This window comes from Demequina iriomotensis, from assembly GCF_000971395.1.
GTDB classification, from domain to species: Bacteria; Actinomycetota; Actinomycetes; order Actinomycetales; family Demequinaceae; genus Demequina; species Demequina iriomotensis.
Genome location: NZ_BBME01000020.1, coordinates 1 through 54,883, shown reverse-complemented (window position 1 = coordinate 54,883; position 54,883 = coordinate 1). Strand labels below are relative to the sequence as shown.

54 protein-coding genes and 1 tRNA gene are annotated in these 54,883 nt (G+C 72.9%); 25 read left to right on the top strand and 30 right to left on the bottom strand.

The genetic code is table 11. The annotated features are described in order from the left end of the window. The first annotated feature begins 63 nt into the window (after nt 1-63). Complete coding sequence (locus AOM09_RS13595; RefSeq protein WP_062389608.1) at nt 64-567, top strand: phosphoribosyltransferase; 504 nt, start codon at nt 64-66, stop codon at nt 565-567. An 83-nt stretch (nt 568-650) separates the two neighbouring features. After that, complete coding sequence (locus AOM09_RS13590) at nt 651-2,666, top strand: FtsX-like permease family protein (RefSeq protein WP_156162380.1); 2,016 nt, start codon at nt 651-653, stop codon at nt 2,664-2,666. 4 nt (nt 2,667-2,670) lie between these two features. Here AOM09_RS13590 and AOM09_RS13585 read toward each other — a convergent pair whose 3' ends face one another. After that, the gene (locus tag AOM09_RS13585; protein WP_439645001.1) at nt 2,671-3,063 is read right to left on the bottom strand and encodes a VOC family protein; all 393 of its coding nucleotides are present in this window, start codon (nt 3,061-3,063) and stop codon (nt 2,671-2,673) included. Between the two features lie 57 nt (nt 3,064-3,120). Here AOM09_RS13585 and AOM09_RS13580 point away from each other — a divergent pair, with 57 nt between their 5' ends. The 10 genes from AOM09_RS13580 to AOM09_RS13535 all read left to right on the top strand — a co-directional run bounded on the left by AOM09_RS13580 (nt 3,121) and on the right by AOM09_RS13535 (nt 16,982). After that, nucleotides 3,121-3,534 (top strand): rhodanese-like domain-containing protein, encoded by a 414-nt coding sequence (locus AOM09_RS13580; protein ID WP_062389602.1) that lies wholly within the window; start codon nt 3,121-3,123, stop codon nt 3,532-3,534. Nucleotides 3,535-3,650: 116 nt separating this feature from the next. After that, nucleotides 3,651-6,746, top strand: a complete 3,096-nt coding sequence (locus AOM09_RS15595) for a lamin tail domain-containing protein (protein WP_062389599.1) — start codon at nt 3,651-3,653, stop codon at nt 6,744-6,746. 241 nt (nt 6,747-6,987) lie between these two features. After that, nucleotides 6,988-8,022 carry a LacI family DNA-binding transcriptional regulator gene (locus tag AOM09_RS13570; protein WP_062389596.1) on the top strand — a complete coding sequence of 345 codons (1,035 nt, stop codon included), beginning with the start codon at nt 6,988-6,990 and terminating at the stop codon, nt 8,020-8,022. 109 nt (nt 8,023-8,131) lie between these two features. Next, nucleotides 8,132-9,463, top strand: coding sequence for an ABC transporter substrate-binding protein (locus tag AOM09_RS13565; protein WP_062389593.1), 1,332 nt, complete (start codon nt 8,132-8,134; stop codon nt 9,461-9,463). 65 nt (nt 9,464-9,528) lie between these two features. Next, a complete protein-coding gene (locus AOM09_RS13560) occupies nt 9,529-10,503 on the top strand; it encodes a carbohydrate ABC transporter permease (protein WP_062389590.1) in 975 nt (324 codons plus the stop codon). A 3-nt stretch (nt 10,504-10,506) separates the two neighbouring features. Beyond that, nucleotides 10,507-11,394 (top strand): carbohydrate ABC transporter permease, encoded by an 888-nt coding sequence (locus tag AOM09_RS13555; RefSeq protein ID WP_062389587.1) that lies wholly within the window; start codon nt 10,507-10,509, stop codon nt 11,392-11,394. After that, complete coding sequence (gene yicI / locus AOM09_RS13550) at nt 11,391-13,661, top strand: alpha-xylosidase (protein WP_062389584.1); 2,271 nt, start codon at nt 11,391-11,393, stop codon at nt 13,659-13,661. Before AOM09_RS13555 ends, yicI begins: the two co-directional genes overlap by 4 nt. A gap of 313 nt (nt 13,662-13,974) precedes the next feature. Beyond that, nucleotides 13,975-15,192: an O-succinylhomoserine sulfhydrylase gene (metZ, locus tag AOM09_RS13545; protein ID WP_062389581.1), complete on the top strand. Its 1,218-nt coding sequence runs from the start codon at nt 13,975-13,977 to the stop codon at nt 15,190-15,192. Nucleotides 15,193-15,237: 45 nt separating this feature from the next. Then, nucleotides 15,238-15,840 (top strand): hypothetical protein, encoded by a 603-nt coding sequence (locus AOM09_RS15395; RefSeq protein ID WP_062389578.1) that lies wholly within the window; start codon nt 15,238-15,240, stop codon nt 15,838-15,840. After that, nucleotides 15,837-16,982: a PrsW family intramembrane metalloprotease gene (locus AOM09_RS13535; RefSeq protein WP_062389575.1), complete on the top strand. Its 1,146-nt coding sequence runs from the start codon at nt 15,837-15,839 to the stop codon at nt 16,980-16,982. The genes AOM09_RS15395 and AOM09_RS13535 overlap by 4 nt, the downstream gene beginning before the upstream one ends. A 162-nt stretch (nt 16,983-17,144) precedes the next feature. Here the strand turns inward: AOM09_RS13535 and AOM09_RS13530 are convergent, their stop codons facing one another. Both AOM09_RS13530 and AOM09_RS13525 read right to left on the bottom strand, forming a co-directional pair. Further along, nucleotides 17,145-19,508, bottom strand: coding sequence for a heavy metal translocating P-type ATPase (locus tag AOM09_RS13530; protein ID WP_062389572.1), 2,364 nt, complete (start codon nt 19,506-19,508; stop codon nt 17,145-17,147). Nucleotides 19,509-19,517: 9 nt separating this feature from the next. Next, nucleotides 19,518-19,937 carry a heavy metal-responsive transcriptional regulator gene (locus AOM09_RS13525; protein ID WP_062389569.1) on the bottom strand — a complete coding sequence of 140 codons (420 nt, stop codon included), beginning with the start codon at nt 19,935-19,937 and terminating at the stop codon, nt 19,518-19,520. 87 nt (nt 19,938-20,024) lie between these two features. Between AOM09_RS13525 and AOM09_RS13520 the strand changes: the two genes are divergently transcribed. Both AOM09_RS13520 and AOM09_RS13515 read left to right on the top strand, forming a co-directional pair. Continuing rightward, nucleotides 20,025-20,726 (top strand): aspartate/glutamate racemase family protein, encoded by a 702-nt coding sequence (locus AOM09_RS13520; RefSeq protein WP_062389567.1) that lies wholly within the window; start codon nt 20,025-20,027, stop codon nt 20,724-20,726. Nucleotides 20,727-20,807: 81 nt separating this feature from the next. Further along, nucleotides 20,808-21,380 carry a hypothetical protein gene (locus tag AOM09_RS13515; RefSeq protein WP_156162379.1) on the top strand — a complete coding sequence of 191 codons (573 nt, stop codon included), beginning with the start codon at nt 20,808-20,810 and terminating at the stop codon, nt 21,378-21,380. On the opposite strand, the gene AOM09_RS13510 is transcribed toward AOM09_RS13515, so the two are convergent. Together AOM09_RS13510 and AOM09_RS13505 are read right to left on the bottom strand one after the other, a co-directional pair. Next, nucleotides 21,377-23,026, bottom strand: coding sequence for an amidohydrolase (locus AOM09_RS13510; RefSeq protein WP_062389561.1), 1,650 nt, complete (start codon nt 23,024-23,026; stop codon nt 21,377-21,379). The genes AOM09_RS13515 and AOM09_RS13510 overlap by 4 nt on opposite strands. Then, entirely contained in the window at nt 23,023-24,006 is a 984-nt protein-coding gene (locus AOM09_RS13505) for a GNAT family N-acetyltransferase (RefSeq protein WP_062389558.1), read from the bottom strand. Before AOM09_RS13505 ends, AOM09_RS13510 begins: the two co-directional genes overlap by 4 nt. A 162-nt stretch (nt 24,007-24,168) precedes the next feature. Here AOM09_RS13505 and AOM09_RS13500 point away from each other — a divergent pair, with 162 nt between their 5' ends. Beyond that, complete coding sequence (locus tag AOM09_RS13500; RefSeq protein WP_228375152.1) at nt 24,169-25,212, top strand: LLM class flavin-dependent oxidoreductase; 1,044 nt, start codon at nt 24,169-24,171, stop codon at nt 25,210-25,212. Between the two features lie 30 nt (nt 25,213-25,242). Then, nucleotides 25,243-25,593, top strand: a complete 351-nt coding sequence (locus AOM09_RS13495; RefSeq protein WP_062389553.1) for a hypothetical protein — start codon at nt 25,243-25,245, stop codon at nt 25,591-25,593. A 27-nt stretch (nt 25,594-25,620) separates the two neighbouring features. On the opposite strand, the gene AOM09_RS13490 is transcribed toward AOM09_RS13495, so the two are convergent. Beyond that, entirely contained in the window at nt 25,621-26,991 is a 1,371-nt protein-coding gene (locus AOM09_RS13490; protein ID WP_062389550.1) for an FAD-binding oxidoreductase, read from the bottom strand. A gap of 150 nt (nt 26,992-27,141) precedes the next feature. Between AOM09_RS13490 and AOM09_RS13485 the strand changes: the two genes are divergently transcribed. Beyond that, complete coding sequence (locus tag AOM09_RS13485) at nt 27,142-28,281, top strand: helix-turn-helix transcriptional regulator (RefSeq protein ID WP_062389547.1); 1,140 nt, start codon at nt 27,142-27,144, stop codon at nt 28,279-28,281. A 7-nt stretch (nt 28,282-28,288) separates the two neighbouring features. Here the strand turns inward: AOM09_RS13485 and AOM09_RS15665 are convergent, their stop codons facing one another. The 5 genes from AOM09_RS15665 to AOM09_RS13460 all read right to left on the bottom strand — a co-directional run bounded on the left by AOM09_RS15665 (nt 28,289) and on the right by AOM09_RS13460 (nt 31,290). Then, complete coding sequence (locus AOM09_RS15665; RefSeq protein ID WP_369346108.1) at nt 28,289-29,089, bottom strand: antibiotic biosynthesis monooxygenase; 801 nt, start codon at nt 29,087-29,089, stop codon at nt 28,289-28,291. Next, on the bottom strand, nt 29,086-29,754 hold the full coding sequence (locus AOM09_RS13475) for a nucleoside/nucleotide kinase family protein (RefSeq protein ID WP_062389544.1): 669 nt from the start codon (nt 29,752-29,754) through the stop codon (nt 29,086-29,088). The genes AOM09_RS15665 and AOM09_RS13475 overlap by 4 nt, the downstream gene beginning before the upstream one ends. 105 nt (nt 29,755-29,859) lie before the next feature. Then, a complete protein-coding gene (purQ, locus tag AOM09_RS13470) occupies nt 29,860-30,564 on the bottom strand; it encodes a phosphoribosylformylglycinamidine synthase subunit PurQ (protein WP_062389541.1) in 705 nt (234 codons plus the stop codon). Next, nucleotides 30,561-30,818: a phosphoribosylformylglycinamidine synthase subunit PurS gene (gene purS / locus AOM09_RS13465; protein ID WP_062389538.1), complete on the bottom strand. Its 258-nt coding sequence runs from the start codon at nt 30,816-30,818 to the stop codon at nt 30,561-30,563. Before purS ends, purQ begins: the two co-directional genes overlap by 4 nt. A gap of 22 nt (nt 30,819-30,840) precedes the next feature. After that, nucleotides 30,841-31,290 carry a septum formation family protein gene (locus AOM09_RS13460; RefSeq protein ID WP_062389535.1) on the bottom strand — a complete coding sequence of 150 codons (450 nt, stop codon included), beginning with the start codon at nt 31,288-31,290 and terminating at the stop codon, nt 30,841-30,843. Between the two features lie 90 nt (nt 31,291-31,380). Between AOM09_RS13460 and AOM09_RS13455 the strand changes: the two genes are divergently transcribed. Continuing rightward, nucleotides 31,381-32,088: a trimeric intracellular cation channel family protein gene (locus tag AOM09_RS13455; RefSeq protein ID WP_062389533.1), complete on the top strand. Its 708-nt coding sequence runs from the start codon at nt 31,381-31,383 to the stop codon at nt 32,086-32,088. Nucleotides 32,089-32,091: 3 nt separating this feature from the next. Here AOM09_RS13455 and AOM09_RS13450 read toward each other — a convergent pair whose 3' ends face one another. From AOM09_RS13450 to AOM09_RS13435, 4 genes are all read right to left on the bottom strand, one after another. Beyond that, entirely contained in the window at nt 32,092-32,550 is a 459-nt protein-coding gene (locus tag AOM09_RS13450) for a hypothetical protein (protein ID WP_156162378.1), read from the bottom strand. 65 nt (nt 32,551-32,615) lie between these two features. Further along, nucleotides 32,616-33,512: a phosphoribosylaminoimidazolesuccinocarboxamide synthase gene (locus tag AOM09_RS13445; protein ID WP_062389529.1), complete on the bottom strand. Its 897-nt coding sequence runs from the start codon at nt 33,510-33,512 to the stop codon at nt 32,616-32,618. Continuing rightward, complete coding sequence (gene purD / locus AOM09_RS13440) at nt 33,512-34,801, bottom strand: phosphoribosylamine--glycine ligase (RefSeq protein WP_062389526.1); 1,290 nt, start codon at nt 34,799-34,801, stop codon at nt 33,512-33,514. Before purD ends, AOM09_RS13445 begins: the two co-directional genes overlap by 1 nt. 98 nt (nt 34,802-34,899) lie before the next feature. Further along, nucleotides 34,900-35,772, bottom strand: a complete 873-nt coding sequence (locus tag AOM09_RS13435; protein WP_062389523.1) for a hypothetical protein — start codon at nt 35,770-35,772, stop codon at nt 34,900-34,902. A gap of 484 nt (nt 35,773-36,256) precedes the next feature. On the opposite strand from AOM09_RS13435, the gene AOM09_RS13430 reads away from it, so the two are divergent. Further along, entirely contained in the window at nt 36,257-36,553 is a 297-nt protein-coding gene (locus tag AOM09_RS13430) for an ArsR/SmtB family transcription factor (RefSeq protein WP_062389520.1), read from the top strand. On the opposite strand, the gene AOM09_RS13425 is transcribed toward AOM09_RS13430, so the two are convergent. The 11 genes from AOM09_RS13425 to AOM09_RS13375 all read right to left on the bottom strand — a co-directional run bounded on the left by AOM09_RS13425 (nt 36,528) and on the right by AOM09_RS13375 (nt 46,989). Further along, nucleotides 36,528-37,820, bottom strand: coding sequence for an adenylosuccinate synthase (locus AOM09_RS13425; protein ID WP_062389517.1), 1,293 nt, complete (start codon nt 37,818-37,820; stop codon nt 36,528-36,530). The genes AOM09_RS13430 and AOM09_RS13425 overlap by 26 nt on opposite strands. Nucleotides 37,821-37,946: 126 nt before the next feature. Next, nucleotides 37,947-38,966: a class II fructose-bisphosphate aldolase gene (gene fbaA, locus AOM09_RS13420; protein WP_062389515.1), complete on the bottom strand. Its 1,020-nt coding sequence runs from the start codon at nt 38,964-38,966 to the stop codon at nt 37,947-37,949. A gap of 106 nt (nt 38,967-39,072) precedes the next feature. Beyond that, the gene (locus AOM09_RS13415) at nt 39,073-39,726 is read right to left on the bottom strand and encodes a TrmH family RNA methyltransferase (RefSeq protein ID WP_062389513.1); all 654 of its coding nucleotides are present in this window, start codon (nt 39,724-39,726) and stop codon (nt 39,073-39,075) included. Next, complete coding sequence (locus tag AOM09_RS15410) at nt 39,723-40,922, bottom strand: ABC transporter permease (protein ID WP_062389511.1); 1,200 nt, start codon at nt 40,920-40,922, stop codon at nt 39,723-39,725. The genes AOM09_RS13415 and AOM09_RS15410 overlap by 4 nt, the downstream gene beginning before the upstream one ends. After that, a complete protein-coding gene (locus tag AOM09_RS13405; protein WP_062389508.1) occupies nt 40,919-41,815 on the bottom strand; it encodes an ABC transporter ATP-binding protein in 897 nt (298 codons plus the stop codon). Before AOM09_RS13405 ends, AOM09_RS15410 begins: the two co-directional genes overlap by 4 nt. Nucleotides 41,816-41,853: 38 nt before the next feature. Further along, complete coding sequence (gene purT / locus AOM09_RS13400) at nt 41,854-43,047, bottom strand: formate-dependent phosphoribosylglycinamide formyltransferase (protein WP_062389506.1); 1,194 nt, start codon at nt 43,045-43,047, stop codon at nt 41,854-41,856. A gap of 236 nt (nt 43,048-43,283) precedes the next feature. Then, entirely contained in the window at nt 43,284-44,045 is a 762-nt protein-coding gene (locus AOM09_RS13395; RefSeq protein WP_062389504.1) for a DUF3137 domain-containing protein, read from the bottom strand. Beyond that, a complete protein-coding gene (locus AOM09_RS13390) occupies nt 44,045-44,605 on the bottom strand; it encodes a LemA family protein (RefSeq protein WP_062389502.1) in 561 nt (186 codons plus the stop codon). The genes AOM09_RS13395 and AOM09_RS13390 overlap by 1 nt, the downstream gene beginning before the upstream one ends. Before the next feature lie 57 nt (nt 44,606-44,662). Further along, a complete protein-coding gene (locus AOM09_RS13385) occupies nt 44,663-45,580 on the bottom strand; it encodes a hypothetical protein (RefSeq protein ID WP_062389499.1) in 918 nt (305 codons plus the stop codon). A gap of 35 nt (nt 45,581-45,615) precedes the next feature. Beyond that, entirely contained in the window at nt 45,616-46,179 is a 564-nt protein-coding gene (gene pyrE / locus AOM09_RS13380) for an orotate phosphoribosyltransferase (protein ID WP_062389496.1), read from the bottom strand. 45 nt (nt 46,180-46,224) lie between these two features. After that, on the bottom strand, nt 46,225-46,989 hold the full coding sequence (locus AOM09_RS13375; RefSeq protein ID WP_062389495.1) for an SDR family NAD(P)-dependent oxidoreductase: 765 nt from the start codon (nt 46,987-46,989) through the stop codon (nt 46,225-46,227). Nucleotides 46,990-47,033: 44 nt separating this feature from the next. On the opposite strand from AOM09_RS13375, the gene AOM09_RS13370 reads away from it, so the two are divergent. Next, a complete protein-coding gene (locus AOM09_RS13370; protein ID WP_062389646.1) occupies nt 47,034-47,822 on the top strand; it encodes an exodeoxyribonuclease III in 789 nt (262 codons plus the stop codon). Further along, nucleotides 47,822-48,430 (top strand): septum formation family protein, encoded by a 609-nt coding sequence (locus tag AOM09_RS13365; RefSeq protein ID WP_062389493.1) that lies wholly within the window; start codon nt 47,822-47,824, stop codon nt 48,428-48,430. The genes AOM09_RS13370 and AOM09_RS13365 overlap by 1 nt, the downstream gene beginning before the upstream one ends. On the opposite strand, the gene AOM09_RS13360 is transcribed toward AOM09_RS13365, so the two are convergent. Beyond that, the gene (locus AOM09_RS13360) at nt 48,431-48,973 is read right to left on the bottom strand and encodes a variant leucine-rich repeat-containing protein (RefSeq protein WP_156162377.1); all 543 of its coding nucleotides are present in this window, start codon (nt 48,971-48,973) and stop codon (nt 48,431-48,433) included. Between the two features lie 167 nt (nt 48,974-49,140). On the opposite strand from AOM09_RS13360, the gene AOM09_RS13355 reads away from it, so the two are divergent. From AOM09_RS13355 to AOM09_RS13345, 3 genes are read left to right on the top strand one after another with little or no spacing between them, the layout of a single operon-like run. Then, entirely contained in the window at nt 49,141-49,791 is a 651-nt protein-coding gene (locus AOM09_RS13355) for a response regulator transcription factor (RefSeq protein ID WP_062389490.1), read from the top strand. After that, a complete protein-coding gene (locus tag AOM09_RS13350) occupies nt 49,788-50,957 on the top strand; it encodes a sensor histidine kinase (RefSeq protein ID WP_062389488.1) in 1,170 nt (389 codons plus the stop codon). The genes AOM09_RS13355 and AOM09_RS13350 overlap by 4 nt, the downstream gene beginning before the upstream one ends. Continuing rightward, entirely contained in the window at nt 50,954-51,997 is a 1,044-nt protein-coding gene (locus tag AOM09_RS13345; protein WP_062389486.1) for a DUF8320 family protein, read from the top strand. The genes AOM09_RS13350 and AOM09_RS13345 overlap by 4 nt, the downstream gene beginning before the upstream one ends. A gap of 41 nt (nt 51,998-52,038) precedes the next feature. Here AOM09_RS13345 and AOM09_RS13340 read toward each other — a convergent pair whose 3' ends face one another. From AOM09_RS13340 to AOM09_RS13330, 3 genes are all read right to left on the bottom strand, one after another. Beyond that, on the bottom strand, nt 52,039-52,428 hold the full coding sequence (locus AOM09_RS13340) for an SHOCT domain-containing protein (RefSeq protein ID WP_062389483.1): 390 nt from the start codon (nt 52,426-52,428) through the stop codon (nt 52,039-52,041). Nucleotides 52,429-52,529: 101 nt separating this feature from the next. Beyond that, nucleotides 52,530-53,081: a DnaJ family domain-containing protein gene (locus tag AOM09_RS13335; protein WP_062389481.1), complete on the bottom strand. Its 552-nt coding sequence runs from the start codon at nt 53,079-53,081 to the stop codon at nt 52,530-52,532. 72 nt (nt 53,082-53,153) lie between these two features. Further along, nucleotides 53,154-53,226 (bottom strand) — tRNA-Arg (locus AOM09_RS13330). Nucleotides 53,227-53,461: 235 nt separating this feature from the next. Between AOM09_RS13330 and AOM09_RS13325 the strand changes: the two genes are divergently transcribed. After that, nucleotides 53,462-54,448 (top strand): NAD-dependent epimerase/dehydratase family protein, encoded by a 987-nt coding sequence (locus tag AOM09_RS13325; protein ID WP_062389479.1) that lies wholly within the window; start codon nt 53,462-53,464, stop codon nt 54,446-54,448. Nucleotides 54,449-54,883: the final 435 nt, after the last annotated feature.

Genomic DNA, 54,883 nt, shown 5'->3' with positions numbered 1-54,883 from the left:
AGGCTAGCCGGGGCGCACCGGCACCCGCCCGCAGGTACCCTCGCCTCACCGGAAGGAGCCACCATGACCGACGGCATCGAGCGCGAGATCCTCACCTGGCAGGGCTACGGCGACGCATCGCGCGAGCTCGCGCAGATGGTCGTCGACTCGGGCTACGAGCCCGATGTGGTGGTCGCGGTGGCCCGCGGCGGGCTGCCGGTGGGCGGCGCGATCTCGTACGCGCTCGGCACCAAGGGCGTCGGCACGCTCAACGTCGAGTTCTACACCGGCATCGACGAGCGCCTCCCCGCACCCGTGCTGCTGCCCCCGCTTCTCGACACGGACGCGATGAAGGGCCTCAAGGTGCTCATCGCGGACGACGTCGCGGACACCGGCGAGACCCTCGCCCTGGTGAAGCGGCTCATGGAGGAGCACGCCGGCGAGGTGCGCACCGTGGTGCTGTACGCCAAGTCGCACTCGGTGATCGCCCCGGACTACGTGTGGAAGCGCACGGACCTGTGGATCACGTTCCCGTGGTCGGCGCTTCCTCCCGTCACCCCCGGCAAGCCTCACCCCGAGGAGGGCTGAGCCCCGCGTCATACCTGGGTATCACCGGGGACGATGCGCGCGGACGATGCGCGCGGCGGGCGGCGCTCGCTAGCGTGACCGCCATGCGGGGGAACAGCTCGATCCAGATCGCGCTCATGCGCGAGCAGTGGCGCGCGCAGCGCCGGTACACGATCACGGCGGGCGTGCTGGTCGCTCTCGCGACGGCGCTCGCGGCCTTCGCGACGACGTCGTGGGGAACGCGCGCGGCCACCGACGCGCAGATCGCCGCGACGGACGGCTGGACGGGCGACAACGTCGCCGTCGTGGGTGTCTGGACCGACGGCATCGGGATGATCGACGGCGAGGAGATCGAGCTCACCGCGGTCGACGATGCGGACCGTCTCGCGCACATCGTCCAGGAGGCCTCGCGCGATGGCGTCGAGGTGTCGCGCATCGCCTCGGTCCACGTCGAGCTCGCCGAGGACGCCGACGGCGGCCTCACCATCGTCCGCGCCGCGAGCTCCGCCACGCTCGACGACGCGATCTACCGAGGGTTCTTGCCCGAGGCGGGCGAGATCGCGCTGATGACCACGTACGCGACCGAGCTCGGGGTCGGGATCGGCGACACCGTCACGGCGCTGAGCGTGCCGCGCGAAGGCGTCTCGGAGGCCGAACCGGTGTCGCTGAAGGTGTCGGGGCTCACCCGTTCGGCCCCCGACGACGGGGTGGCGATCGCCCCCGCGGGAATCGTCACGGAGGCCGACCTGGTCACGCTCGCCGCGCTCGGGGGTCTCATGCCCGCGAGCAACGCGGAGGGCGGGCGCACCGGGTACTACGACGTCGCGCTCACGTGGGACGGCCCGCCGCTCCCGGCGCTCGAGGAGAGGATGCTCTTCACCGCCGCCGAGGGCGGGTCCGCGTGGACCACGTTCGCCACGATGCCGGAGCAGGCGGCCTTGCTCGGCGCCGGCACCTTGGCGATGGTCGCCGTCGCGGTCGCCCTCGCGGCAGGCCGCGCGCAGGGCGACGTCCGCACGCGGTGGGTGGCGACGGCGCGCGCGCTCGGTGCAACGAGGCGTGACGTGGTCCTCGCCGGCCTGACCGAGGGCGCGGTCGCGGGGGTGGCCGCGGGAGTGATGGGACTCTCGGTGGGCTGGGGGGTCGAGGCCGTGATCTACGGCGCGTACCGTGCCCAGAGCCCCGACGCGTACGGCCCGCTGGTCGCGGTGATCCCGCTCGGTTACGCCGTGGCGCTGCTCGCCTCCGCGGTCGCCGTCAGCGCCGCCATCGCGCTGGTTCCAGCGCTGTGCGCGGCGCGCGTGACGCCCAGCGCCGCGCTCGCGCCTCAGCCGCCTCGCGCCAACGAGGCACGCACACCGCGCGTGCAGGGCGTCGTCGGAGTGCTCCTCGCGGCGCTCGCCGTGACCCGTCTGGATGCCGCCGCGTCCTCGCGCAGCTGGGGAACGTGGTGGTCGCATGGCGTCCTGCCCGCGGCGCTCGTCGTGCTCGCGGCGCTCACCCTGGTCGGCCTCGTCGCGATCACGCGCACGGCGCTGATGCGGCTCGGCGCCGCGCTCGGCCGCTCCAACCGGCCTTCGTTCGTGTTGGCCGGCCATGGCCTGGGCACGTCGCCCATGGGAGCCGCGGCGGCGATCGCGGGCACGGTGACGGCGTTCCCGGGTGCCGTGCTCGTGCTCGGCATCGCCTCCCATGCGCTGGCGTGGTCGAGCGCGTTCACCGATGTGCTCACCGTGTGCGGCGGCGTCGCTGCCATCGCCGTGACCGCCGGCGCGATCGTCGGCCTGGCCGCATGGACCACGCGGGCCGGTGCGCTCACAGAGGCCGCGACCACCGGCGCGCTCGGTCTCGACCGTCACGGCAGGCAGATCGTCGCGATCGCGCGCACGGCCGCGCCCATGCTGATCGGCTCGTTGCTGGGGCTCGCGGCCGGGCTCGTCTACGGCGCCTTCCGCCTCGAGCCCGGCGCCGCCTCCGTCGCGCTCGCCCTGGGCCTGACCGTGGTGGGAGCCCTCGGGCTGCTCGCCTGCTGCGCGGCGGGCGCGGGGATCGCGTCTCTCCTCGCCGCGCGCGGCGTGGACGCACGCTCGCCGCAGGAGGCCGCGCGGCTCGCGCGCTGAGCCGTCAGCCGTGCATCTGCGCGAGCTGGATGAGGTTGCCGCACGTGTCGTCGAGCACCGCGACCGTGACGGGGCCCATGTCGGTCGGGGGCATCGTGAACTCGACCCCGAGCTCGACCAACCGGGCGTGCTCGGCACGCACATCGTCCGACGCGAACTGCGCGGCGGGGATGCCGTCCTCGCGAAGGGCCGCGCGGTACGGCCCCACCGCACGATGCCCGGAGGGCTCGAGCAGGAGCTGCACCGCATCGTCCCCCGGTGCCCCCACCGTGAGCCAGCGGTCCTCGCCGCCGAGCGGGACGTCCGCGCGCACCTCGAAGCCGAGCACGCGCGTGTAGAAGTCGAGGGCCTTCGTCTGGTCGTCGACGAAGACGCTGGTGAGGTGGATGCGGATCATGGATCCACCCTAGGCATGGACCTAGACTGACGCGCATCCCCACCCGAGAGGACCGCCATGACCTACGCCGGAGACCTGACGCCGCACGAGGCCTGGAAGCTGCTCGAGGACCAGCCCGAGGCGATCCTGGTCGACGTCCGCACCGAGGCGGAGTGGCGGTTCACAGGCGTGCCGGACGCCTCGACGCTGGGCCGTCAGGCCGCGCTGATCGAGTGGGTCACCTACCCGACGATGCAGCGCAACCCGGGCTTCCTCGACCAGCTCCAGGCGACCGGCGTGGAGCCGGGTCAGCCGATCGTCTTCCTGTGCCGTTCCGGCGCGCGCTCCATCGGCGCCGCCGAGGTCGCGACCGCCGCGGGCCTGGGCCCGGCGTACAACGTCCTCGAGGGCTTCGAGGGCGCCACCGACGAGCACGGCCACCGCGGCTGGCAAGGCTGGAAGGGCGCGGGCCTCCCCTGGCACCAGGGCTGACCCCCCTCACCCGTCACCTTCCCGACAGCCGTCGGCCACCCGCCCGTCACCGCGCGTTCAGACGCGCTCACTAGCGTCGCGCCTGCTAGGTCCTTCGACTCGAACAGGGTGGCACGATGCACAGGCGCTCACGCGCGACCGCGACCGCGGCTCTCGCACTGGTGGCAGGGGGCGTCGTCGCCCCGATCGCGACGGCGGCGGAGCTGCCGTCGATCGCGATCAACGAGGTGGAGTCGAGCGGCGGCAGCCCCGGCGACTGGATCGAGCTCACCAACACGGGTGAGACCGCGGTCGACGTGTCCGGCTGGATCCTCAAGGACGACAACGATGCGCGCACGCTCGCGATCCCCGCAGGCACCTCGCTCGCTCCGGGCGGCTTCCTCGCGATCGACGTGGACGTCGAGGGCGGCTTCGGGCTCGGCGGCGCGGACGCGGCGCGGGTGTTCCTGCCGGACGGCACCACGCTGGTCGACTCGTACGGCTGGGCCTCGCACGCGGCGCAGACCTACGGACGCTGCCCCGACGGCACCGGCGCCTTCGTCGACACCGCATCGTCCACCAAGGGCGCCGTGAACGACTGCCCGGTCACCGTGACCCCCGCGAGCGCGCTGCGCATCAACGAGGTCGAGTCCTCGGGTGCGGACGCCGTGCTGGGCGGCGCGGACTGGATCGAGCTGGTCAACGTCGCGGACGCGCCGCTCGACGTCAACGGCGTGGTGGTCGCGGACTCGAAGGACGAGTCGCAGGTCACCCTCGCCGGCCTCGACCCGATCCCGGCAGGCGGCTTCCTCACGCTGGTCGGCGACGTCGACTTCACGTTCGGCCTGGGCAAGGGCGACAGCGTCCGGCTCTTCGACCCGGGGACCGCCGACACGGCGGCCGCGACGCCGTTCGAGGCGTACACGTGGGGCGACACCCACGCGGCGCAGACCTACGGGCGCTGCCCCGACGGCACCGGTGCCTTCGTCGACACCGCCGCCCCGACCCCGGGCGCCGCGAACGCGTGCGCGGGCACCCTGCCGGAGGAGCCCGTCGACGAGCCCGCCGAGCTCTCGACCTCGCTCGCGATCAACGAGGTCGAGTCCAACGGCGACGACACGGACTGGGTCGAGGTCATGAACCTCACCGCCGCCCCGATCGACATCTCCGGGTGGGCGATCAAGGACAACGACGACGGCCGCACCGACGTGGTGCCTGCGGGCTCGGTGGTCCCGGCCGGCGGCCTGCTCGTCATCGACCAGCAGTCCGCGACCTACCCCGAGGGCTTCACGTTCGGCCTGGGCAACGGCGACGCCTTCCGCCTCTACGACCTCGCGGGCACGCTCGTCGCGGCGACCACGTGGTCCACCCACGCGCTCGTGTCCTGGTCGCGTTGCCCCGACGGCACGGGCGACTGGATCGACGCGGCCTTCTCCTCGAAGGGAGCGCCCAACTCCTGCTCGCTCCCGGTCCGCATCAACGAGGTCGAGTCCAGCGGCGACGCGAGCGACTGGGTCGAGCTCATCAACCTGGGCGCGACCGAGGTCGACCTGGGCGGCGCGGTCCTCAAGGACTCCGACGACGGCCACGCGCTGACGATCCCGGCGGGGACGATGCTCGGGGCGGGCGCCGTCGCCGCGGTCGACGTGCTCGACTTCGGGCTCGGCGGGGAGGACGAGGTGCGCCTCTTCGACGCGTCGGGCGCGCTGCTCGACTCCTACGCGTGGACCGCCCACGCTGGCACCACCTACGGCCGCTGCCCCGACGGCACGGGCGACTTCGAGACCACCGCATCGTCCACCAAGGGCGCGCCGAACGACTGCGCGGGCCTCGCAGCGGCGCTCGCGTGGCCCGGCGGCGCCGACGTCGCGCCTCTCGACGACGAGGCGACCTTCGGCGGCGACCTGTCCGGCGTCGACTTCGCCGACGGCACGCTGTGGGCCGTGCAGAACGGCGACGGGCTCCTCTACCGGATGACCCCCGCGGGCGAGGTCACGGGCGAGTGGACGCTCGCGTACCCCGGGGGCGGCGGGATCGTCGACGCCGAGGGCGTGCACGCCGCCGCCGACGGCGCGGTCTACGTCTCGTCGGAGCGCGACAACTCGGCGAGCTCGGTGAGCCGTCCCGCGGTCCTGCGGTTCGAGCCGGTCGGCGCCTCGGGCACCCTGGTCGCGACCGCCGAGTGGAACCTCGCGGCGGACTTCCCCGGCCTTGCCGCCAACGGCGGGCTCGAGGGCGTCACGTGGATCCCGGACGCCTGGCTGGTCGCCGGCGGCCTGGTCGACGAGTCGACTAGCGCCGCCTACGCGCCCGCCGCGTACGCGGGGCACGGCGACGGGCTGTTCGTGGTCGGCGTCGAGGGCACCGCGAGCGCGTACCTCTACGCGCTGAACGCCGACGGCTCGTTCGCGCGGGTCGCGACGATCCCCACCGACGAGGTGGCGTTCTCCCTGGTGGCCGACGTGCAGTTCGATGCCGAGCGCGACCAGCTGTGGGTGGTGTGCGACGAGGCCTGCGACGGCCGCATCGCTGCGTACACGCTGGTGGACGGCGTCTTCTCCGCGAGCGCGCTGTACGAGCGGCCCGCCGGCATGGCGAACATCGCCAACGAGGGCTTCGCGGTCGGCGACGCGACGCTGTGCGTCGACGGCGCCGTGCCCACGTACTACGCGGACGATGCGGACACCGACGGCTTCTCGCTGCGCGCCGGCACGCTGCCGTGCGCGGCGGGCGGGTCGGACGGCGGGTCGGACGGCGGGTCGGACGGTGGGTCGGACGGTGGGTCGGACGGTGGGTCGGGCGGCGACCCCGACCCCGGCACCGGCACCGGCACCGGCACCGGCACCGGCGACGACGATGCGTGGGAGCCCATCACCCTCGCGGGCCCCGGCTCGGTGGTCGCGGGCGGGACCATCACGGTCGGGCTCGGCTCGGCGTGGGCCGGCGAGCACGCCGCGTCCTGGCTGCACTCCGACCCGGTGCTGCTCGGGACCACGGTCGCAGACGCCGCAGGCGACCTCGCCGTCACCATCCCGTCCGCCACCGAGGCGGGCGACCACACGCTGTACGTGTACGCCGCCGACGGGACGCTCATCGGCACCCTCGCGCTCGAGGTCACCGCCGCCGCGCTGTCCTCGACGGGCGCCGACGTCGACGCCGCGATCGCGCTCGCCCTCGCGCTGCTGGTGACGGGCGGCGTGCTCCTCGAGCAGAGGCGGCGCGCGCGCCGCTGACGCGCATCGTCCGCCCCGGACCCGGCCGAGCACGAGCTGCTGCTCGCGCGAAGCGGGCTCCGGGGCGGACGCGCGTCGACCGGCGCAAAAAGATCACGATTCGGTAATCGCGCTTGCTTTGTTGCGGCGTCCAACATAACGTCGGGGCATCGGGGCGCTGTCGAAGCGCTTCGACCAACCGGAGGAACCGGACGGACCGCGTCGGCGCGGACGCCCGACCGCACGAGACGATGGAGTCGAGATGGCGACGATCGCCGAGGTGGCGCAGGCCGCTGGGGTGTCCATCAGCACCGTCTCGTACGCGCTGAGCGGCAAGCGCTCGATCCGGACCGACACCCGCGACCGCGTCCTCGCCGCCGCGCAGGAGCTCGGCTACCTCCCCCACGCGAGCGCCCGGATGCTCGCCGCGCACCGCTCCCACATCATCGCGGTGAGCGAACCCGTCCACGCCGACACCGACGACGCCGCGCACATGGCCTTCGCGATGGAGTCCACCAAGGTCGCCCGCACGCACGGCTACGACACCCTGCTGCTGGTCGACGACGACGCCCTCGACGGCATGCGCCGCTCGGCCGCCACGCAGCTCGCGGACGGCATCGTGGTCCTCGACGTCGACGAGGACGATGCGCGCGTGGCGCTCGCCCGGTCGCTCGACTGCCCCACGGTGTTCGTCGGCATCCCGGCCGACACGGAGGGCCTCGTGTGCGTCGACCTCGACTTCGAGGAGGCGGCGCGCGCCGCCGTCGACCGGCTGGTCCAGTCGGGGCACCGGGAGATCGGCCTCATCTCCCACCGCGTCGAGACGCTCGACCGCGGCTCCAACTTCACGCGCCGCTTCCTGCGCGCCTTCGTCGCGCAGTGCGAGCGCCGCCACGTGCGCCACGCCGTCGTCCACCCCAACGGGCACACCGCCCAGGGAAGCGTGAACCGGCTCTTCGACGCGCTGCCCGGGCTCGACGGGATCGTGCTCAACACCACCGCCGACGTCGCCTCCTCGCTGTCCGCGACCCTGACCGCCCGCGGTCTCAGCATCCCGCGCGACATCTCGGTGATCGCGGCGGGCGTGAGCTTCTCCACCGCACGGTTCGCCGTGCCGTTCGACACCATGCCGCTCGATGCCCGCGCCTCGTGCACCGCCGCCGTGGACCTCCTGGTCCAGGCGATCGACGGCGGGGGTCTCGACCCCCGCATCGTCCTCCTCCCCCCGACGTACATCGACCAGGGTTCCGTCGTCACCAGGACGCCGGGCTACCCACCCCTCAGGCGGGTCTCATGACCAAGCTCCGCTGACCCGCGCACGCGCATCGTCGAAGCGCTTCGAAACCTCGAGCCGACGATGCACCCAGCAGGCCCCCGTGGCCACGACAAGGAAGCAGGAACGGACAATGAAGTACCGCATCGGCGCCACCGCAGCTGTGCTCGCGGCAGGCGCGCTCTCTCTCACGGCATGCTCCGGCTCGGACGACGGCGGCGACGGCGGTTCCTCCGCCGGCGCGAGCGGCGGATCCGGCGACTGGGCGGGCGAGACCCTCACCGTCATGCACTACGAAGGCGACGAGTCCGCGATGGGCATCGCCTGGAACAAGGCCATCGAGATCTTCGAGGAGGAGACCGGCGCGACCGTGAACCTCCAGACCACCGCGTTCGAGGACCTCAACGCCTCGGCGCAGCAGCTCTTCGACTCCTCGGACGCGCCCGACGTCTCCGAGTACAACAAGGGCAACGGCACCGCCGGCCAGCTCGCGGCGACCGGCGTGATCCTGCCGCTCGACGACGCGTACGAGACCTACGGCTGGGGCGACAAGCTCAGCGCCGGCATCGACACCATCGCGAAGTACGACGAGGACGGCGTCATGGGCTCCGGCTCCTGGTACGGCGTCCCGAACTACGGCGAGTTCGTGTTCCTGTACTTCAACCAGGACATGTTCGACGAATACGGCATCGAGGTGCCCACCGACGAGGCGGGCCTCGAGACCGCGATGCAGGCGTTCCTCGACGAGGGCGTCACCCCGCTCACGACCTCCGCGCAGGAGTACCCGATGGGGCAGCTCTGGTACCAGCTCGCGCTGTCGCAGGCGGACCGCCAGTGGGTCAACGACTACCAGCTGTACGAGAACGCCGTCGACTGGACCGGCCCCGAGGTGAGCTACGCCTCCGACACCCTCACGGACTGGGTCGACCAGGGCTACATCAGCAAGGACGCCTCCGGCATGACCGCCGAGGACGCCGGCCTCCAGTTCATCAACGGCGAGGCGCCGATGTTCTACTCGGGCTCCTGGTGGTACGGCCGCATGCTGTCGGACATCACCGACTTCGACTTCGGCATCGCCGAATGGCCCGGCACCACGCTGACGCCCGGCTCGGGCGGCAACATCTGGGTGGTCCCGGTCGAGTCGAAGCAGCCCGAGCTCGCGGAGATCTTCATCGACATCACCATGCGACCCGAGGTCCAGAACCTGCTGGGCGAGTCGGGCGGCCTGCCCGTCGCGGCCGACACCGAGTCGATCACCGACGAGGACGCGAAGGTGCTCATCGACCTGTTCAACCAGGTCAACGCCGATGACGGCCTGTCCTTCTACCCCGACTGGCCGACGCCCACGTTCTACGGCGACCTCAACTCCGTGATGCAGAGCATCGTTAACGGCGACGTCGACGGCGCCGGCGCGAACGACCAGCTCATGGACTACTACGAGAGCTACGTCGCGGACCTGCGCTAGCCGCCCGCACGCTCGCAAGGCGGGGGCCCCGGGACCACCGGGCCCCCGCCGGAGACGGACTCCTCATGACCTCGACCCCTCCCCTCACGCGCAAGCGCCCTCGCGCCGGCACCGACGAGCAGGCCCGCATCCCGCAGCGCGACGCGAACAAGCGCGGGTACTGGCTGTACCTCATCCCCGGCGCCCTCCTCGTGGGCCTCGTGATCTTCTACCCGATCGTGCGCAACGTGCGCCTCAGCTTCTTCCACTGGCGCGGCGGCCGCGCGGAGGAGCACTTCGCCGGGCTCGAGAACTGGATCGCGCTGTTCTCCGACACGGAGTTCCTCCAGTCGTTCAAGAACATCGTCCTGGTGATCATCGCCATGGTGATCGTCCCCACCCTGCTGGGCCTCGTCATCGCCGCGCTGCTGTTCGACGTGGTGGGCCGGCGCTTCGGCGCCAAGCTGTCGAGCTTCCTGCGCGCCACCTACTACCTGCCCCAGATCCTGCCGATCGCGGTCGCGGGCGTGATGTTCAGCTGGATCCTCAAGCCCAACTCCGACGGCGTGCTCAACCAGTTCCTGTCCGCGATCACGGGCTCGACCGTCGAGGTCAACTGGCTGGGCGGCCAGTACTCGACGGCCATGGCCTCGGTCATGGTGCTGATGATCTGGATCCAGATCGGCTACCCCGTGGTGATCTTCATGGCGGCGCTCCAGCGCGTCGACCCGCAGCTGTACGAGGCCGCGGAGCTCGACGGCGCCAACTGGTTCCAGCGCTTCCGCGCCATCACGCTGCCGATGATCCGGCCCGAGGTCTTCGTGGTCGCCCTCACCACCACGATCGCCGCGCTCAAGGTGTTCGCACCCGTGTTCATCCTCACGCAGGGCGGGCCGTCGAAGTCCACGTACGTGCCCTCGTTCTACGCGTACCAGGAGTTCATCAAGGGCACCGACAAGGGTTACGCCGCGACCATCGCCTCGGCCATCACCATCCTCGTCGTGATCGTCGCCATCATCTTCATCCGCGTGCAGACCCGCGCCGAGCGAAAGGACGCCTGAGCCATGACCGCCACCGTCCAGGCCCCCGCGCCCGCATCGTCCCCCGAGGGACGCCGGAACAAGACCCGACCGCGCACCGCGGCCGAGTGGGTGCTGCTGATCCTCGCGATCCTCGGCGCGCTCGCCGTCGTGTTCCCGATGCTGCTGCTCCTGCTCAACGCCTTCAAGTCGCCGCAGGACTACGCGAACTCGGGCCCGCTCGAGCTCCCGCAGGCGCTCAGCTTCGAGGGCATCCGCACCTTCTGGGAGACCCAGAACTTCCCGCGCGCGCTGTGGAACTCGATCTTCATCTCCACGATGGTCGCGATCATCGCGGTGGTCGTGTCCGTGCTCAACTCGTTCGCGATCGGCATCGGCCGCGTCCGCGGGCGCACGTGGATCGTGCTCGTCTTCCTCATGGCGAACCTGGTCCCGCAGGAGATGCTCTTCGACCCGCTGTTCAAGCTCTACGACGACCTGGGCCTGCTGTCGAATCCCTGGTCGGTCATCCTGACCTTCGTCGTCATCCAGTCGGCCTTCGGCACCTACCTGCTGTCGTCGCTGCTCGGGACCTTCCCGAAGGAGATCCTCGAGGCGGCCGCCGTCGACGGCGCGACGCGGTGGCGCACGCTGCGCTCGGTCATCGTGCCCGTGGTGCGACCCACGCTCTCGGTCCTCATGGTGTTCTTCTTCATCTGGACGTGGAACGAGTTCCTGCTGCCGCTGGCCTTCCTCAACACCTCGGACTCGCTGACCGTGCCGCTGCTGCTCGAGCAACTCAACGGCGAGCGCCAGACCGACACGACCACCCTCATCGCGGGCACGCTCATCAGCATCATCCCGACGATCATCTTCTTCCTCATCTTCCAGCGCACCCTCACGCGCGGCATCACGGCAGGAGCAGTGAAGTGAAGTTCACCGACGGATTCTGGCTGCGGCGCCCCGGCGTCGAGGCGCTCTACGCCGAGGAGGCCTACGACGTCTGGGCCGAGGGCGACACCCTCACGGTCCACGCCCCCACCAAGGTCATCGCGTCCCGCGGCGACGTGCTCAACCGCGCGATGCTCACGGTCACGCTGTCCTCGCCGCTCGAGGGCGTGGTGCGGGTCCGGATCGACCATCACCAGGGCGCGCGGCCGTCCCCCGGCTTCCGCATGCCCGGCGCCTCCGAGGGTGCGGGCGTGGCCGTGGTGGACGATGCGGGCGGCACCCTGACGTCCGGGCGCCTCACCGCGCGCGTCGCGCAGGGCGCCCCGTGGCGCCTCGACTTCGAGGTCGACGGCGAGCGCATCACCGGCTCGGGCCACCACTCGGTCGGCTACATGCGGCTCGCCAAGGACGCTCCGGTGCCCGCGGAGCCCGCGGGCGTGGCCGGCTACACCGAGACGGGGCTCGCGCCGCATCGTGCCTACGTGCACGAGCAGCTCGACCTGGGCGTCGGCGAGACCATCTACGGCCTCGGCGAGCGCTTCGGCCCGTTCGTGAAGAACGGTCAGAGCGTGGACATCTGGCACGCCGACGGCGGCACCAGCTCCGAGCAGGCCTACAAGTCCGTGCCCTTCTACCTGTCGTCGCGCGGCTACGGCGTCCTGGTCAACCACCCCGAGCACGTGAGCTTCGAGGTGGGATCCGAGGCCGTCGAGCGCGTGCAGTTCTCGACCGGCGGCGAGTCGCTCGAGTACCTGGTGTTCGCGGGTCCCACCCCGGCCGAGGCGGTGGAGCGGTACACGCGGCTGCTGGGCCGCCCGCCTCGCGTGCCCGACTGGTCGTTCGGGCTGTGGCTGTCGACCTCGTTCACCACGCAGTACGGCGAGGCGACGGTGGCGTCGTTCGTCGACGGCATGCGCGAGCGCGACATCCCGCTGTCGGTGTTCCACTACGACTGCTTCTGGATGCGCGAGTTCAACTGGACCGACGGCGTGTGGGACGAGCGCGTGTTCCCCGACCCGGACGCGATGCTCGAGCGGATGCACACCGAGAAGGACCTGCACGTGTCCGCGTGGATCAACCCCTACATCGCGCAGCGCGGCCGGATGTTCCGCGAGGGGGTCGAGAACGGCTACCTGGTCAAGCGCGCGGACGGGTCGGTGTGGCAGTGGGACCTGTGGCAGGCCGGCATGGGCCTGGTCGACTTCACCAACCCCGACGCGCGGGCGTGGTTCCAGGAGTTCGTCCGCCGCCTCGCGCGCCAGGGCGTGGACGCGATCAAGACCGACTTCGGCGAGCGCATCCCCACCGATGTGGTGTGGCACGACGGCTCGGACCCGCAGACCATGCACAACCTCTACACGCAGCTGTACAACGAGGCCGTGTGGGAGGCGCTGGTCGAGGAGAAGGGCGAGGGGCAGGCGGTCCTGTTCGCGCGCTCGGGCACGGCAGGCGGGCAGACGATGCCCGTGCACTGGGGCGGAGACAACTCGTCGTCGTACGTGTCGATGGCCGAGACCCTGCGCGGCGGGCTGTCGCTCATGTCGTCCGGGTTCGGCTACTGGAGCCACGACATCGGCGGCTTCGAGGGCACCCCCGACGCCGGCGTCTTCAAGCGCTGGCTGGCCTTCGGCCTCATGTCCTCGCACTCGCGACTCCACGGCAGCGGCTCCTACCGCGTGCCGTGGGCCTTCGACGACGAGGCCGTCGACGTCGCGCGCGCCTTCACGAAGCTCAAGCTGTCGCTCATGCCGTACCTGTACGCCGCCTCGGTCGAGACGTCCGAGACCGGGCTGCCGATGATGCGGCCGATGTTCCTCGCGTTCCCCGGCGACCCCGCGACGCAGCACCTGGACCGGCAGTACATGCTCGGCCCGGACCTCCTGGTCGCGCCGGTCATGTCGGAGTCCGGGACGGTCGACCTCTACCTGCCCGAGGGCGAGTGGACGTCGCTGCTCACCGGGGACCGCGTGCAGGGCGGCCGCTGGCTGCGCGAGACGCACGGGTTCGACTCGATGCCGCTGTACGTGCGCCCCGGCGCGGTGCTCGCGCGCGGCACGCGGGACGACCGCCCCGACTACGACTACCTCGCGGACGTCGAGCTGGTGGTCTACCCGGGCGGACCCGCCACGCGCGAGGTCGCCCTCCACTCGTCGGACGGCTCGAGCGACACCGTCACCATCGCCTCGCGCGAGGGCTCGCTCACGGCGTCCGGCGCCTCCGGCCGCACCTACGCGGTCCGCGAGGCCTAGGGGGACGATGCGGCGGTGGGGCCCCTCAGCCCGCCGCCGCATCGTCCGCCGCCTCGGCCCCCACCCCACCACCGTCACCCCCCACCACCGTCACCCCCCACCCCGGAATGGGGCACTCACGGTCGGTTTCCGGACCCGGCTGCGCGCCATGGGGCATCCGCTGCCGGGGCCAGCGGTGCGCCGATCGCAGATGCCCCATGGGAGGCGGCGGAGCCCGCGGATCGACCGTGAGCGCCCCATCGCGACCCGGGCCCGGCCGGGATGGGGGCACGCTGCACCGAAGCGGCCCGGACCGCCCCGGTAGCCTGGCCCCATGACCCCGGCAGACGCCCCGCAGCTCCGTCCCGACACCCTCGCCGTGCACGCCGGCCACACCCGGTCGCCGTTCGATGAGATGTCCGAGCCGATCTACATGACGCAGGGCTACGTCTACCCCACCGCGCGCGAGGCGGAGGCGGCGTTCGCCGGCGAGATCGACCGCTACCAGTACTCGCGGTACGCCAACCCGACGGTGACGATGTTCGAGCAGCGCCTCGCCGCGATCGAGGGAGCCGAGGACTGCTTCGCGACCGCGACCGGCATGGCGGCGGTGTTCGTGTCGCTCGCCGCGATCCTGCGCCAGGGCGACCGGCTGGTCGCGTCGCGCGCGCTGTTCGGCACCTCAATCACCACGTTCGACGAGTACTTCGCGAACTGGGGCATCCGCGTCGACTACGTCGACGGCCACGTCAACGATGACTGGGAGCGTGCGCTCGCCGAGCCGGCCACCGCCGTCTTCTGCGAGTCGCCCACCAACCCCATGCAGGACGTGGTCGACATCCCGTTCGTCGCCGGCCTCGCCAGGGGCGCGGGCGCGCTGTTCATCGTGGACAACGTGTTCGCGACGCCGCTGGGGCAGAAGCCGCTCGCGCTGGGCGCCGACGCGGTCGTCTACTCCGCCACCAAGCACATCGACGGCCAGGGCCGCGTGCTGGGCGGCGCGGTGCTGGGCGGACGCGAGTACGTCGACAAGGTGCGCCAGATGGTCCGCACGATGGGCGCGACGATGTCCCCGTTCACCGCCTGGGTGCTCGGCAAGTCGCTCGAGACGCTCGGCGTGCGGGTGAAGGCGCAGGCCGCCGCCGCGCTCGACCTCGCGACGTGGCTCGACGCGCACCCCAAGGTCGCCGTCGCGCGCTACCCGCTGCTGCCCTCGCACCCGCACCACGAGCGCGCGAAGGCGCAGATGACCCTGGGCGGCACCCTGGTGACCATCGACATCGCGCTTCCCGACGGCACCGACCCCCACGGTCCGGAGGCCAAGGCCGCGGCGTTCCGCTTCCTCGACGCGCTGCAGGTGGTGGCGATCTCGAACAACCTCGGCGACGCGAAGTCGATCGCGACGCACCCCGCGACCACCACGCATCGGAAGATCGGTCCGGAGCGCCGCGCGCGCGTCGGGATGTCCGATGCCACGGTGCGGCTGAGCATCGGCCTCGAGGACGTCGAGGACCTGCGCGAGGACCTCGCGCGCGCCCTCGACGCGATCTAGACCCGCCGCGCGGGGGCGGGACCTGCCCGTGTTAGCGTCGCAGCCATGAGCAGCGGCGCCTCATCCGCCGCCGGCGCGGCCACCGCAGAACCCCCCGAGCCGCTCGCGCTGCGCCTCATCGGACGCGGCTCGCTCGCGGGCGCCGCGATCGTCATGGCGATCGCCCTGGTCTACGCCGTGATCGTGCCCGCGGTCGCGGACTCCGTGTCGGCACCGGCGCCTCCGCGCATCGTCGAGATCGGGGGCGGCGCCACCGTGTCCGTCACCGACGACTGGTCGGTCGCGGCCGCGAGCCCCGGCGTCACCACCCTGACCCAGGGCGGCGCGAGCCTCGTCATCACCGTCCCCCACGAGTCCGACCTCCACCCCGCGCAGGCCATCGACGGCGTGATCGACGAATGGCTCTCCGCGGGCCAGGGCGAGATCGCCGTCGCGCCGTCGCCTCGCGCCTTCACCACGGACGCGGGGGACGATGCGGTGACCGTGGCCCTCCAGGACCCCCTCCGGTCCGGGCAGGCATGGGTGGTCTCCGACGGCTCGCGGCAGGTGGTCGCGCTGCTCACGACGCCGCAGGCGGGATGGGAGGCCGCGTCGGCGTCCGCGCAGACCGTCATCCGCTCCCTCGAGCTCCCCGCGGAGCCCTCGTGACGGGCGAGGCGAGCGCGCGCGCTCGCACGCTCCGGCCCCGCACGCCGACGTTCGTGGACGGGCGCTCGTGGGTGTTCTGGACCATGGTGCTGCTCGCCATCGTGGCGTTCTCCCAGGTCGCGCCCCTGGTGCTCGAGTCGCTGCTCGCCAACCCCGCGTCGGGGTTCTACGCCGCCGCCGTGTGGGGCGCGTACGGGCTGGTGTTCGCCTCCGCGGTCTACCTGCTCGAGCTGTACGAGCGGCGCCGGGTGATCAACGTGATCGGTGCGCTGCTGTGGGGCGCCGTTGTCGCGGTGGGGATGTCCCACATCGCGGGGCCGTCGATGCACACGATCGTGGGCGCGCGGATGGGCGAGGACTCGCTGTGGCTGTCCTCGATCGCGGCGCCGTTGGTCGAGGAGCCGCTCAAGGCGCTCGGCGTCATCGCGCTCGCGCTGATCCCCGGCTCACGCATCCGCACGGTCGCGGACGGCGCGTTCTACGGCGGCATGATCGGCCTGGGGTTCCAGGTGGTCGAGGGCTTCCTCTACACCGCAAGGACCGCCGCGCTCGCGGGCGACGCCATGGAGACGGTCACCCAGATGTTCGTGCTCCGCGGCATCGTCGCGGGGCTGTGGAGCCACGCCGCGTTCTCGGCGGTGGCGGGCGCCGGCATCGCGTTCTTCTTCGTCTCGGTGGCGCCTGCCCTGCAGCGCTGGGCGGTGGCGCTCGGCTCGCTCGGCGCAGCGATGGCGCTGCACGCGTTCCTCAACTCACCCGTGATCCAGGGGACGCAGGTGAGCTCGGCGCTCATCAAGGGCGTGCCGATCGTCGCGGTGCTGCTCACCACGCTTCACGTGAGCCACCTGCGCGAGCGCGCGGTGTTCGCGCGGACGGCGCGCGTCACCGTGCCCGATCACCTGGTGAGCCCCGCCGACTTCGAGGTGCTGTCGACGCGCAACCGCCGCCGCCACGCTCGCGCCGAGATGCGCGACCGCCACGGGCGGCCCGCCTCGCGGGATCTGCATCGCCTCCAGCGCGCGCAGCTCGCGCTGCTGGTCGCGGCGCACAGCGACGGGATGATCTCGAGCAGGGCGGCGGAGGCCGCGGGGCGCGTGACGTCGGCGCGCTCGTCGCTCGCGTGGTCGATCGTGGGGCGGTAGAGCGGTCCAGCGGCGGTCAGCGCCCCATGGGACGCGCCCAGGGCTCGAACGCGACCGTCAGCGCCCCATTGCGGAGGGGGTGCCGGGGTACGGGGGCGCGGGGTGCCGGGGTGCCGGGGCGCGGGCGCGGGTGCGGGGGGTGCAGGGATCGCGCTGGGCCCCTCAGCCCCGCAGCCCTCGGAACCTCCGCAGCCACAGCGAGTTGCCCACCACGAACAGGCTCGACGCCCCCATCGCCGCCGCCGCGATCATGGGGTCCAGCACGCCGAGCGCCGCGAGCGGGATGGCCGCGACGTTGTACGCGAAGGCCCACACGAGGTTGCCGCGGATCGTCGCGTAGGTGCGCCGCGACAGCGCGATGGCGTCGGCCGCTGCGCGCGGATCGCCCGAGACGATGGTGAGGTCGGACGCCTCGCGCGCGACGTCCGCGCCCGTCCCGATCGCGAGGCCCAGGTCGGCGCGCGCGAGCGCCGGCGCATCGTTCACGCCGTCGCCGACCATCGCGACCCGCCGGCCGCCTTCCTGGAGCGACCGGACCACGTCCTCCTTGTCGCCGGGCAGCACCTCGGCGATGACGCGCTCGATGCCGACCTCCGTCCCGACCGCCTCGGCTGCACGCCGGTTGTCCCCCGTGAGCAGGACCACCTCGACGCCCAGGCCGCGCAGCGCGGCGACGGCCTCGGGCGCGGAATCCTTGACGCGGTCGCGCACCGCGATCGCCATCTCCGCGACCAGCGGGGCACGGGTGGACGATGCGGCGCCTCCCAGGAGGCCGCCCCCGAGCGGGGCGGCCCGGCCGGCGAGCACCACGGTCTCGCCGTGCGACTCGCGCACGACGGCCCACTCGTCGAGCTCCGCGGGCACGCTGTCGAACAGGCGTCGCGAGCCGACGGTGACATCGGCGTGCGCGCCGTCGACGCCGGCCCGCTGCACGGTCGCCGTCACGCCCTGGCCGGGCGTCGACCGGAAGCCCTTGAGCGGGACCCGTGCCTCGCGCGACTCCGCGATCGCGCGCGCCACCGGATGCTCCGATCGCGCCTCCACCGAGGCGACGGCGTCGAGCAGGGTGCCCGCCGCATCGTCCGCCAGGCCCGGGGCATGCGTCGCGACCAGGGCCATCCGGCCCTCGGTCAGGGTGCCCGTCTTGTCGAGCACCACGGTCTGGAGCCGGCGCGCGTCCTCGAGCGCCTGAGGGCCGCGGACCAGGATGCCCAGCTGGGCGCCGCGGCCCGTGCCGACCATGAGCGCGAGGGGGGTCGCGAGGCCCAGCGCGCACGGGCAGCTGATGATGAGCACCGCGACCGCGGCCGTCATGGCGTCCACGGCGGAGCCGGTCCACATGAGCCACGCCGCCGCGGTGAGCGCCGCGATCGCGACCACGACGGGCACGAAGATCCCGGCGATGCGATCCGCGAGCCGCTGCACGCGAGCCTTGCCGGACTGCGCCTCGTCGACCATGCGGGCGATCTGCGCGAGCATCGTCTCCTCGCCCACGCGCGTCGCCTCGACGGTGAGCGCGCCGTCGGTCGCGATGGTGCCGCCGACCACCTCGACGCCGGGGCGCGCCGCGACCGGCACGGGCTCGCCGGTCACGAGGCTCGCGTCGACGGCGGCCTCGCCCTCGACCACCACGCCGTCCGTGGCGATCGCCTCGCCGGGCCGCGCGAGGAAGCGCATCCCGACGCCGAGGGCGGCGCGTGGGACCTCGGTGCCGTCCTCGAGCACCACGGTCGCGCTCTGCCGCGCGCCGAGCGCCCGGATCGCGTCGCCCGCATGCGCGGTCGAGCGCACCTCGAGCCACTTGCCCAGCACGATGAGCGTGACGATGACGGCGCCCGTCTCGAAGTACACGTGCCCCAGGTCGCCCGCGAGCAGGGTCGCGACGGACCAGGTCCACGCGACCGCGGTGCCCAGGCTCACCAGGGTGTCCATGGTGGTGGTGCCGTGGCGCAGGCTCTTCACGGCGGAGACGTGGAACGGCCAGCCCGCCCACCACACGACGGGCGTCGCGAGCAGGCCCGCGACCAGCTCCCAGCCCGGGAAGTGCAGCGCCGGGATCATCGACACGAGCACCGTGGGCAGCGACAGCACCGCGGCCACGAGGAACCGGCGACGGTAGCCGGCGATCCGCCGGGTGTCGTTGCGGGCCTGCGCCTCGGCCTCCTCGGCGCGGGCGTCGAGGCCGCTCGCGGCGGGACGATGCGCGGCGTCGCCCTCCCCCGCGCGCTGGGTGAGCACCTGGTAGCCCAGGCCGGTGATCGCGGCGCGCATCGTGTCCTCGAGCTCGGCGGGCTCGAGCGTGCCGTCGGGCAGCACGCGCGCGCGGCGGGTGGCGATGTTGACGTCGGCCCCGCCCACGCCCGGCAGGGCGGCGAGGCCGCGCTGGATGCCGGTGGCGCAGCCGGCGCAGGTCATGCCGCCCACGGACAGCTCGATCGCGACGGCCGCGGGCGGGGCGGCCGGCGCGGCCGGCGCGGCCGGCTCGGGGGTCTCGGGGGCGCCTGCGGGCGCCGTGTCGGTGCTCATGCCGTCACGCTAGGCCTTCCCGTGGGCTGGAAGGTCAAGCGCGAGCACCTGGCAGCGGTTGGGATCGTTGCAGTCGGCAGGGTCGAGCGCGTCCGCGCGCCGCGCCAAGGCCGTGAGTTCCGCCTTCGCGGCCAGCAGGCTCGCGATCTGCGCATCGATGTCGCGCAGGTGGCGCTCGAGCGCCGCGCGCGAGTGCTCGCACGTGCTCTCCCCGCGGTCCTTCATGTGGAGGATGTCGCCGGTCTCCGCGAGCGTCATGCCCGACGCCTGCGCGTCGCGGATGAAGCGCAGCCGCTCGAGGGCCGTCTCGCCGTAGTCGCGATAGCCGTTGGTGCGCCGCTCGGGCGCGTCCAGGAGCCCGATGCTCTCGTAGTACCGCACGGTCTTCGCCGTGACGCCGCCTCGCGCGGCAAGCTCGCCGATCTGCATGTTTCCAGCGTAAGGGAACGTTGCGTCGCGGGGAATGGGGCCAGGGTCCCACCCCCCGGCACCCCGCGCACCGCGTACGGTCGGGTCATGCGCACCTCGCCCCGCCGCATCGGCCTCCTCGGAGGCATCACCTGGCACTCGACGCTCGAGTACGAGCGGCTGCTCCACGAGGGCGTCGCCGCCGCGCTCCCCGGCTCCAGCGCCGACCTGCTCATCCGCCACTACGAGTGGGCCGCGATCGAGAGCGCACAGGCGGCGGGCGACTGGGACGGGCTCGCCGCCACGTTCGGGCGTGACGCGCGGTGGCTGGCCGACGGGGGCGCCGAGGCGATCCTCATCTGCGCCAACACGATGCACCTGGTCGCGGACCAGGTGCAGGAGGCCGCCGGGGTCCCCGTCATCCACATCGTCGACGAGGTCGCGGCCGCCGCGCGCACCGCGGGGCTCTCGCGGGTGGCCCTGCTCGGCACCGGCTTCACGATGCGCATGCCGTTCTACCGCGAGCGCCTGGCCGCGCGCGGCGTCGAGGCGCTCGTCCCGGACGAGCCGCGCCTCAGCGAGGTGCACGCGCTCATCTACGACGGCCTCGCCCGCGGGGTGGTGGACGATGCGGGACGGGCGCTCATGCGCCAGGCCGCCGACGAGCTGTTCGCGGCGGGTGCGCAGGGCCTCATCGCCGGCTGCACCGAGATCCCCATGGTGCTCACGGCCGACGACGTCGACGCGCCCTACCTCGACGCGCTCGCGCTGCACGCGGACGCGGCCGTGCGCTTCGCGCTCGCGGGATGACGCGTCCCCACAAGTGGGGGCGCGCGCGTCGCGCGTCGCCGCGTTAGGTTTCCCTCAGGACGCCCGAGGGAAGCAGGGACGATGCGACGACGCAGGGTGGGGGCCGCCGCGGCGGCCGCGGTGCTGGCCGGGCTGCTCGCAGGCTGCGCGCCCTTCGAGGGAGGGCCGCTCGTAGGCGGGCGCGGGGGTCAGTATCAGGGGCCGCCGATGATCTGCGCGCTCGAGCTCGAGCCCGGCGCCACGGTCTACTTCGGCAGCATGCTCGCCAACGAGGGCGACGACGCGATCGCCGTCACCGAGGTGCGCGGCTCGGGCACCAACGTCGCCTCGATCGACGCGGGCATCGACCTCGAGGGCGTCGCGCTCGACCAGGCGGTGGGGTCGATGCGGTGGCCCGCCGACGACGCCTGGGAGCACACCGAGGACGTGCTGGACAGGCTCGTGGCACCCGCGGACGCGGTGATCGAGCCCGGCACCACCGCCCAGGTGATCTTCAGCATCGTCCCGGTCGACCCGGAGCAGCCCGCGACGGTCGAGGACCTCGAGGTGCTCTACGACAACGGCATCATCAGCCAGGTCGAGCGCGACACCTACGGCTACCAGCTCATGCCGGGCGACTCGTGCGAGACGGACGACGACGAGGGCCTCTCCTAGGACCTCGCCACCACGTCGCCGCCGAGCACCGTCACCACCGTGCGGGTGCTCGCGATGGCCTCGGGCGCGCCCGCGAACGGGTCTCGCGACGCCACGCACAGGTCGGCGCGCGCGCCTACCTCGAGGACCCCCGAACCCTCGAGCCCCAGCAGCGCATGCGATCCCGCCGTGTAGGCGCGGAGCGCCTGGGAGAGCGTGAGCGCCTCGGACGGGTTGAGCGGCGGCGCGTCCGACCCGGGCTCCTGGCGCGTCACCGCGGTGTGGATCGCCTGCCACGGGTCAGGAGTCGAGACGGGCCAATCGGATCCCATCGCCAGCGCCGCGCCCGCACGGAGGAACGAGCCGAACGGGTACTGCCACGCCGCGCGGCGCTCTCCCAGGATCGGCACGGTGAGCTCCGTCATCTGGTCCTCGTGGCGCGCCCACAGCGCCTGCGCGTTGACGGTGACGCCCAGCGCGGCGAAGCGCGGCACCTCGACCGGGTCGACCACCTGGACGTGCGCGACGTGATGCCTGCGACGGTTGCGATCGGGCACGGGGATCGCCTCGACCGCGTCGAGCGCCTCGGTGACCGCGCGGTCGCCGATCGCGTGGAAGTGCAGCGCGAAGCCTGCGGCCGCGAGCGCCGCCGTGACGGCGCGCAGCACCGGGGTCGAGAAGTAGGCGATGCCGCGCTCGACCTGCGGGGCGCGCGTGCCGCAGTCGCAGCCCGGGACCAGGTAGGGCTCGTGCATCGCGGCGGTGCGGTTCTCCGCGACGCCGTCGACCATGATCTTCGCGGTCGACGTGTCGAAGCCGGCGGCGGCGTTCGCCTCGCGCAGCCTCGCGAAGCGGGCGACCAGCGCGGGCACGGAGTCCACCGTGAGGTCGCGGGGCACCCAGAGGGCGCCCGAGACGCGTGCCGCGAGCGCGCCCTCCCCGATCAGCGTCGCATAGGCAGGCGTCGCGTCGACGTGGCCGCCGTACTCGCCGACGATCGCCTCCTGCCAGGCCGTCACCCCGAAGCCGTGAAGGGTGGAGGCGGCCGCCGCCAGCCCGGCCCGCGCATCGTCCGCCGTCACGGGAGGCAGGTGCCGCTCCACCAACGCCATCGCGCCCTCGTGGAGCGTGCCCGTCGGGCTCCCGTCGGCGTCGCGCTCGATGCGGCCGTCGGCGGGATCGGGGGTGCTCGCGGAGATCCCTGCCGCGCGCAGCGCCGCGGTGTTGACCCACGCCCCGTGGTGGTCCGCGTTGACCAGGAACGCGGGCACATCGCCCGTGACCGCGTCCAGCGCCACCGCGGTCGGGGTGCCGCCCGCGTAGTCGGACATGTGCCAGCCGCCGCCCACGATCCACGGGCCGTCGTGGCCCGCGGCGTAGGCGGCGACGCGATCGAGGCACGCCCGGGCCCCGTGAGCCTCGCTGAGGTCCAGGCCGAGCGCCTCGATGCCCGCCATCGCGGCATGCACGTGGGCGTCGGCGAAGCTCGGATGGATCAGCGCGCCGGCCGCATCGATCACCTCGGCGCCCGCCGCATCGTCCCGCGCCGCGAGCGCGTCGCCGTCCCCGACCGCCGCGATGCGACCGCCGACCACCAGGACGGCGTCACCCGCAAGCGACCCGCCGTCGGACCACGGCCGACCGCCGCGGATGAGGAGCGCGGTCACCAGCCCACCGCGTCGAGCGCCTCGGCCGCCGACTCCTCGGGCGTGCGGCCCGCGTTGTCGACCACCGCGTCCTCGAGCGCGAGCTCCTCGAGCTCGTCGCCCTGCTCGGCGGTGCGCGGCACGGCCCAGTCGAGCCACCGCTCCGAGGTCTCGCGGCGCCGCAGGCGCGCCACACGCTCCTCGAGGGGAGCCGTCACCCGCACCACCGTGACCTCCGCCGGGCCGCCCGGACCGGCGAGCGCATGCGCGAGCGCGGCGCGGTCGGCCGGGTCCTCGAGGATGCGCGGGATCACCAGGAGGCCGAAGCCGTGGCGGCGGTGCACGGGCGCGAGCGCCGTGAGGCACTCCATGAGGAGCGCCTGGTTGACCATGTCGTCGGGCGGCGAGGGGTACGCCTCGCACAGCGTGTCCGCGTCGATGAAGGCGGTGCGCGCGCCGCGCAGCGCGAGCACGGAGTGCGCCGACTCCGCGACCGAGGTCTTGCCCGCCCCCATCGGTCCGGTGAGCACCAGGACGCGGACCGGGAGCTCGAGGCCGTAGCAGACCGAGTCGGGCTCGCAGCGGTACTCGCCGTAGGGGACGATGCGCGAGTAGCCCAGGCGGTCGTAGAGGCCCAGCGCCTCGGGCTGCTCGGTCCCGGTCTCGAGCACGATGCGCGTGGCGCCGGCCTTGCGCGCGATCGCCTCGGCGGCCCCCATCATCACCTTCGAGTGGCCGTGGCCGCGATGCGCGGGGCGCACCCAGAGGCGCTTGATCTCGATCGAGCCCTCGCCGGTCGGGTAGGGCGACCAGCGCAGGACCACGCTCGCGACCGGCTCGCCGTCCTCGGCGTACCCCACGAGCGATGCCACCAGGGTCGGGAAGGAGCTCTCGAGCACCAGGTCGGGGCTGGCGTACCGACGGGCCAGGTCGGCCTGCTGCTCGGACCAGAGCAGGTGCGCGTCCGCATCGTCCGGGGCGACCCGGCGGATGGTGATCATGGGCACAGGCTAGCCACCCCACCCGCCTCCCCCGCCCCGACACTGCCAACGGAGTTGGCCGCGACACGCCGCGGGCGGGGCGGGAGAATGGGCGGGTCGCCGGCGTGTCGGGACAAGGTCCGTTGCCACTGTCCGGGGGTGGCGGTGGTGGGAAGCAGGTGGATGAGCATGCGCAACGTGGGGTTCCTGTCCTTCGGCTGGTGGTCCGCCGCGCCGGGCTCGAAGGTGCGGACCGCCCGCGAGGCGATGCAGGACACCATCGGGCTCGCCGAGGCCGCCGAGGACGCCGGCATGGACGGCGCGTGGATCCGCGTGCACCACTTCGAGCAGTGCGTGTCCTCCCCGTTCCCGCTGCTCGCGGCGATGGGCGCGCGGACCTCGCGCATCGAGCTCGGCACGGGCGTCATCAACATGCGGTACGAGAACCCGCTGTACATGGCGGAGGCCGCGGCGACCGCGGACCTGGTCGCGGGCGGAAGGCTCCAGCTCGGCGTGAGCCGCGGCAGCCCCGAGCCCGCCGCCGACGGCCCCGCGACCTTCGGCTACCCGCTCGCGTGGGGCGTCACGCCGGTCGAGGACGCGGCGGCGCGCATCGAGGCGTTCCGCGAGGCGATCACCGGCGCGGGCATCGCCGAGCCGGGCCCCCGCGCGCACGTCCGCGCCGGCGAGCTGCTCCCGCTCACGCCGCACAGCCCTGGACTGGCGGAGCGCGTCTGGTACGGCGCCGGCGGCATCGACTCCGCCCGCCGCACGGGCGAGCTCGGCATGCACCTCATGTCCTCGACACTGGTCCTCGAGGCGACGGGCGAGCCGCTCGGCGTGGTCCAGGCGCGCCAGATCGAGGCGTTCCGCGCCGGCTGGCGGGAGGCCGACCACGCCGGCACGCCGCGCGTGTCGGTGTCGCGCAGCATCATGCCCATCGTCGACGACCTCACGAACACGTACTTCCACCCCTACCTCGAGCGCGACCTCATGGGCGCGAACCGCGACCAGATCGGAGAGATCGACAACACGGTGTCGACCTTCGGCAAGACGTACGTCGGCGGGCTCGACAAGCTCGAGCGCGAGCTGCGCGAGGACGAGGCCGTCATGACGGCCGACACCCTCCTGGTCACCATCCCCAACCAGCTGGGGGCCGACTTCAACCACACCACGTTCGTGGCCCTGGCCGAGCTTCGCGACAGGCTCGCGCGGGCGGCCTTGTAGCGGGGACGATGCGCGAGTAGGGTCGCGCGCATGGTCGCCTCGCTCGCGCGCTCATCGATGGTGCTGGCCGTGCTCTCCACGGCCGCCCTCGCGACGTGTGCGGCGTGGTTCACGCTCGAGGCGTGGACGGAGCTCGACGAGGGCGCGCGGCTCCTGGTCGGCGCATGCCTGGCGGTCGGCCTCGGCTGCTCGGCGGCGGCGATCGCCCTGGTGCGCCGCGCCCGATGGGGCTGGGCCGCCGCGGCCGCGACCGTGGCCGCGGTGACTCCGACCGGCTTCGCCTACCTGGGGAACGGCATGACGCTCGCGCTCGCGATGTGCGCCGGCGCGATGGTGCTGCTGCACCACCGCGACCGGCGCGACGCTCCGGTCGCCGCCTGAAGCGACGATGCGGCGCGCTCCAGCGCGTCAGTCGACGGGGTGTCCGGCCGCGAACATGCCGGCCGGGTCGTACACCGCCTTGAGCTCCCGCAGGCGCGCGGCGGCGCCGCCGAAGCCGAGCTCGCGATCCACGTCCCCGTCGATGAACGTGAGCGCGAGCGCGGGCGCCCGCCAGGCATCCATGGAGTGCACCAGCGCGTGGACGGCCGCCTGTGCGATCGGGGCGAGGTCGGGCACGGGCACCATGCCGATCCCGGCGAGCAGGTAGTCGCCCGCCAGCGAACCGACCGCACCCGCGCCGTCCGGGCGCCGCGCCGCCGCACCTCCCACGTGCCGCACCTCCGCGAACGACAGTCCCGGGGTCGAGGTTGCCGCGGCGAGCCAGGCGTCGACGGCCTCGCCGTCGAACGAGGCGAGCATGGCTCCCGTCGAGGCCGCCGGCGTGGGCTCCGGGGGATCCATGTGCATGTGGACCAGCCCGGCCGAGGGGATCCGCGCGAACGTGTCCAGCCCGGGCGCGAGGACCCGCAGCGGCTCGATGATCTCCGCCGCCGCATCGTCCGGAGCGAGCACCACGCCGTCGATCACCACGACGCTGCGTCCCGAGAGGAACGGCGGCAGCTCGGGCAGCGGCGGGAAGTGCATGATCCTCAGCGACGTCGAGACGCTCTCGGGCGCGGTCCGGGTCCACGCCGCCCACGCGTGCGCCACGGCCGGCGCCCGGGAGACGTCCCACAGCAGCATCCCGGCGAACAGGTCGGCGTAGGGCAGCAGGTCGACCTCGATGGAGACGACGATGCCGAACGCGCCCGAGCCGCCGCGGACGGCCCAGAAGAGCTCGGTGTTCTCCTCCGCGCTCGCCCGGACCAGGCGGCCCTCGGCCGTGACGATCTGGACGGCGCGCACCGCGTTCACCGCGAGGCCGTGCGCGCGGGCGAAGAAGGAGAGGCCCCCGCTGAGCGAGTAGCCGACCACGCCCACGTCGCCGGCGCTGCCGTGCATCGCGGTGAGGCCGTGCGGCGCCGCCTGCGCGAGCACATCGTTCCACTGGGAGCCTCCGAGGACGCGCGCGGTGCGCGTCGCCGGGTCCACGGTGACGCCGCGCAGCCCCGCGAGCGAGACGAGGATGGTGCGCGACAGGTCGGAGTCGGCGAGCGCGCCGGCGCCGTGACCGGTCGACTGCGGCGCGACGCGCAGCCCGGTCGCGGCGGCCGCACGGACGATGGCCACCACGTCCTCGGCGGACTCGGGGCGCGCGACCGCGAAGGGCCGCTGGTCGATCGCGCGGTTCCACGGGAGGCGCGCGTCCTCGTACGCCGCGTCGCCGGGAAGGACGATGCGGTCGCCGAGGAGGTGGCGCAGCTCCGCAGCGGCGCCGAGGGTGTGCTGGACGGTCATGATGGTGATCCTTCGATGTGAGATGGTCCGGTGGACGCCGACCAGCGTGCGCCGTCGGCACCCTCGTGGGGTATCCCGTGGTCGAGGGGTTCTCCGCACCCCCAGAACTATGGGATAGCGTGACGAACCGGACAGGCGCACACTCGTGTCATGCCGAGCCCCACGTCCGCCCAGCTCGCGCTGGGCCGCGCCCGCAGCGACATCGACGTCATCTCGCGCGCGGGTCTGCCGCTTCACCACTTCCTCGACGAGACCGCCGATGTCATCGAGCGCGCCCTCCCGATCGTCGGCGGCTGCGTCGCCACCCTGGACCCGGCGACCGCGATGGTCTCCAACAGCTGGAAGTTCTCCGCCCTCGCGGGTCGCAACGAGGCCGACGTCCAGTGGGCGCAGATCGAGTACGGGGGCGCGGACCCCACATCGATCCAGACGCTCGTGCGGCAGGGCACCGCCACCGTCGGCATGCATCACGTCACGCACGGCGCGGTCGAGTCCTCCGCCCGCATGGCCGAGGTGATGCTCCCGTACTACGACTTCCACGACGAGGCACGGACCGTCCTGCGCGACCGCCACGGCGCGTGGGGTGCCGTGGCGGTGTTCCGCGGGAGCGACGACGTGCCGTTCGGCACGGACGAGCTCGCGTTCCTCGCGGAGATGGCACCCGCGTTCACCCGCGGCATCCGCATCGGGATGCTCGCCCAGGTGGGCGCGGTCCGCAGCGACTGCCCGACCGGTCCGGCCGTCATGATCGTGGACGGCCAGGATCGCCTGGTCCAGGCGAGCGCGGGCGCCGCCACCCACCTCGAGCAGCTGGCCACGTCACCCGCGGCCGGCGACCCGCTCTCCATGGTCCACGCGCTGGTCGGTGCCGCGCGCAGGCTCGCCCGCGGCGAGACCGATCAGACGCCACGGGCGCGCGTCCGGACCAGCGAGGGCATCTGGCTGCTGCTGCACGCCTCGCCGCTGGGCGGGGCGGGCGACCGGGCGGGCGACGTGGTCATCACCATCGAGGAGGCGCGACCGCAGGAGGTGATCGACCTGGTGGCCGACGCCTTCGGGCTGACGGCGCGCGAGCGGGACGTCACCGCCCATGTGCTCCGCGGCGCCGACACCAAGGAGATCGCCGCCGCGATCCACCTGTCGCCCTACACGGTGCAGGACCACCTCAAGTCGATCTTCGACAAGGCAGGGGTGGCGAGCAGGCGCGAGCTGGTATCGCGCGTCTACTTCGACCAGTACATGCCGGGGCGCCTCACGGAGGGTGCGGGCGCGGTCGGCTCGGCGGCCTGACAGGGCGCTACGGACGCGGGGCGGCCTCCACGCGGAGCAGCCTGAAGCGCTCGCACACCACCGGCATGTCGGGGGTGAAGGCCCGCGTCATCCGCCCGTACGTGCGCCAGAACCGCTCGTGGACCTCGCGCCAGTGCGCGAGCGTGCGATCCCCCTCGCCCTCCGACGCCGCGTGCTCCGCGTCGACCCGGTCGAACGGCACGATGCGCACGGCGGTGGTCTCGATCAGCGCCTGCGGCATGCCGGCGCCGTCGAGCAGGATGCTGAGTTCGCCGGCCTCGGGGACGGACTCGCCCTCGGCCTCGAGCTCCCACAGCGCGGAGGCCGTGCCGGTCTTCACCCCGGCGAGCACCAGCTCGAGCAGGCTGTCCGCCTGCGTCCGGGTCGCTCCGAAGCCCCACGCCGCGGGCCGGTCCGCAGGAAGCCCCTCCAGGGCCGCGCGGCAGCGCTGCCAGAAGCGGGCGACGGCGTCCTCATCGGTCGGGTCGGGCTCGGGCGTCCTCGTGCCGGCGGGCGGCACGAGGTCCTCGCCGTAGTGCGGCACGGGCGGCACCTCGGCGTAGAACGCATGGAGCAGCGCACGCCACTCCTGATAGTCGGCGCTGCCGCGGAACCCCTGCTCGTGGTCCTCGAGACTCTCCCACTCGACGGTGAGCAGGTAGGTGGACCGTTCCTCGACGCCTCGCTTGAGCGAGTGGCCGCGATACCCCCGCTGGCGGGCGATGATCGGGGAGGCTGCGCGGAAGGCCCGCTCGTAGGCGTCCTCGTAGCCGGCCTTGACGGTCAGCACCACGGACTCGGTGATCATGGTCGGGCTCCTGTCAGGATGCGGGGCGCGGCGGCGTCCTCGTTGTCGATCACGATGTCGGCGCGGTCCACCGGGCGGCAGAACGCCCGGTAGTGACGATGCGCAAGCGTGTAGCGCAGGTTGTCGCGGGCCTCCGGCTCCGGGTCGGCGCCGTCGCGGATCGCCAGGCGGCGGTACCGCTCGGGCTCGGACGCCTCGAGGAGGACCACCCGGTCGAACGCCCCGGCGAGCTCGGGCCGCTGGAGCATGACGCCGTCGACGAGCACGATGGCGTCGGCGCGCGCCTCCCGCCATGGATCGTCGACCTCGCGGTCGGCGGCGAGGTCGAGCGAGCGCGTGCGGAAGCGCAGGTTCCCGCCCGGACCCAGCGGGTCGAGCAGGTCGCGGCGCGCGCGGGCCAGGTCGAACGCGTCGTCGGTGTAGCCCCGCCACGAGTCGCGTCCCTGCCGGTAGCGGTGGGCGCGCGGATGGTGGAAGTCGTCGAGGCTGGCCTCGATCACGTCCGCGCCGCGCCCGCGCAGCTCGGCCGCCAACGCGCCCCGCATCGTGGTCTTGCCGGCGCCGTCGGCGCCGTCCAGCCCCACGCGCAGCGGATGGGTGAGGGACGATGCGGCCGTCGCCACCGCATCGGCGAGCGCCGTGAGGACCGACGGTGAGTGCCCCATGGGAGACGCGGACCTCTCGGAAGCGACCACAGGCGCCCCATTCGGGTGGCGACCGGTGGTGGGGTCGGTGCGGGTGGTGCGGGTGGTGCGGGTGGAACGGGCGGGCTACGCGGTCGCGAGCAGGCCCTTGATCGCCGAGGTGAAGAACGCCAGACCATCGGTGCCGGTGCGGCCCGCCTCGCGCGAGTCGGGACCGAAGCCGGCCTCGACCGCGTGCTCGGGGTGAGGCATGAGGCCCACGACGTTGCCGCGCTCGTTGGTGATGCCAGCGATGTCGCGGCGCGAGCCGTTGGGGTTCCAGCCGACGTAGCGGAACGCGACGCGGCCCTCGCCCTCGAGCATGTCGAGCGTCGACTCGTCCGCGACGTACTGGCCGTCCTGGTTCTTCAGCGGGATGACGATCTCCTCGCCATCCTGGTACTCGGTCGTCCAGGCCGTCTCCGCGTTCTCGACGCGAAGCGTCTGGTCGCGGCAGATGAAGTGCAGGTGCTCGTTCTTGATCATCGAGCCGGGCAGCAGGTGGACCTCGGTCAGCACCTGGAAGCCGTTGCAGATGCCCAGCACGGGCATGCCGCCGTGGGCCGCGTCGACCACCTTCTCCATGATGGGCGCGAAGCGCGCGATCGCACCGGCGCGCAGGTAGTCGCCGTAGGAGAAGCCGCCGGGCAGCACCACCGCGTCGACGCCCTTGAGGTCGGCGTCCGCGTGGAACAGGTTGACGGCCTCGGCGCCGGCGAGCCGCACCGCGCGGGCGGCATCGCGGTCGTCGAGCGTCCCCGGGAAGGTGACGACGCCGATGCGCGCGGTCACGCCGGCTCCTGCGCGACCGTCACCTCGACGACGTCCTCGATGACCGGGTTGCTCAGCAGCGTCTCGGCGGCCTCGCGCACCTTCGCGAGGACCTCATCGGTCACCTCGCCGTCGATGGTGAGCTCGAAGCGCTTGCCCTGGCGGACCTGCGCGACGCCCTCGAAGCCGAGGCGCGGGAGCGCGGCGCCGACGGCCTTGCCCTGCGGGTCGAGGATCTCGGGCTTGGGCATGACGTGGACGAGGATCGTGGCCATGCGGGAAGTCTACCGGCGCGTGCTACTCGCCCACGCCTGCGAGCGAGCCCTCGAACTTGACGTCGATGTCGCCCGTGATGACGCACGCGATCTGGCGGTCGCCCAGCTGCCACGAGTCCTCCGTCGGGTACAGCGCGGAGAAGTAGTACACCGAGTCCTCGTAGGCGATCCCGACGAAGCCCTCGTAGGCCTCGTAGCAGGCCTGCTCCGCGGTCTCGGCGACGTCGGCGGGGAGGCTGTCCGACTCGACGTCCTCGACGTGGTAGACCTCGCCGTCGTGAGGGTCGGCGCAGTCGACGCGCGGCAGCGTCTCGACGTCCTGCTCGGCCTCCTCCTCGAAGAGCACCGGGTTGTCCACGCACTCCCCCACCTCGAGCCGCAGGCTCGCGACCTGCGCGACGCCGAGCAGCGCGCAGCCGCCCAGCCCGGTCGCCAGCACCGCCGTCATCAGCGCAGCCGTCACCGCTCGCATGCCGTGCCCCTCGGTCCCTCCACGTCCCGTGCGCGCTCACGTTAGCAGGCAGGTCGCATACCCTTGAGGGTCCCCCGAACGGAGCCTCCCATGGACCACCTCATCACCGCTGTCGCGCCCGACATGCTGCTCGAGCATGCGCTCGGCACGCTGCGGCTCGTGCTCGAGTACCTCGGCACCGTCGCCTTCGCGATCTCGGGTGCGGTCGCGGCGAGCCGACGCCGCATGGACCTGGTGGGCGCCGTGGTGCTCGCAAGCCTCGTGGCCGTGGGCGGGGGCACGATGCGCGACCTCCTGCTCCGCCAGCCCGTGTTCTGGATCGAGAACCCCACGCTGGTCGTCGTCGCCATCGTGACCGCGCTCGCCATCGCGCCTTTCGCGCGGCGGCGGGACCTGGGCGCCTTCGCGCGCCACCGCATCGTCGAGTACTCGGACGCGCTCGGGCTGGCGATCTTCGTGGTCATCGGCACGGGCATCGCGCTCGACGCGGGCGCGAGCCCGGTGGCCGCGATGATCGTCGGCGTCGCCAACGGCGTGGGCGGCGGCATCCTGCGCGACCTGTTCGCGGCGCAGGTCCCCGAGGTGTTCTGGAACGGGCAGCTCTATGCGACCGCCGCGCTGGGCGGCGCGTTCACGTTCTGGGCGATGTGGGCGCTGGGCCTGCCGCCGCTGGCCGTGTTCTGGGTCGCCCTGCTGGTGATCCTCGCGCTGCGCGCCCTGTCGCTCACGCGCGGCTGGGGCGTGCCGTCGGTCGCGACGGTCCAGAAGCGCGAGCTCCAGACCGAGAGCCACGCGTAGCGGTCAGCAGACCCAGTCGTAGGTGAGGCGGCGGTCGGTGAGCCATGTCTCGAGCTCGCCGCTGTCGGAGATCCAGTGCGCAAGCCCGCCCTCGTAGACGGTGAGCGTGCCCACGTCGTCCCCGGGACCGGGCGCCGCGACCGCGGGCAGGACGATGCGCATCGTCCCGCCGCCCATGCCGCCGCCCACGGCGGCCATCGCCACGACCTCCGGGAACGCGTCGAGGTTCGCCGGCTCGAACGGATACCACGTGGTGCCGTCGTGCTCGATCGGCTCGTTGCCGCACGCGGGGTAGCCGGCGACACCCTCGACCGTCTCCATCAACGGGCCGGGGACGCCCAGGTCGAGCGTCTCGCCGTACTCCACGCCGCCGTCGCCGGGGTCGGGCGACTGCGCGCACGCGCTCAGCAGCGTGCCGAGCACCAGCGCACCGAGCACCGCCACCATCGCCACCACCGGCATGCGTCCCATGCTGGTAGGACGCGCCTGGTCGCCGATTCGTTGGGTGCGGGCCTCCGTGGGCGCGGTCAGTGCTTCGCCAGCCGGTCGAAGGCCTCGAGGTAGCGGCCGCGCGTGCGCTCGACCACCTCCGCGGGCAGGGCCGGCGGCGCGACGTCCGAGCTCTTGTCCCAGCCCGACTCCGCGGAGGTCAGCCAGTCGCGCACGAACTGCTTGTCGTAGCTGGGCTGGGCGTGGCCGGGCTCCCACTCGTCGGCGGGCCAGAAGCGGGAGCTGTCGGGCGTGAGGACCTCGTCGCCCAGGATGATCGCGCCGGAGCCGTCGCGACCGAACTCGAACTTGGTGTCGGCGAGGATGATGCCCTTGGCGGCCGCGATCTCGTGGGCGCGCGTGTAGAGCGCCAGGGTGAGATCGCGCAGCGCGGTCGCGTCCTCGAGGCCGATGAGCGCGACCACCGCGTCGAAGTCGACGTTCTCGTCATGCTCGCCCACCGCGGCCTTGGTCGCGGGGGTGAAGATCGGCTCGGGCAGGCGCGACCCGTCGACCAGGCCCGGGGGCAGGGGGATGCCGCACACCGTGCCGCTCTGGCGGTACTCGACCAGGCCCGAACCCGTGAGGTAGCCGCGGGCGACGCACTCGACGGGGAACATGTCGAGCCGTTTGCAGACCATCGCGCGACCTTCGACCTCGGTCGGGACGGGCGCCTCGACGGTGTGGTTGGCGACGATGTCGATGACCTGGTCGAACCACCACAGGCTCAGGCCGGTGAGGATGCCGCCCTTGCCGGGGATCTCGGTCGGCAGCACCCAGTCGTACGCGCTGATGCGGTCGGAGGCGACCACGAGCACCACGTCGCCGCGCGGGTGCGGCGCGGCCGGCTCGTAGAGGTCGCGGACCTTGCCGCTGTAGACGTGGCGCCAGCCCTCGAGCTCGAGGTGCGCGGGCGGGGTCGCGTGGCCGGGCATCAGGCGCTCGCCTCCTCCGCGGCCTTCGCCGCGATGTCGGTGCGGTGGTGGCTTCCCGGCAGGACGATGCTGTCGACGCCCTGGTAGGCCCGCTCGCGGGCCTCGGCGAGCGTCGCGCCGAGCGCTGTCACGGACAGCACGCGTCCGCCGTTGCTCAGGAGCGTGCCCGTGTGATCGGTCGCGGTGCCGGCGTGGAGCACGTGCACGGTGTCGACCTGCTCGGCGGCCTCGATACCGGTGATCGGGTCGCCCTTGCGCGGGGTGTCCGGATAATTCTGTGCCGCGACGACGACGGTGACGGCGGCATCGTCCCGCCACTCGAGCGGCGGGAGCTCGGCGAGACGGCCCTCGGCCGCCGCGAGCAGGACGCCGGCGAGCGGCGTCGCGAGGCGCGCGAGCACCACCTGGGTCTCGGGATCGCCGAAGCGCGCGTTGAACTCGACCACGCGCGTGCCCTTGGAAGTGAGCGCGAGGCCGCAGTAGAGGACGCCGATGAACGGCGTGCCGCGGCGGGCCATCTCGTCGACGGTCGGCTGCGCGACGTCGCGCACCACCTCGTCGACCAGGTCCGCGGGTGCCCACGGCAGCGGCGAGTAGGCGCCCATGCCGCCGGTGTTGGGGCCCTGGTCCGCGTCGAGCGCGCGCTTGAAGTCCTGGGCGGGCTGCAGCGGCACCACGGTCTCGCCGTCGCACAGGCAGAACAGGCTGACCTCGGGGCCGTCGAGGAAGTCCTCGATCACCACCACGCCGCCGGCGTCGATGATCGCCTCGCCGTGCGCGAGGGCCTCCTTGCGGTCCGACGTGACGACCACGCCCTTGCCCGCCGCGAGGCCGTCGTCCTTGACCACATGGGGCGCGCCGAAGGCGTCGAGCGCGTCCTCGAGCTCGGCGGAGGTGCGGCACACGCGCGGCTCGGCCGTCGGGACGTTCGCGGCGGCCATGACCTCCTTGGCGAACGCCTTCGAGCCCTCGAGCATCGCGGCCTTGCCGCTCGGTCCGAAGACGGGGATGCCCGTGCCGCGCACCGCGTCCGCGACGCCCGCGACCAGGGGAGCCTCGGGGCCGACCACGACGAGGTCCGCTTTGACAGCGGCCGCGAGCGAGGCGACCGCGACCGGGTCGAGCGCGTCGACGCCGTGCATCGTCACCGGAGCGCCGTCGACGGTGCTGAGCGTGGCGATGCCGGGGTTGCCAGGCGCGGCATGCAGCTGCGTGACGGCGGGGTCGAGGGACAGGGCGCGGGCGAGGGCGTGCTCGCGCGCGCCGGTGCCGATCAGGAGGATGATCACGCGAGCGAGTCTAGGCGGTGCCGCCCGAGTGCCCGCATGGCGAGGGCCGCACCCTCACGGATGCGGCCCCCGGTCTCCCCCATGCGAGGCAGGGCGCGTCAGTCGAAGTTGCCCGCGATCACCGCGTATATCCCGTAGTAGGAGGCGTGAGGCACGGTGAGCGTCGCCTCGGCGCCGTCGATGTGCACCTGCGTCTCGAAGTCGTCCACCACCGGCGCGGTTCCCTCCGGCGTGGTCTTGTAGGACTGGATGGACAGGTTGACCGCGTCGTCCGGAGAGAAGACGTAGCCGTCCGCAAGCACGATGTGGACGGTCATGTAGGCAGGCGCGTTGCGCGGGTAGTGCTTGGTGACGGTGATGTCGCCGACGTCGATGGTCTCGGCCGCGATGAGGTCGATGGCCTGCGAGGTGGTGCAGCCGCAGTAGCGCGGCTTGCTGAACATCGCCCAGTCGAGCTCCACGTAGCGGGTGCCGTCGCCCCAGGCAGGCGCGGTGTCGGGTACCTCAGGCTGCGGGTTCCAGCAGAAGGTGATGTGGCTGACGCCGTAGGCCTTGCCGCTCTTGACGTTGAGCGCGGTCGTGAGTGCGCTGTCCGCGGACGCCTGCGGCGCGTAGCCGTACACGTTCGCGTGGGTGCCGCCCTTGACGATGACTGCGCCGATCGGTGCGGAGGCCGAGAAGCTCACACTCCCGCCCTTCGCGTCGAGCGCGGTAAGCGCGAGGTGGTTGACGTGACCGTCGTCGAACGAGGCGTCCGCCGCCAGGTCGAAGTACGTCGCGCCGCTCGCGTCCTTCTTCTCGTCGAACTTGTAGGCGTACTGGAAGTCCCCGATCGCCGCGCACTCGGCTTCGGCGTTGCCGGACTTCCAGCCAGCGATGTCGGTCGGTGCGACCGTCGTGGCCCCGGCGGCGCCCGCCGTGCCGAACACGAACGCGCCCGCCACGAGCGCGCACAGCAGCAACTTCTTCATCGAAGTGTCCCCTCAGACGATGCGGGCTCGCCCTCTGCTTCCCCGCCGGGCATGGCCCTATCGCGCACGCTAGCAGTGGGAATGTGATCTACGCCACATTTACTGCGAAAGAGGAGAATTCGGGTGCCCAGAGAGGCGGGTCGGCTGTACTTGCGCGTCCGTGACTGCGCGCGGCAGCCACCTCTCTTCCGAGAACGTCAACCGTGGCCGAACCAGCGCACCAGGGGCGCCGCCGCCACGCGCACCCCCACGCACTCCCGACCGGGAGCTTCATGTCAGCGTCAAGCACGACCACGTCGGATCTGCCGCCACACGTGGCGGCAACGCGCCGTGCGGCCGTGTTTCAGCCTGCGCTGACGGACTCGATCGGGGAGCACCGGCCCACGCGCCACGCGACGCCCACAGCCCACCCATGCGTGCGGTTCTCCACAGCAGGACCCGAGCCCGGTCCATTCCCCGACATGTCCCGCCGTAGCGTCACGCCATGGACAGCCCGCTCACCGCGCTCGCCGCGCTCGCCCACCCGGTGCGCTTCGCCATGATCGACTGGCTCGTGCCCGGAGGGACGCACGCGGGCGACCTGAGCCTGTCCGCTCAGGCCGCCTTCGGCATCTCACCCGCCCGCGCATCGCAGCACCTCGGAGTGCTCGCGCGCGCGGAGCTCGTCGACCACCGGCCCGACGGCACGTGGCGGTGGTACAGCATCAACGACGGCGGAGGAGAGTCCGTGGCGGCGTGGCTCGCGGAGGTCGGGCTCAGCGGGCGTGGAGCAGGTCGTTGATCTGGATGATCTCGTCGCGACCCGGACCCACGCCGATGGTGGAGATCCTGCAGTCGCTCAGCTCCTCGACGGCCTTGACGTAGTCCTGCGCGGTCTGCGGAAGGTCCGAGAACTCGCGGCAGCCCGTGATGTCCTCGTCCCAGCCCGGGAACGTCTCGTAGACCGGCTCGGCCGCCGCGAACGCCGCCTGGTCGAGCGGCAGGTCCTGGTGGCGGACGCCGTCGACGTCGTACGCGACCGCGACCGGGATCTCCTCGATGCCGGTGAGCACGTCGAGCTTGGTGAGCACGATGTCCGTGAGTCCGTTGATGCGGGAGGCGTAGCGCGTGATGACCGAGTCGTACCAGCCGCAACGGCGCGGACGGCCGGTGGTGGTGCCGAATTCGTGACCCACGTCGCGCAGGCGGTCGCCCCACGTGTCGAGCAGCTCGGTCGGCATCGGGCCCTCACCCACACGCGTGGTGTAGGCCTTCGCGATGCCGATGACGGAGTCGATGCGGGTCGGGCCCACGCCGGACCCGGTGCACGCGCCGCCCGCGGTCGCGGACGAGGACGTGACGAACGGGTAGGTGCCGTGGTCGACGTCGAGCATCGTCGCCTGGCCGCCCTCGAAGAGGACGGTCTCGCCGGCCTCGAGGGCGTTGTTGAGCACCAGCGAGGTGTCGGTGACGTGCGGCGCGAGGCGGTCGCGGTACGCCAGCAGCTCGTCGGCGACCTCGTCGACGGTGATCGCGCGGCGGTTGTAGACCTTGACCAGCAGGTGGTTCTTCGCGACCAGCGCGCCCTCGATCTTGTCGCGCAGCACCGTCTCGTCGAACAGGTCGCCCACGCGGATGCCGAGGCGGTTGATCTTGTCGGCGTACGCGGGGCCGATGCCGCGGCCCGTGGTGCCGATCTTGCGCTTGCCCAGGAAGCGCTCGGTCACGTTGTCCAGGGTGCGCGCGTACGGGGCGATGACGTGCGCCGCGTTCGAGACGAGAAGGTCGGAGGTGTCGACGCCGCGCTCGTTCAGCGCGTCGAGCTCCTGGAAGAGCACGCGCAGGTCGACCACGACGCCGTTGCCGATCACCGGCGTGCAGCCGGGCGTGAGGATGCCCGAGGGGAGCAGGTGCAGCGCGAACTTCTGGTCGCCGATCACCACCGTGTGCCCGGCGTTGTTGCCGCCGTTGAACTTCACGACGTAGTCGACTCGCGAGCCGAGGAGGTCGGTCGCCTTCCCCTTGCCCTCATCGCCCCACTGGGCTCCGACGATCACTGCTCCGGGCATCGTGCCCTCTCCCCTCACCCCGGTTCATGCCGGGGGCTTGGTGCCGGCCTTGTACGCAGCCGAACGTACACGAGCCCCGATCAGCCGGTCCGACCGATCGGGGCTCGCGCCTGCCGAATCTCGGACTTAGATCTTCTTGCCGGCGGAGCCGAGCTGCTGGCACGCCTCGACCACGCGGGCCGCCATGCCGGCCTCGGCGAGCTTGCCCCAGGCGCGCGGGTCGTAGGCCTTCTTGTTGCCCCACTCGCCGTCGACCTTGAGGACGCCGTCGTAGTTCTTCATCATGTGGTCGACCACGGGACGCGTGTATGCGTACTGCGTGTCCGTGTCGATGTTCATCTTGATGACGCCGTGCGAGACCGCGGTCGCGATCTCCTCGGCCGTCGAGCCCGAGCCGCCGTGGAAGACGAGGTCGAACGGCTTCTCCTTGCCGAACTTCGCGGCAGCGGCGGCCTGGATGTCGCCGAGGATCTCCGGGCGCAGCTTGACGGCGCCGGGCTTGTACGCGCCGTGCACGTTGCCGAAGGTCATGGCGGTGAGGTAGCGGCCGCGCTCGCCGAGGCCGAGGCGCTCGATGGTCGCGATGCCGTCCTCGGGGGTCGAGTAGAGCTTGTCGTTGACCTCGGCCGAGTGGCCGTCCTCCTCGCCTCCGACGACGCCGATCTCGATCTCGAGGATCGTGTCGGCGGCCTGCGACAGCTCGAGGAGCTCCTCGGCGATCGCGAGGTTCTCGTCCATCGGCACGGACGAGCCGTCCCACATGTGCGAGTTGAAGATGGGGCCGTTGCCCGAGGCGATCGACTCGGCCTCGAGCTTGAGCAGCGGCTTCAGCCACTCCTCGAGGTACACCTTGTGGCAGTGGTCCGTGTGCAGCGCGATGGTGACGCCGTACTTCTCGGCGACCACGCGGGCATAGGCCGCGAGCGCGAGCGAGCCGACCACCGCGTCCTTGATGGTCGAGCCGGAGGCGTACTGACCGCCACCGACGGAGACCTGGATGATGCCGTCGGACTCGGCCTCCGCGAAGCCCTGGATGGCGGCGGTGACGGACGACGACGACGTGATGTTGATCGCGGGGAACGCGTAGCCGCCGGCCTTGGCGGCGTCCAGCATCGCGGCGTAGGACTCGGTGGTGGCGATAGCCATGGGTAACTCCTGAGCTTGTGCGGATGGAACCGCCAGCCATTCTGTCAGATTTCGCCACACCGGTGGTGGCGAAGGTCCCGGTTGGCAGGCCCTTCCGGGCCGCCCGTCACCCCCGATGCCCCGCCGCGACGTCGCCGTGCAGCCGGATCCAGGCGTGCATCGCGATCGCGGCCGCGGCGCCCGCGTTGATGGACCGCGTCGAGCCGTACTGGCCGATCGCGAGGGTCGCGGTCGACGCGTCGCGGATCGCATCGGACAGCCCCACCGACTCCTGCCCGAAGACCAGGACGCACGCACGCGGCAGCGCGTAGGTCTCAAGCGGCACAGAGCCCGGGAGGTTGTCGATGCCGATGACCGGCAGCCCCGCCTGCGCCGCCCAGCGCGCGAGGTCGTCCACCGTCGGGTGGTGGCGGATGTGCTGGTACCGGTCGGTCACCATCGCGCCGCGCCGGTTCCAGCGCCGGTTGCCGACGATGTGCACCTCGCGCGCGAGGAACGCGTTCGCCGTGCGCACCACCGAGCCGATGTTGAGGTCGTGCTGCCAGTTCTCGATCGCGACGTGGAACGGGTGCCGGCGCTCGTCGAGGTCGGTCACGATCTCCTCGTGCCGCCAGTAGCGGTAGCGGTCGACCACGTTGCGCCGGTCGCCGTGGGCGAGCAGCTCGGGATCGAGCCGCGTGTCCGCGGGGAGCGGGCCCTCCCAGGGACCCACGCCGTGCGCGGGAGCCCGGTCGCCGTCGGCCGCATCGGCGCCGGTCACGCGCGTCCGCCCGCGGCCCAGGCGCCGCCGAGCTTGGTGCGCGCCGACGTGTTGAGCACCGAGCCCGCGTACAGGCGCGCGCCGATCGCCACGAGCCCGAGCGCGGTCAGCGCGACCACGGCCATCGCCGCCCACGGCTCCCATGCCGCCGCATCGCCGGTCACCACCCGCGCGGGCATCATGAGCGGCGCCGTGAGCGGGAAGTACGACAGCGCGACCCGCAGCGGTCCCTCATCCTGGATGAGGATCGCGCTGAAGAACGGCACCATCACCGCGATCTGCATGTACAGCGTCGTGGACTGCAGCTCCTCGACGCGCGACGCGAGCGAGCCCGCGACGGCCCACAGGCACGCCAGCATGAGGAAGCCGAGGACGAAGAACGCGAGGAACCACCCGCTCACCACGAGCACCTGCGACACGATCTCGCCCTGACCCATCGCGCGCGCGCCGAGCAGGCCCGCGCCCACGATGAGCACCACCTGCCCGAGCGCCATCACCGCGTTGCCGAGCACCTTGCCGGCGAGCAGCCAGCGGATCGGCACCGCCGCCACGAGGATCTCGACCACGCGAGAGGACTTCTCCTCGACCACCGACTGCGCGATCGCGATGCCGAACGTGAGCACCGTGAAGTAGAACATGAAGCCGAAGATCACGATGACGAGCTCGGGTGGCACCGGCTGGTCGGGCCGCGGCTCGAGCAGGTCGACCCGCGGCGGCGTCGGGCTCGTCAGGGCCGCGACCTGGTCCGGGCTCAGCCCCGCGTCGGCGGCCACCACCTGCGCGGCGACCGTCGCCGATGCGGCGCCGACCAGCTCCTCGAGCGCGCCCGGCACCCCGTCCACGGCGGTCACGACGACGGTTCCGTCCGCGTCGACCGACAGCGCGGCGGCGACCTCCGGATCGGCGACCGCATCCGCGGGGTCGTCGGAGTCGACCACCGTGATGGTCGCCTCGGGAAGCCCGAGCCCGCCCGCGGCGCCGATCGCGGCGGCGGTGTCCGCCACCGTCCGGGCCTCCACGGTGGAGGCGACCGTGTACTCGGGGGTGTCGCCCTCGAGGAGCGCCGGCACCACGACGGCGATGACGATCACGGCGACGAAGACGAGCGTCGACGCGATGAAGCCCTTGTCGCGGAGCTTGACCGCGACCTCGCGACCGGCGACGAGCCGGATCAGGTCCGTGCGTGAGGCGCTCATCGGGCCACCTCCGCGAACAGGTCCGCGAGCGAGGGAAGCACGCGCGAGAAGTGGCCCACGGGTCCGGCCTGCTGGGCGGCCGCGAGCAGCGCCTGGGGGTCGGCCGCCTCGTCGAGGTCGACGACGGTGCCGCGCTCCCCCGCCTCGACCACGGTCATGCCCGCGAGCACGGGCGCCCATCCGGGGCTGCCGTCGACCACCACGCGATAGCGCCGACCGGCGCGCTCCTCGCGGAGCGCGCGCGCCTCGCCCGCCGCGACCACGCGGCCCTCATGGATGAGCACCAGGTCGTCGCAGAGCCGCTCGACCAGGTCGAGCTGGTGGCTCGAGAACAGCACGGGCACGCCCGCCTCGGCGCGCGCCCGCAGCCGCTCCGCCATGGCGTCCATCGCGATCGGGTCCAGCCCCGAGAACGGCTCGTCGAGGATGAGCACCTCCGGCTCGTGGATGAGCGCCGCGGCGACCTGGACGCGTTGCTGGTTGCCCAGCGACAGCGTGTGGAGGAGGTCCTCGGCGCGCTCGGTGAGCCCGAGCGCCTCGAGGAGCTCCCGCGCGCGGGCGCGCGCCGTCTCCCGCGGCACCCCGAGCACCCGCGCCAGGTAGACGAGCTGCTCCGCGACCTTCATCTTCGGGTAGAGGCCACGCTCCTCGGGCATGTACCCGATGCGGCGGCGCACGTCGAGCGTCATCGGCTCGCCGCGGAAGGTCACGCGACCGGAATCGGGCGCGAGCACCCCGACGATCGCGCGCATCGTGGTCGTCTTGCCGGCACCGTTCGCGCCCACGAAGCCGGTGAGCCGGCCGGGCCTCACCTCGAACGTCACCCCGTCGAGCGCCTGTCGATCGCCGAACCGGTGGGAGAGGTCGCGGACCTCGAGCGTCGCGTGAGTCACCCGGCCGACGCTACCAACCGCGGGCGTCGGGGCGCGCCTCAGCCCTCGGCGAGCGCGACCCGCAGCGCGGCCGCGGAGGCCCGCGCCTTGGCGCGTGCCTCGTCCACGTCCTCGCCGCGCGCGACGGTGACCGCGACGCGACGGCGGCCGTCGACGCGAGGCTTGCCGAAGAGCCGCAGGTCCGTGCCCGGCGCGGCGAGCGCATCGTCCACCCCGGAGAACACGGGGATGCCGGTGCCCTCGGCGAGGACGGCGCAGGAGGCCGCGGGTCCGAGCGCCATCACCTCGGGCACCGGCAGGCCGAGCACCGCGCGGGCATGGAGCGCGAACTCGCTGAGGTCCTGCGACGCCAGCGTGACCAGCCCCGTGTCGTGCGGACGGGGCGAGACCTCGGAGAAGATGACCTCGTCGCCGCGCACGAACAGCTCCACGCCGAACACGCCGCGGCCTCCGAGCTCCCCCGTGACCGCACCGGCGATGCGTCGCGACTCGGCGAGCGCGGCCTCGGACATGGGCTGCGGCTGCCAGGACTCGCGGTAGTCGCCGTCCACCTGCGTGTGCCCGACCGGCGGCAGGAAGGTGGTGCCGCCGGCGTGGCGCACCGTGAGCTGGGTGATCTCGTAGTCGAAGTCGACGAACCCCTCGACGATGATGCGGCTGCCCTCCGCACGTCCGCCCTCGACCGCGTACGTCCACGCGGCGTCGACGTCGGCCGCCGTGCGGATGACGGACTGCCCCTTCCCCGACGAGGACATCACGGGCTTCACCACCACGGGCATGCCCAGCTCCGCGACCGCCGCCACGAGCCCGTCCCGCGTGTCGACGAAGCGGTAGGGGGACGTGGGCAGCCCGAGCTCCTCGGCGGCGAGGCGGCGGATGCCCTCGCGATCCATCGTGAGGATCGTGGCGCGCGCGGTGGGGATCACGGTCGCGAGGCCGGCGCCCTCCACGGCGGCGAGCACGTCGGTCGCGATCGCCTCGATCTCCGGGATGATCACGTGCGGGCGCTCGACGTCGATCACCTCGCGGAGCGCGCCGGGATCCAGCATGTCGACCACCCGGGCACGATGCGCGACCTGCATCGCCGGCGCGCCGGCGTAGCGGTCGACCGCGATGACCTCGACGCCGAGGCGCACGAGCTCGAGCGCGACCTCCTTGCCGAGCTCGCCCGAGCCGAGGAGCATGGCACGGGTCGCGTGCGGGGTCAGCGGGGTGCCGAGCGTGACGGTCATGCGGCCATCCTCCCAGCGCGGCGGCGGCGGTGCTGGCCGGCCGCGCGGGCGCGGGTTGCGGCCGTCGGTGTGCGACTCGTGTGCAGGTTGTTCACCCGGTGGTGAAACAGGCCCTCGGCACGGGCGCGTCCGCGTGTCGGCAGGCGGGGAAGCCATCCCGGCCGCAACCTTGTTTCAGCGCGGTGTGAAGCACGCGGGAGAGCGAGCATCGCGACGCGGCGTCGCGCAGCGGGCAGCTACCCGACGGGACCGCCCGCCGCCGGTCCCGCCTCGCGAGGACCCTCGAGCAGGAACGCGGGGATCGCGTCGACCAGGTCGTAGAGCGCCCCGACCACGAGCGGGAGCTCCGCGAGGTCGCTCGCGGACGTCGCGTACGAGAGGATCGCCGACCCCTCGATCACGAAGGCCCGGCCCGCCAGGTCGTCGCCGAGCAGCCGCGCGATCACGCGCGGCGTGAGGATCGCATGCGCCACGCGCTCGTCGTCGGCCCACACCTTCCAGCGCTGGTTGAACTCGTGGGACTCGGTGTCGAGATCGCGAGCGCCCAGCCTCCCCAGGGCGCGGAGCACCGCGTTGTCCCCGGTCAGGCGCATGGTGGGCAGCGCGACGGGCAGCGGCACCCACGTCACCTGGAACGAGTGCGTCGTGGTGGTCGTGCGTCCCTCGCCGTCGCGGCTCTCGGTCTCGTACGAGTAGGCGAAGGTCTCGAAGGGACGCCCGCCCATCGTCCCCCACACGATGTCGCGAGCGCGGCGCCGGCGCCCGATCCCGAACGGCGGGCTGGTGAAGTACGCGGTCCGCGACGGGTCCTCGGCCAGGTGGCCCAGGTGATGCGCGGCGACGGTCGCGGAGATCGCGTCGCGACGCCTCCGCGACGCACGGAACCCGCGCACCGCGAGGACCACCATGAGCGCGACGACCCCGAGGAAGATCAGCGGGAACACCACGAAGGCGCCGCCGAGGAGCGCACCCGCCGCGCCGAACGGGTCGGGCAGCATCAGAACTGCACGTTCGGCGCCTGACGCGCGGCGTCCTGCGTCTCGAAGTACTCCTCGCGCGTGAAGCCGAACATGTTCGCGATGATCACCGTGGGGAACGTCTCGATGCGGGTGTTGAGCGAGCGCACGTTCGCGTTGTAGAAGCGGCGGCCGGCGGCGACGCGGTCCTCGGTGTTGGTGAGCTCCTGCTGGAGCTGCATGAAGTTCTGGTTGGCCTTGAGGTCGGGGTAGGCCTCCGCCACCGCGAACAGGCGTCCCAGCGCCTGGGTGAGCACGTTCTCCTGCGCCGCCTGCTCGGCGGGCGAGGACCCGGGCGCCGCGGCGATGGTGCGGGCCTGCGTGACCGCCTCGAGCGTGCTCGCCTCGTGCTTCGCGTACCCCTTGACCGTCTCGACGAGGTTGGGGATGAGGTCGTGCCGGCGCTGCAGCTCGACGTCGATCTGACGCCAGGCCTCCTGGACCAGGTTCCGCAGCCGGACGAGCCCGTTGTAGGCCGCGACGGCCCACAGCGCCACGATCACGAGGATCACGACGAGCGCGATGAGGATCCATTCCCACATGTGTCTCTCCTGACGTCTCTGCGCGACTCTAGCGAGGTTCGCCAGCGGGGGACAGGATCACGCGCGCGGCGGGTCCGCGTCCCACGGGGCGGCGCGCCAGTCCTCGCGCCCGTCGCCGTCGGCGTCGACGCCGATGCCGGTGTAGCGCCCCGAGTTGAGCACGCCCGGCGTGGTCGCCCAGGCGGGCCCGCTCAGCGGCGCCTCGGGATCCCTCACGCCGTGGCCGGCGTCCGCATAGGCGCGCAGCACGTGCGCCGGGATGCGGCGCGCGATCCCGGAGACGACGCCGAGGCGGGCGGCGAGCGAGCCGACGCCCTCCCGGCCCGCGCTCCACACGAGCACCGCTCCGCCGTCGATGCGGATCGACCTGCCCTGCGCATCGTCCGCGAGCAGGCGTTCGATCATGCGCGGGTCGATGACGTCGTGGCCGTAGCGGCGATCGCGCGAGATGACCCGCCAGCGCGCGTTGAACGCGTGCGACTCGACCTCGATGTCGACGCCTCCGAGCATCTGCGCGACCCGGCTGGCCGCGGACTCGGGGACGATGTCGAGGCGCGGCAGCCGCACCGGAAGCTCCGCGAGGGTCACCTGGAACACCTGGGCGGAGGTCCGCTCGCCGTCGCGCTGGCGTTCGACGATGTGCGTGAACGTCGCGCAGCGCACGCCGCCGTACGCGCCGCGCAGCACGTCCTCCTGGCGCACCGAGGTGCCGCCGAGGTCGAACGGGTGGCCCGCGAACCGCGTCGAGTACGCCGCGGTGCGAGGGGTGTGCTCCCACCCGTGGGTCGCGGCGAAGCGCTCCGCCTCGCCCGCGTGCCGCGTGCGGGACCACCATTCCCAGGCGATCAGGCCCGCGACGACGGCGCCCACGACCACGAGCGCGAGGTCGAACGGCCCGCCGCCCGCGATCCACGCGAACGCCGCGAGACCGGCGAGCGCACCCGCACCGACGCGCACCGATGTGATCCCTCGCATGCGGGTCACCCTAGCGAGCCGAGGTCAACGTCGGCTCAGGCGAGCCCGAGGTCCTCGAGCCCGTACAGGTAGAGGTAGGGCAGGCCCTCCTCCTCGATCACCTGACGCGCGCCGGTGTCGCGGTCGACGATCACGGCGACGGCGACGACCTCCGCACCGGCCTCCTTGAGCGCGCTCACCGCGGTGAGCACCGAGCCGCCCGTGGTCGAGGTGTCCTCGACCGCGACGACGCGGCGGCCGGCCACGTCCGGGCCCTCGATGCGGCGCTGCAGGCCGTGCGCCTTCGACTCCTTGCGCACCACGAAAGCGTCGAGGTCGAGCCCGCGCGAGGCCGCCGCGTGGAGCAGCGAGCCCGCCACCGGGTCGGCCCCCAGGGTGAGCCCACCCACCGCGTCGATGTCGGCCGGGCCGTAGCCGGCCTCCTCGAGCGCGTCGAGGAGCACGTGCCCGACGAGCGGTGCCGCACGGTGGTGCAGAGTGATGCGGCGCAGGTCGACGTAGTAGTCCGCCTCCTTGCCCGAGGCGAGGGTGATGCGGCCGTGGACCACGGCCAGCTCCTTGATGAGGTCGCGCAGCTGCTCGCGAGGGGTACCGGTCATGGCCCCCAGCCTAACGGCGGACGATGCGGGTCCCGGGTTCGGTGCTCAGTCCCGCTGCTGGCTCCGCCGCCCGCGCGTGAGGCGGCGAGGCACCGCGCGCAGCACGGCGCCGGCGACGGCGTAGCCGGGCGAGGGCGTGACCACGGTCTGCCCGCGGCGCACGGCCGCCAAAGCGGACGCGACCACGCGCTCCGGGTCGAGCCAGACCGCGTCGGGGAAGTCGTCGCGCATGTGGCGCAGCGTGTCCGCGTCGTGGAAGCGCGTGCGCACCAGGCCCGGCAGCACCGCGGTCGCGGTGACGCCCGTGCCCTCGAGCTGGCCCGCGAGCGCCTGGGTGAAGTCCACCGCCCAGCGCTTGTGCGCGGCGTACGTGCTGTTCGCGAGGTGCGCGGCCACCGAGGACACGCTGAGGACGGCGCCGTGGCCGCGCTCGACCATGCCCGGGATCGCGGCGTGCGCGAGGCGGAGCGGCGCGGTGACGTGGATGTCGAGCAGCGCCTTCTCGCGCTTCCAGGTCGACTCGGTGAAGGGCTCGCCCAGGCCGAAGCCGGCGTTGTTCACCAGCAGGCTCACGGGGCGCTCGTCGGCCTGGAGGCGTGCCGCGACGGCGGAGCGCCCCTTCTCGGTCGTGAGGTCCGCCTCGAGGATCTCGGCGTGGCGTCCGGTCGCGCCCTCGAGCAGGTGCGCGACCTCGCTCAGCCGGTCGCGCGAGCGCGCCACCAGCACCACGTCGTGGCCCGCGGTGGCGAGCTGCCACGCGAACTCCTCTCCCAGCCCCGCCGAGGCCCCTGTCACCAATGCGATCGCCATGCGACGAGGCTACCGGCGCATCGTCCGCCGGTATTTTGGTGACCATGCGACTCGCCACCTGGAACGTGAACTCCATCCGCGCCCGCGTCGACCGCGTGGTCGACTGGCTCGAGCGGTCGGGCACGGACGTGCTCGCGATGCAGGAGATCAAGTGCAAGCCCGAGCAGTTCCCTCGTGAGGCCTTCGAGGCGGCGGGCTACGAGCTCGCGATCCATGGCCTCAACCAGTGGAACGGCGTCGCGATCGCCTCGCGCGTGGGGCTCGCGGGCGTGGAGACCTCGTTCCCGGCGCAGCCGGGCTTCGCCAAGACCGGCGAGCCCGCCCTCGAGGCCCGCGCGCTCGGCGCGACCGCGGGCGGCGTCCGCGTGTGGAGCCTTTACGTCCCGAACGGCCGCGGCCTCGCGGATCCGCACTACGCCTACAAGCTCGACTTCCTCGCCCGCCTGCGCGACGCGGCCGTGACGTGGAAGGACGCCCCGACCGCGCTGGTCGGGGACTTCAACGTCGCGCCGCTGCCGACGGACATCTGGTCCGAGGAGGACTCGGAGGCCGTCACGCACGTCACCCCCGAGGCCCGCGCGGCCTTCCATGCCTTCGAGGCCGCGGGGTACGAGGAGCTGTCGCGCCGCTTCCTGCCCGACGAGCGGACCTACACGTTCTGGGACTACAAGGCGCTGCGGTTCCCCAAGGGCGAGGGCATGCGGATCGACTTCGCCTACGCGTCGCCGTCGCTCGCCGCGCGCGCGACCGGCGTGAGCATCGTCCGCGACGAGCGCAAGGGCAAGGGCGCCTCCGACCACGTGCCCGTGGTCGTCGACCTCGCGGAGGCCTGATGACGGAGGGGTTCGTCGCCCCGCCGATGCTGGGCGACGAGACGGACGATGCGCACTCGCCCGCCGCTCGGCGTCCCGGTCGCGCCCCGCGCCGCCGGGTGCGGGGCCGCCGGCTCGCGTGGATCGTGGGCGGAGCGGCGGCGCTCGCGATCGGCGCCGGGGTGCTGGCGGACGTGGTCCTCGAGTCCCAGGCCCGCGGCCTCGAGCCGGCCGAACGCGGCGCCACGGGCCGCCTCTCCTCCGTGAGGCTCGTCGCGGGGCTGTGCCTCGCGGACGCGCCTCCCGCGGGTGACGCCGCGGGCGACGTCACGGCGGTCGCGTGCGACGCGCCGCACCACGCGGAGTCGATCGCCGCCTACTCGTTCGCCTCGGACGCCTGGCCGGGCGACGATGCGGTGGCGGCGACCGCACTCGACTTCTGCGCGGCGCAGGTCGCGCGCCTGACGCCCGACGCGCTCGCGCCGGGCCTCGACTGGCGCGTCTGGGCTCCCAGCCTCGAGACCTGGGAGCGCGGCGACCGCACCGCGGTGTGCCTGGTGACGGCCCAGGCGGCGCTCACGGGCTCGCTCGAGCGCGGCGACGCCGCGTGGGCACCCGTCGACGGCTGATCAGCCGAGCAGCCGCCCTCGCGCCGAGATCGCGGCGAGCACGGCGGGCTCGCCCTGCTCGGTGAGCCACTGCAGCAGGCTCGCGGGCGCCGAAGGGTTCGCGGCGATCGCGGGCCGCAGCTCGGGATGCGCGTACGCCAGCTCCGACAGCTCGGTGGCGGTCGCGTACGGGCTGGTCGCGAGGAGCCGCGCGGAGCCCTGGCCGTGCGCGGCGAACGGCACCGGATCGGGATCGGTGCGGTAGGTGACGGCCACCGAGGTCGGCGTGGTGCGCACCGCGCGAGCCTCCCGGACGAGCCGATGCACGAGCATCGCGATGATCACCACCGGGATGAGCGGCAGCGCGAGCACGACGGGCGGCACATGCACGTCGACGGCGTACTCGGTGAGGAGCGCGAAGGCGATGAAGGAGACGGCCCCGACGAGGAAGATGGCCCTCGAGCCGGCGGCCAGGGCCACGCGAGAGTGGAGAGAGGCGATGACGACGAGCAGGAGCATTCCCCCCGTGACGACCAGTGCAAGAGACTCGGTCGACCAGCTCACTGCTCGAACCCCTCTCCACCTCCCGCGTGTACCTCGGTATGAGGTTCTCGCGAGCGCCGCGGAGCGACAAGCCCCCACTTATGGGGGCACCGGCGCCGGCTGACGTGGCACCCCTGCTATCCGGCCGGGTTCGACTACAGTGCGAGGGGTAAGGAAGGGGGTGGCCCATGACGGCCGCGAAGGAGCGCCGGGTCATCGCGCTGGTCGAGGATCACGCGCTCATCTCCCTGGGCTTCCGGGACCTCGTGGAGGGCGCGCCGGACCTCGAGCTCGCCGGGCTCGTGGAGAGCGTCGACTCGCTGCCCGGGCTCGGGCGCACGCTCGATCTGGTGGTGCTCGACCTGCGCCTCGCCGACGGGTCGACGCCCGAGTCGAACATCGACGCGATCCACCAGATGGGGGCGCACGTCCTCATCTACACCGGCGGCGAGGACCGCAAGCTGATCCAGTCGGCGGCACGCGCCGGTGCGCTGGGGCTCATCCGCAAGTCCTCCGAGCCGGACGTGCTGCTGGACGCCATCCGCACCGCCGCCGCGGGCCAGGAGGTCTTCGGCACGGACTGGGCCGCCGCCATCGACTCCGACGACTCGCTCGCGGACGCCAAGCTGAGCGCGCGCGAGCGCGAGATCCTGTCGCTCTACGCGTCCGGGCTCACCGCGTTCTCCGTCGCCCGCCACCTGGGCGTGTCGCGCGAGACCGTCGCCGACTACGTCAGCCGCATCCGCCGCAAGTACGCCGATGCGGGACGCCCCGCGGCGTCGCGGGTGGACCTGTACAAGCGCGCGCTCGAGGATGGTCTGCTCGAAGGTCCCCAGTGACGGGCCCGAGCCCGGCGCGCGAGCGCCTCCAGCGGACCCTGCTCACCGCGCTCGGCATCGGCGCCCTCATCTTCGGCGCGCTGCTCGCCGGTGGGGCGAGCGGATGGATCGCGCAGATCGACCAGCTGCGCTCGCCCTTCGGGCTGCTCACGGTCATCGTGGGCATCGGCGTGCCGGCGAGCTACACGGTGATGGCGCGCGTGGTGCCGATCCGACCGCTGCTCCTCATCGCGGGCACCACCTCAATGGTGTTCCTCGCCATCGAGCTGCTGTGGCCGTCCATGATGCGCGAGCAGTTCCTCGCGGACGACGCGACGCCGTGGATCCAGGGGGTCACCGCCGTCCATGCGACCGCCGCCGCGATCTCCTGGCCCCGCGTCGTCGGCTGGGCGTACCCGCTCTCCCAGGGGCCCATCGTCGCCTTCACCCAGATCCAGGTGAGGGACGATGCGGCGCTCCCTGCCACCCTCGACGGGCTCGGCGCGATCATCTTCTGCCTCATCGTGTGCGGCATCTCGATCGCGGTGATCTCCGCGGGCGAGCGCCAGGACGCGGCCGCCACGCATGCGCGCGAGCAGGCCGCGCTCGAGGCGAGCAGGCGCACGCGTGAGGCCGAGCAGAACCGCATCAACGCCATCGTCCACGACGACGTGATGTCGGTGCTCCTCGCCGCGTCGCGGCCCACTCCCCCCGCGAGCCTCGCGGACCAGGCGGTGCGTGCGCTCGCGAGCGTCGAGTCGCTCGCGAGCGGGCACACCGAGTCGCGCGACTACGACCCGGAGGAGTTCGTCGCGGTGGTGCGGTCGACGGCCGCCGCGCTCGATCCCGCGATCCCCGTGCGGTACGCGGTCGACGGCGACGCGCCGCTGCCGGCGGGGGTGGTCGCGGCGTTCGCGGAAGCCACCGCCGAGGCGCTCCGCAACACGCTGGGCCACGCCGGGGACGACTGCGACCCGCGGGTCGAGTGCGACGTCGACGCCACATCCGCGCGCGTGGTGGTGAGCGACCGCGGCGCGGGCTTCGCCGCGACGCGCATCCCGCCGCGCCGGCTCGGCATCCGCGTGAGCATCCTCGAGCGGATGCGAGCCGTCACCGGCGGCGACGCGGACGTGAGCTCCGCCCCCGGCCGCGGGACCACCGTGACGCTCACGTGGAGCCGCGCATGAGCCACACCACCGCGCCGCCGCAGGCCTCGCGCACCGTCGACGTCAGCCGCCTGCTCGCGCTGCGCTCCGAGGGCGCGAGCCTGATCCTCGGCGTCTTCATCGTCACCAACGTGGTGTTCACCCTCGCGACGCTGCAGTCGCTCAGCGTGACGTGGCCCGCGTACATCGCCGCCGCCATCGTCAGCCTCGCCGGCGTGCTCCTCGGACGGCCTCACCCGGACCCGTTCCCGCTGCGCGACTCGATCCTGGTGGTCGCGGCGGTCCTGGCATCGACGCTGCTCATCTCCTGGTGCCTGCCGACGCAGGGGCCCGTCGGACGCGAGTCGTGGCACCTGGGCTCCAACACCTGGCTGCTGTGGTTCCTCATCTTGCGTGGACGCACCGCGCTCGCGTGGGGAGCGATGGCCGGCATGACGGCGATCACGTGCGTGTGGACGGCGACCACGGGGCGCGGACCGCTCGCCGGCCTCGGCATGGTCGACACGCAGGTGGGGCTGCTGGTGGTCGCGACCCTGTTCGTCACCACCCTGCGCCGCACCGCGCACCGCATCAACGAGCTCACCGAGCGCTCCGTCGATGCCGCGGCCGCCGCCGCGACCGCGGAGGCGCAGCGTCAGGTGCGCCTCCAGCGCGCCGCCGAGGTCGCGGCCACGGCCCTGCCGCTGCTCGACCGCATCACCACGGGCGCCCCGCTCGACGATGCGGAGCGCGCCCGGATGCGCGAGGTCGAGGCGCGCCTGCGCGACGGCGTGCGCGGGCGCGCGCTCGCGACGCCCGCCGTGCTCGACGCCGCGGCGAGCGCGCGTTCGCGCGGCGTCGACGTCACGCTGCTCGACGATCGCGGCGCGAGCCTCGCGACCGGCGCGGCGATGGCGCGCGCCGACGTCGCCATCACGCAGGCGCTCGACGCCGCCTCCGGCACCATCACGGTGCGCCTGCTCCCCGCGGCGCGCGACGAGGCCCTCACCATCGTGAGCGTCGACGACGACGAGGTGCGGCGCATCGTCCTCGACGAGGACGGGAACACGACGGCGGCCTGATCCCGAGGGACCAGGCCGCCGCAGACGGGGACCGCGCGGGCTCAGCCGAGCGCGCGCGACTTGAGGCTCTCGTACTCCTCCTGGGTGATGGCGCCCGAGTCGAGCAGATCCTTGGCGGCCTTGATCTCGCCGGCCGGACCCGCCTCGCCCATGAGGCCCTGCGTGTACTCGACCTGGGCGGCGCGCACCTGCTCGGCGGCGGCGACGTCGCGCGCCGCCATGCCCTTGCCGCGCGCGAAGATGTAGATGAGCGCGCCGATGCACGGGATGAGCACCAGCAGCAGCGTCCACATGATCTTGCCGATGACCGAGAGGTCCTTGTCGCGGAACACGTCGAAGACGAAGCGGATCACCAGGAAGATGAAGCCGATCCAGATCGCGAACCACAGCGACCACAGGAGGATGTTGAAGAAGTTGGCGAAGAAGTCCATCGCTGTGCCTTTCTGAGGGGCGACGCACGATGCGCGCCGTCGCTCCTCACGCTAGCGCCTCGCGGGCACCGGCGGGAGACGAAACCCCACCAAAAACGGCGTCAACGGCCGCTGCGGGCGCGCCAGCGCCGGACCTCCTCGTCGGCGTCGCGGGTCGGGGTGACGAGCGGAGGGCCGTCCGCGGGGCGGCAGCGTGCCGAGCGGACGCGAGCGTTGAAGCCCTCGCGCACCTCGCGCTCGTCGCGCAGGCCGTCGAGCCGCGCCTCGAGCTCCGCATCCTCGCGGCGGAGCATCACCGACTCGGGGCCAAGGCCGGTGAGGTGCTCGCGCTCGACCAGGCCCCTCACCCACCAGTCCGGGTCCTGGCGCGTGAGGCCCGGGATGGGCTTGCCCGCCCCGGGGAGGTCGTCGAAGTCGCCGCGCTCCTGCGCCGCGGTGATCTGCCGCTCGACCCACAGGTGCTGCGTCGCGGCACGGTCACGGCGGCGGCGCTCGACGGCCCGCTCCTCCTGCTCGCGGCGCTCCCGGTCGGCGGCCATGCGCGCGACGGTGACCGGGGCATCGTCGATGCGCGACGCGGCGTCGCGCTCGTCACGCTCGGACGCGTAGCGAGCGGCGTCGAGGGCGGGGTCCGTGGCACGACGGCGGCGCATGCGACCATCGTCGCATCCGTGGCGGGAACGACGAAGGCGCCGACCAGAACCTGGTCGACGCCTTCACTTCCGCGCGCCCGGAGGGATTCGAACCCCCAACCTTCTGATCCGTAGTCAGATGCTCTATCCGTTGAGCTACGGGCGCGTGACCCTCGCGGGCCGAGACACAACTATACAGGGTTTCTGGAGGGCTTCAGTACATAGCGCCTGAGGGGACGTCACCGCGAGTTGCCGCGCACCGATCGAGCGAATTCGCGCCAGGGCCTTCACATCCGTGCGCGGTCGACGGCATGATCGACATGTCCGGTTCGTCCCGCACCCGCATCCACGCGGTGGCGGGCCCCGGACGCGGTCGAGGGGGATCTCGAAGGGGGATTGAGATGACCGACATGTGGAAGGGCGCGTCCTGTCTGGTGACGGGCGGCGCGGGTTTCGGGGGCAGCCACCTGGTGCGCGAGCTGGTGGATCGGGGCGCACGCGTCACCGTGATCGACCGCGAGGCCATCGCGGGCAAGCCGCTCGAGGACATGGGCGTCGAGGACGCCATCACGTTCGTGCACGGTGATCTGAGAGATGCCGCGCTGGTGCGCGAGCTCTTCGCGGAGGCCCGCTACGACGTGGTGCTGCACCTCGCTGCCGACCCGATCGTGATCAACAGCATCCGTGATCCCGAGGGCGTGGTCGACAGCAACGTGCGCGGCACCGCCACGCTGCTCGAGGCCTGTCGGCTCGCGGATGCGGCGCCGCTCTTCGTGTTCGCGTCGAGCGGCGCGTACTACGGCGACAACTTCAGCCCCGAGCCGATCCCGGAGACGCAGGAGGCAGGCCCGGCGGCGAACCTCTACGGGCCGTCGAAGGCGGCCGCGGAGATGATCGTGCGGGGCTACGGCAAGGCCTTCGGCATCCCCGTGACCGCGTGCCGATTCATGAACACCTACGGCCCCGGCGACCGCCACGAGTCGCGCCTGGTGCCGCGCGCCCTCGCCCAGCTCGCGGGCGGCGTCGAGTACGACTTCGGCGATCGCGACGACGGCTCGACGCGGCTCGACTTCCTCTACGTGGGCGACATGGCGCGCGCGTACATGAGCGCGGCCGAGCACCTCGCGGGCGGCGGCGGCGAGATCGCGTTCAACTTCGGCACCGGCACGCTCACCTCGGTGAAGGAGGTGGCCGAGCGGCTGAGCCTTGCGTACGACGGCGAGGCCCGCGCGCCGTTGTTCCGCGGCGTGCGGACGGGACCGGTGCGGCAGAAGCGCCTGGACGTCGAGAAGGCGCAGGCGATGCTCGGCTGGACCGCCACCACGGGACTCGAGGAGGGGCTCGCCGCGACGGTCGCGTGGCATCGTGCCGCCGTGCCGGCGGCCTGATCCCGGCGCATCGTCCACCCGTGGGGCGCCGGGTCCGGCCGTCCGGCGCGGTTGCGCACCCGGCCCGGCCGCGCAGCCCGCCCCGGCCCGGCCTGGCCCGGCCCGCGGAATGGGGCGCTGACGGTCGAAACCACCGGTCCGCTGCTTCCCATGGGGCATTCCCGGGAGGCGGCCTTCCACGGATGCCCCATGGCGCGCGCGCCGGCCGCCGAACCGACGGTGAGTGCCCCATTCGGGGCGGGCGGCGACGGGGGCGGCGGCGGGGGCGCGGAGCGGGGCGGCCCGGTCCGGTCCGCGGAATGGGGCGCTGACGGTCGAATCCACGGGTCCGGTGCTTCCCATGGGGCATTCCCGGGAGACAGCCGAGCGCGGATGCCCCATGGCGCGCACGCCGACCGCCGAACCGACGGTGAGTGCCCCATTCGGGGCGGGCGG

What these genes read in the sequence shown, in the direction of transcription:
- AOM09_RS13455 (WP_062389533.1), top strand. Translation starts at nt 31,381, where the DNA reads ATGGACCACCTCATCACCGCTGTCGCGCCCGACATGCTGCTCGAGCAT.
- AOM09_RS13585 (WP_439645001.1), bottom strand. Translation starts at nt 3,063, where the DNA reads ATGATCCGCATCCACCTCACCAGCGTCTTCGTCGACGACCAGACGAAG.
- metZ (WP_062389581.1), top strand. Translation starts at nt 13,975, where the DNA reads ATGACCCCGGCAGACGCCCCGCAGCTCCGTCCCGACACCCTCGCCGTG.
- AOM09_RS13435 (WP_062389523.1), bottom strand. Translation starts at nt 35,772, where the DNA reads ATGAAGAAGTTGCTGCTGTGCGCGCTCGTGGCGGGCGCGTTCGTGTTC.
- AOM09_RS13565 (WP_062389593.1), top strand. Translation starts at nt 8,132, where the DNA reads ATGAAGTACCGCATCGGCGCCACCGCAGCTGTGCTCGCGGCAGGCGCG.
- AOM09_RS15665 (WP_369346108.1), bottom strand. Translation starts at nt 29,089, where the DNA reads ATGATCACCGAGTCCGTGGTGCTGACCGTCAAGGCCGGCTACGAGGAC.
- AOM09_RS13530 (WP_062389572.1), bottom strand. Translation starts at nt 19,508, where the DNA reads ATGAGCACCGACACGGCGCCCGCAGGCGCCCCCGAGACCCCCGAGCCG.
- fbaA (WP_062389515.1), bottom strand. Translation starts at nt 38,966, where the DNA reads ATGGCTATCGCCACCACCGAGTCCTACGCCGCGATGCTGGACGCCGCC.
- AOM09_RS13580 (WP_062389602.1), top strand. Translation starts at nt 3,121, where the DNA reads ATGACCTACGCCGGAGACCTGACGCCGCACGAGGCCTGGAAGCTGCTC.
- AOM09_RS13560 (WP_062389590.1), top strand. Translation starts at nt 9,529, where the DNA reads ATGACCTCGACCCCTCCCCTCACGCGCAAGCGCCCTCGCGCCGGCACC.
- AOM09_RS13555 (WP_062389587.1), top strand. Translation starts at nt 10,507, where the DNA reads ATGACCGCCACCGTCCAGGCCCCCGCGCCCGCATCGTCCCCCGAGGGA.
- AOM09_RS13520 (WP_062389567.1), top strand. Translation starts at nt 20,025, where the DNA reads ATGCGCACCTCGCCCCGCCGCATCGGCCTCCTCGGAGGCATCACCTGG.
- AOM09_RS15595 (WP_062389599.1), top strand. Translation starts at nt 3,651, where the DNA reads ATGCACAGGCGCTCACGCGCGACCGCGACCGCGGCTCTCGCACTGGTG.
- AOM09_RS13395 (WP_062389504.1), bottom strand. Translation starts at nt 44,045, where the DNA reads ATGCTGCCCGACCCGTTCGGCGCGGCGGGTGCGCTCCTCGGCGGCGCC.
- pyrE (WP_062389496.1), bottom strand. Translation starts at nt 46,179, where the DNA reads ATGACCGGTACCCCTCGCGAGCAGCTGCGCGACCTCATCAAGGAGCTG.
- purS (WP_062389538.1), bottom strand. Translation starts at nt 30,818, where the DNA reads ATGGCCACGATCCTCGTCCACGTCATGCCCAAGCCCGAGATCCTCGAC.
- AOM09_RS13490 (WP_062389550.1), bottom strand. Translation starts at nt 26,991, where the DNA reads ATGACCGTCCAGCACACCCTCGGCGCCGCTGCGGAGCTGCGCCACCTC.
- AOM09_RS15395 (WP_062389578.1), top strand. Translation starts at nt 15,238, where the DNA reads ATGAGCAGCGGCGCCTCATCCGCCGCCGGCGCGGCCACCGCAGAACCC.
- AOM09_RS13450 (WP_156162378.1), bottom strand. Translation starts at nt 32,550, where the DNA reads ATGCCGGTGGTGGCGATGGTGGCGGTGCTCGGTGCGCTGGTGCTCGGC.
- AOM09_RS13425 (WP_062389517.1), bottom strand. Translation starts at nt 37,820, where the DNA reads ATGCCCGGAGCAGTGATCGTCGGAGCCCAGTGGGGCGATGAGGGCAAG.
- AOM09_RS13370 (WP_062389646.1), top strand. Translation starts at nt 47,034, where the DNA reads ATGCGACTCGCCACCTGGAACGTGAACTCCATCCGCGCCCGCGTCGAC.
- AOM09_RS13445 (WP_062389529.1), bottom strand. Translation starts at nt 33,512, where the DNA reads ATGCCCGGCCACGCGACCCCGCCCGCGCACCTCGAGCTCGAGGGCTGG.
- AOM09_RS13515 (WP_156162379.1), top strand. Translation starts at nt 20,808, where the DNA reads ATGCGACGACGCAGGGTGGGGGCCGCCGCGGCGGCCGCGGTGCTGGCC.
- AOM09_RS13385 (WP_062389499.1), bottom strand. Translation starts at nt 45,580, where the DNA reads ATGCGAGGGATCACATCGGTGCGCGTCGGTGCGGGTGCGCTCGCCGGT.
- AOM09_RS13495 (WP_062389553.1), top strand. Translation starts at nt 25,243, where the DNA reads ATGGTCGCCTCGCTCGCGCGCTCATCGATGGTGCTGGCCGTGCTCTCC.
- AOM09_RS13460 (WP_062389535.1), bottom strand. Translation starts at nt 31,290, where the DNA reads ATGCGAGCGGTGACGGCTGCGCTGATGACGGCGGTGCTGGCGACCGGG.
- AOM09_RS13335 (WP_062389481.1), bottom strand. Translation starts at nt 53,081, where the DNA reads ATGCGCCGCCGTCGTGCCACGGACCCCGCCCTCGACGCCGCTCGCTAC.
- AOM09_RS13345 (WP_062389486.1), top strand. Translation starts at nt 50,954, where the DNA reads ATGAGCCACACCACCGCGCCGCCGCAGGCCTCGCGCACCGTCGACGTC.
- AOM09_RS13340 (WP_062389483.1), bottom strand. Translation starts at nt 52,428, where the DNA reads ATGGACTTCTTCGCCAACTTCTTCAACATCCTCCTGTGGTCGCTGTGG.
- AOM09_RS13430 (WP_062389520.1), top strand. Translation starts at nt 36,257, where the DNA reads ATGGACAGCCCGCTCACCGCGCTCGCCGCGCTCGCCCACCCGGTGCGC.
- AOM09_RS15410 (WP_062389511.1), bottom strand. Translation starts at nt 40,922, where the DNA reads ATGAGCGCCTCACGCACGGACCTGATCCGGCTCGTCGCCGGTCGCGAG.
- AOM09_RS13355 (WP_062389490.1), top strand. Translation starts at nt 49,141, where the DNA reads ATGACGGCCGCGAAGGAGCGCCGGGTCATCGCGCTGGTCGAGGATCAC.
- AOM09_RS13485 (WP_062389547.1), top strand. Translation starts at nt 27,142, where the DNA reads ATGCCGAGCCCCACGTCCGCCCAGCTCGCGCTGGGCCGCGCCCGCAGC.
- AOM09_RS13570 (WP_062389596.1), top strand. Translation starts at nt 6,988, where the DNA reads ATGGCGACGATCGCCGAGGTGGCGCAGGCCGCTGGGGTGTCCATCAGC.
- AOM09_RS13375 (WP_062389495.1), bottom strand. Translation starts at nt 46,989, where the DNA reads ATGGCGATCGCATTGGTGACAGGGGCCTCGGCGGGGCTGGGAGAGGAG.
- AOM09_RS13475 (WP_062389544.1), bottom strand. Translation starts at nt 29,754, where the DNA reads ATGGGGCACTCACCGTCGGTCCTCACGGCGCTCGCCGATGCGGTGGCG.
- AOM09_RS13365 (WP_062389493.1), top strand. Translation starts at nt 47,822, where the DNA reads ATGACGGAGGGGTTCGTCGCCCCGCCGATGCTGGGCGACGAGACGGAC.
- AOM09_RS13505 (WP_062389558.1), bottom strand. Translation starts at nt 24,006, where the DNA reads ATGATCACCATCCGCCGGGTCGCCCCGGACGATGCGGACGCGCACCTG.
- AOM09_RS13595 (WP_062389608.1), top strand. Translation starts at nt 64, where the DNA reads ATGACCGACGGCATCGAGCGCGAGATCCTCACCTGGCAGGGCTACGGC.
- AOM09_RS13525 (WP_062389569.1), bottom strand. Translation starts at nt 19,937, where the DNA reads ATGCAGATCGGCGAGCTTGCCGCGCGAGGCGGCGTCACGGCGAAGACC.
- AOM09_RS13325 (WP_062389479.1), top strand. Translation starts at nt 53,462, where the DNA reads ATGACCGACATGTGGAAGGGCGCGTCCTGTCTGGTGACGGGCGGCGCG.
- AOM09_RS13500 (WP_228375152.1), top strand. Translation starts at nt 24,169, where the DNA reads ATGAGCATGCGCAACGTGGGGTTCCTGTCCTTCGGCTGGTGGTCCGCC.
- AOM09_RS13590 (WP_156162380.1), top strand. Translation starts at nt 651, where the DNA reads ATGCGGGGGAACAGCTCGATCCAGATCGCGCTCATGCGCGAGCAGTGG.
- AOM09_RS13390 (WP_062389502.1), bottom strand. Translation starts at nt 44,605, where the DNA reads ATGTGGGAATGGATCCTCATCGCGCTCGTCGTGATCCTCGTGATCGTG.
- purT (WP_062389506.1), bottom strand. Translation starts at nt 43,047, where the DNA reads ATGACCGTCACGCTCGGCACCCCGCTGACCCCGCACGCGACCCGTGCC.